This window comes from Asticcacaulis sp. (assembly GCF_051956075.1).
In the GTDB taxonomy this organism is placed as follows: domain Bacteria; phylum Pseudomonadota; class Alphaproteobacteria; order Caulobacterales; family Caulobacteraceae; genus Asticcacaulis.
Map to the genome: position 1 here is coordinate 168,958 of NZ_JBQCGA010000060.1, position 57,279 is coordinate 226,236.

General features: G+C 62.2%; 49 protein-coding genes (2 of these 49 cut by a window edge). 31 read left to right on the forward strand and 18 right to left on the reverse strand.

Annotation, left to right across the window (positions count from 1 at the left end; translation table 11 throughout):
* From ACTHLA_RS16100 to ACTHLA_RS16110, 3 genes are all read left to right on the forward strand, one after another.
* A protein-coding gene (locus ACTHLA_RS16100; RefSeq protein ID WP_440191700.1) for an IlvD/Edd family dehydratase crosses the window boundary here: on the forward strand, positions 1 to 543 show its end. It extends 1,248 nt beyond the left edge of the window; only the last 543 of its 1,791 coding nucleotides appear in the window; its start codon lies beyond the left edge, outside the window; its stop codon occupies positions 541 to 543.
* A 242-nt stretch (positions 544 to 785) separates the two neighbouring features.
* A complete protein-coding gene (locus tag ACTHLA_RS16105) occupies positions 786 to 2,225 on the forward strand; it encodes a sugar porter family MFS transporter (protein ID WP_440191703.1) in 1,440 nt (479 codons plus the stop codon).
* A gap of 77 nt (positions 2,226 to 2,302) precedes the next feature.
* Positions 2,303 to 3,148 (forward strand): aldose 1-epimerase, encoded by an 846-nt coding sequence (locus ACTHLA_RS16110; RefSeq protein ID WP_440191707.1) that lies wholly within the window; start codon positions 2,303 to 2,305, stop codon positions 3,146 to 3,148.
* 6 nt (positions 3,149 to 3,154) lie between these two features.
* On the opposite strand, the gene ACTHLA_RS16115 is transcribed toward ACTHLA_RS16110, so the two are convergent.
* The 6 genes from ACTHLA_RS16115 to araD1 form a co-directional block, all read right to left on the reverse strand.
* On the reverse strand, positions 3,155 to 4,129 hold the full coding sequence (locus tag ACTHLA_RS16115) for an aldo/keto reductase (protein ID WP_440191710.1): 975 nt from the start codon (positions 4,127 to 4,129) through the stop codon (positions 3,155 to 3,157).
* Positions 4,130 to 4,262: 133 nt separating this feature from the next.
* The gene (locus ACTHLA_RS16120; protein WP_440191713.1) at positions 4,263 to 4,514 is read right to left on the reverse strand and encodes a hypothetical protein; all 252 of its coding nucleotides are present in this window, start codon (positions 4,512 to 4,514) and stop codon (positions 4,263 to 4,265) included.
* A 98-nt stretch (positions 4,515 to 4,612) separates the two neighbouring features.
* Positions 4,613 to 7,300, reverse strand: coding sequence for a glycoside hydrolase family 3 C-terminal domain-containing protein (locus ACTHLA_RS16125; protein WP_440191716.1), 2,688 nt, complete (start codon positions 7,298 to 7,300; stop codon positions 4,613 to 4,615).
* 91 nt (positions 7,301 to 7,391) lie between these two features.
* On the reverse strand, positions 7,392 to 7,943 hold the full coding sequence (gene mobA / locus ACTHLA_RS16130) for a molybdenum cofactor guanylyltransferase (protein WP_440191719.1): 552 nt from the start codon (positions 7,941 to 7,943) through the stop codon (positions 7,392 to 7,394).
* Positions 7,944 to 8,006: 63 nt separating this feature from the next.
* Entirely contained in the window at positions 8,007 to 10,352 is a 2,346-nt protein-coding gene (locus ACTHLA_RS16135) for a beta-L-arabinofuranosidase domain-containing protein (protein ID WP_440191722.1), read from the reverse strand.
* 48 nt (positions 10,353 to 10,400) lie between these two features.
* Positions 10,401 to 11,402 carry an AraD1 family protein gene (gene araD1, locus ACTHLA_RS16140; RefSeq protein ID WP_440191725.1) on the reverse strand — a complete coding sequence of 334 codons (1,002 nt, stop codon included), beginning with the start codon at positions 11,400 to 11,402 and terminating at the stop codon, positions 10,401 to 10,403.
* A gap of 129 nt (positions 11,403 to 11,531) precedes the next feature.
* On the opposite strand from araD1, the gene ACTHLA_RS16145 reads away from it, so the two are divergent.
* From ACTHLA_RS16145 to ACTHLA_RS16155, 3 genes are all read left to right on the forward strand, one after another.
* Entirely contained in the window at positions 11,532 to 12,893 is a 1,362-nt protein-coding gene (locus ACTHLA_RS16145) for a glycoside hydrolase family 27 protein (RefSeq protein WP_440191728.1), read from the forward strand.
* 172 nt (positions 12,894 to 13,065) lie between these two features.
* Entirely contained in the window at positions 13,066 to 15,573 is a 2,508-nt protein-coding gene (locus ACTHLA_RS16150) for a TonB-dependent receptor (RefSeq protein WP_440191731.1), read from the forward strand.
* Positions 15,574 to 15,642: 69 nt separating this feature from the next.
* A complete protein-coding gene (locus tag ACTHLA_RS16155) occupies positions 15,643 to 16,218 on the forward strand; it encodes a YbhB/YbcL family Raf kinase inhibitor-like protein (RefSeq protein ID WP_440191734.1) in 576 nt (191 codons plus the stop codon).
* On the opposite strand, the gene ACTHLA_RS16160 is transcribed toward ACTHLA_RS16155, so the two are convergent.
* Complete coding sequence (locus ACTHLA_RS16160) at positions 16,215 to 17,099, reverse strand: class I SAM-dependent methyltransferase (protein WP_440191737.1); 885 nt, start codon at positions 17,097 to 17,099, stop codon at positions 16,215 to 16,217. The genes ACTHLA_RS16155 and ACTHLA_RS16160 overlap by 4 nt on opposite strands.
* 12 nt (positions 17,100 to 17,111) lie before the next feature.
* On the opposite strand from ACTHLA_RS16160, the gene ACTHLA_RS16165 reads away from it, so the two are divergent.
* From ACTHLA_RS16165 to ACTHLA_RS16180, 4 genes are read left to right on the forward strand one after another with little or no spacing between them, the layout of a single operon-like run.
* Positions 17,112 to 17,900 (forward strand): ComF family protein, encoded by a 789-nt coding sequence (locus tag ACTHLA_RS16165; protein ID WP_440191740.1) that lies wholly within the window; start codon positions 17,112 to 17,114, stop codon positions 17,898 to 17,900.
* A 58-nt stretch (positions 17,901 to 17,958) separates the two neighbouring features.
* A complete protein-coding gene (gene grxC / locus ACTHLA_RS16170; RefSeq protein WP_440191743.1) occupies positions 17,959 to 18,213 on the forward strand; it encodes a glutaredoxin 3 in 255 nt (84 codons plus the stop codon).
* A gap of 7 nt (positions 18,214 to 18,220) precedes the next feature.
* Entirely contained in the window at positions 18,221 to 19,066 is an 846-nt protein-coding gene (locus tag ACTHLA_RS16175; protein WP_440191746.1) for a carbon-nitrogen hydrolase family protein, read from the forward strand.
* A gap of 24 nt (positions 19,067 to 19,090) precedes the next feature.
* The gene (locus ACTHLA_RS16180) at positions 19,091 to 19,564 is read left to right on the forward strand and encodes a DUF1178 family protein (RefSeq protein WP_440191749.1); all 474 of its coding nucleotides are present in this window, start codon (positions 19,091 to 19,093) and stop codon (positions 19,562 to 19,564) included.
* A 73-nt stretch (positions 19,565 to 19,637) separates the two neighbouring features.
* On the opposite strand, the gene ACTHLA_RS16185 is transcribed toward ACTHLA_RS16180, so the two are convergent.
* From ACTHLA_RS16185 to ubiG, 3 genes are all read right to left on the reverse strand, one after another.
* Entirely contained in the window at positions 19,638 to 20,498 is an 861-nt protein-coding gene (locus ACTHLA_RS16185; protein WP_440191752.1) for a DUF4167 domain-containing protein, read from the reverse strand.
* A gap of 360 nt (positions 20,499 to 20,858) precedes the next feature.
* On the reverse strand, positions 20,859 to 21,707 hold the full coding sequence (prmC, locus tag ACTHLA_RS16190) for a peptide chain release factor N(5)-glutamine methyltransferase (RefSeq protein WP_440191755.1): 849 nt from the start codon (positions 21,705 to 21,707) through the stop codon (positions 20,859 to 20,861).
* A gap of 6 nt (positions 21,708 to 21,713) precedes the next feature.
* A complete protein-coding gene (ubiG, locus tag ACTHLA_RS16195; protein ID WP_440191758.1) occupies positions 21,714 to 22,520 on the reverse strand; it encodes a bifunctional 2-polyprenyl-6-hydroxyphenol methylase/3-demethylubiquinol 3-O-methyltransferase UbiG in 807 nt (268 codons plus the stop codon).
* A gap of 124 nt (positions 22,521 to 22,644) precedes the next feature.
* Between ubiG and ACTHLA_RS16200 the strand changes: the two genes are divergently transcribed.
* From ACTHLA_RS16200 to ACTHLA_RS16215, 4 genes are all read left to right on the forward strand, one after another.
* Positions 22,645 to 23,901: an aspartate kinase gene (locus ACTHLA_RS16200; RefSeq protein ID WP_440191761.1), complete on the forward strand. Its 1,257-nt coding sequence runs from the start codon at positions 22,645 to 22,647 to the stop codon at positions 23,899 to 23,901.
* A 232-nt stretch (positions 23,902 to 24,133) separates the two neighbouring features.
* Positions 24,134 to 25,816 (forward strand): methyl-accepting chemotaxis protein, encoded by a 1,683-nt coding sequence (locus ACTHLA_RS16205; protein WP_440191764.1) that lies wholly within the window; start codon positions 24,134 to 24,136, stop codon positions 25,814 to 25,816.
* A gap of 135 nt (positions 25,817 to 25,951) precedes the next feature.
* A complete protein-coding gene (locus tag ACTHLA_RS16210) occupies positions 25,952 to 27,376 on the forward strand; it encodes a putative bifunctional diguanylate cyclase/phosphodiesterase (RefSeq protein WP_440191767.1) in 1,425 nt (474 codons plus the stop codon).
* A 138-nt stretch (positions 27,377 to 27,514) separates the two neighbouring features.
* Positions 27,515 to 29,212 carry a methyl-accepting chemotaxis protein gene (locus ACTHLA_RS16215; RefSeq protein WP_440191770.1) on the forward strand — a complete coding sequence of 566 codons (1,698 nt, stop codon included), beginning with the start codon at positions 27,515 to 27,517 and terminating at the stop codon, positions 29,210 to 29,212.
* Here the strand turns inward: ACTHLA_RS16215 and ACTHLA_RS16220 are convergent.
* Positions 29,209 to 30,096 carry a LysR family transcriptional regulator gene (locus tag ACTHLA_RS16220; RefSeq protein WP_440191773.1) on the reverse strand — a complete coding sequence of 296 codons (888 nt, stop codon included), beginning with the start codon at positions 30,094 to 30,096 and terminating at the stop codon, positions 29,209 to 29,211. The genes ACTHLA_RS16215 and ACTHLA_RS16220 overlap by 4 nt on opposite strands.
* 172 nt (positions 30,097 to 30,268) lie before the next feature.
* Between ACTHLA_RS16220 and ACTHLA_RS16225 the strand changes: the two genes are divergently transcribed.
* The 3 genes from ACTHLA_RS16225 (at position 30,269) to ACTHLA_RS16235 (ending at position 36,923) form a co-directional block, all read left to right on the forward strand.
* Entirely contained in the window at positions 30,269 to 32,317 is a 2,049-nt protein-coding gene (locus ACTHLA_RS16225; protein WP_440191776.1) for a TonB-dependent receptor domain-containing protein, read from the forward strand.
* A 240-nt stretch (positions 32,318 to 32,557) separates the two neighbouring features.
* The gene (ptsP, locus tag ACTHLA_RS16230; RefSeq protein WP_440192015.1) at positions 32,558 to 34,759 is read left to right on the forward strand and encodes a phosphoenolpyruvate--protein phosphotransferase; all 2,202 of its coding nucleotides are present in this window, start codon (positions 32,558 to 32,560) and stop codon (positions 34,757 to 34,759) included.
* 49 nt (positions 34,760 to 34,808) lie between these two features.
* On the forward strand, positions 34,809 to 36,923 hold the full coding sequence (locus ACTHLA_RS16235; RefSeq protein WP_440191779.1) for a protein-disulfide reductase DsbD family protein: 2,115 nt from the start codon (positions 34,809 to 34,811) through the stop codon (positions 36,921 to 36,923).
* An 8-nt stretch (positions 36,924 to 36,931) separates the two neighbouring features.
* Here the strand turns inward: ACTHLA_RS16235 and ACTHLA_RS16240 are convergent, their stop codons facing one another.
* Positions 36,932 to 37,453 carry a hypothetical protein gene (locus ACTHLA_RS16240; protein WP_440191782.1) on the reverse strand — a complete coding sequence of 174 codons (522 nt, stop codon included), beginning with the start codon at positions 37,451 to 37,453 and terminating at the stop codon, positions 36,932 to 36,934.
* A 78-nt stretch (positions 37,454 to 37,531) separates the two neighbouring features.
* Positions 37,532 to 37,702, reverse strand: coding sequence for a hypothetical protein (locus ACTHLA_RS16245; protein ID WP_440191785.1), 171 nt, complete (start codon positions 37,700 to 37,702; stop codon positions 37,532 to 37,534).
* A 155-nt stretch (positions 37,703 to 37,857) separates the two neighbouring features.
* On the opposite strand from ACTHLA_RS16245, the gene hisS reads away from it, so the two are divergent.
* Both hisS and ACTHLA_RS16255 read left to right on the forward strand, forming a co-directional pair.
* On the forward strand, positions 37,858 to 39,327 hold the full coding sequence (gene hisS, locus ACTHLA_RS16250; RefSeq protein WP_440191788.1) for a histidine--tRNA ligase: 1,470 nt from the start codon (positions 37,858 to 37,860) through the stop codon (positions 39,325 to 39,327).
* Positions 39,328 to 39,781: 454 nt separating this feature from the next.
* A complete protein-coding gene (locus ACTHLA_RS16255; protein WP_440191791.1) occupies positions 39,782 to 41,899 on the forward strand; it encodes a M13 family metallopeptidase in 2,118 nt (705 codons plus the stop codon).
* Positions 41,900 to 42,001: 102 nt separating this feature from the next.
* Here the strand turns inward: ACTHLA_RS16255 and ACTHLA_RS16260 are convergent, their stop codons facing one another.
* Positions 42,002 to 42,358 (reverse strand): response regulator, encoded by a 357-nt coding sequence (locus ACTHLA_RS16260; protein ID WP_440192018.1) that lies wholly within the window; start codon positions 42,356 to 42,358, stop codon positions 42,002 to 42,004.
* 126 nt (positions 42,359 to 42,484) lie between these two features.
* Between ACTHLA_RS16260 and ACTHLA_RS16265 the strand changes: the two genes are divergently transcribed.
* Positions 42,485 to 43,384 (forward strand): N-formylglutamate amidohydrolase, encoded by a 900-nt coding sequence (locus ACTHLA_RS16265; protein WP_440191794.1) that lies wholly within the window; start codon positions 42,485 to 42,487, stop codon positions 43,382 to 43,384.
* Between the two features lie 218 nt (positions 43,385 to 43,602).
* On the opposite strand, the gene ACTHLA_RS16270 is transcribed toward ACTHLA_RS16265, so the two are convergent.
* Entirely contained in the window at positions 43,603 to 44,394 is a 792-nt protein-coding gene (locus ACTHLA_RS16270) for a DUF599 domain-containing protein (RefSeq protein ID WP_440191797.1), read from the reverse strand.
* A gap of 179 nt (positions 44,395 to 44,573) precedes the next feature.
* Between ACTHLA_RS16270 and ppa the strand changes: the two genes are divergently transcribed.
* Positions 44,574 to 45,110 (forward strand): inorganic diphosphatase, encoded by a 537-nt coding sequence (ppa, locus tag ACTHLA_RS16275; protein ID WP_440191800.1) that lies wholly within the window; start codon positions 44,574 to 44,576, stop codon positions 45,108 to 45,110.
* 401 nt (positions 45,111 to 45,511) lie between these two features.
* Entirely contained in the window at positions 45,512 to 45,790 is a 279-nt protein-coding gene (locus ACTHLA_RS16280; RefSeq protein WP_440191803.1) for a hypothetical protein, read from the forward strand.
* On the opposite strand, the gene ACTHLA_RS16285 is transcribed toward ACTHLA_RS16280, so the two are convergent.
* Together ACTHLA_RS16285 and ACTHLA_RS16290 are read right to left on the reverse strand one after the other, a co-directional pair.
* Positions 45,787 to 45,969, reverse strand: coding sequence for a YegP family protein (locus tag ACTHLA_RS16285; protein ID WP_440191806.1), 183 nt, complete (start codon positions 45,967 to 45,969; stop codon positions 45,787 to 45,789). The genes ACTHLA_RS16280 and ACTHLA_RS16285 overlap by 4 nt on opposite strands.
* 71 nt (positions 45,970 to 46,040) lie before the next feature.
* Entirely contained in the window at positions 46,041 to 46,406 is a 366-nt protein-coding gene (locus ACTHLA_RS16290) for a DUF983 domain-containing protein (protein ID WP_440191809.1), read from the reverse strand.
* A gap of 147 nt (positions 46,407 to 46,553) precedes the next feature.
* Between ACTHLA_RS16290 and ACTHLA_RS16295 the strand changes: the two genes are divergently transcribed.
* Genes ACTHLA_RS16295 through metH form a run of 8 tightly spaced genes read left to right on the forward strand, consistent with a single transcriptional unit; the run spans position 46,554 to position 55,906 of the window.
* Positions 46,554 to 47,513, forward strand: coding sequence for an ArsR/SmtB family transcription factor (locus tag ACTHLA_RS16295; RefSeq protein ID WP_440191812.1), 960 nt, complete (start codon positions 46,554 to 46,556; stop codon positions 47,511 to 47,513).
* A 40-nt stretch (positions 47,514 to 47,553) separates the two neighbouring features.
* Positions 47,554 to 48,474 carry a methylenetetrahydrofolate reductase [NAD(P)H] gene (metF, locus tag ACTHLA_RS16300; protein WP_440191815.1) on the forward strand — a complete coding sequence of 307 codons (921 nt, stop codon included), beginning with the start codon at positions 47,554 to 47,556 and terminating at the stop codon, positions 48,472 to 48,474.
* Entirely contained in the window at positions 48,471 to 49,535 is a 1,065-nt protein-coding gene (locus tag ACTHLA_RS16305; RefSeq protein ID WP_440191818.1) for a homocysteine S-methyltransferase family protein, read from the forward strand. Before metF ends, ACTHLA_RS16305 begins: the two co-directional genes overlap by 4 nt.
* Positions 49,536 to 49,595: 60 nt before the next feature.
* Positions 49,596 to 51,149 (forward strand): flavin monoamine oxidase family protein, encoded by a 1,554-nt coding sequence (locus ACTHLA_RS16310; protein ID WP_440191821.1) that lies wholly within the window; start codon positions 49,596 to 49,598, stop codon positions 51,147 to 51,149.
* 11 nt (positions 51,150 to 51,160) lie between these two features.
* Positions 51,161 to 51,649 carry a RidA family protein gene (locus ACTHLA_RS16315; protein WP_440191824.1) on the forward strand — a complete coding sequence of 163 codons (489 nt, stop codon included), beginning with the start codon at positions 51,161 to 51,163 and terminating at the stop codon, positions 51,647 to 51,649.
* A 29-nt stretch (positions 51,650 to 51,678) separates the two neighbouring features.
* On the forward strand, positions 51,679 to 52,671 hold the full coding sequence (locus ACTHLA_RS16320) for a D-alanine--D-alanine ligase family protein (RefSeq protein ID WP_440191827.1): 993 nt from the start codon (positions 51,679 to 51,681) through the stop codon (positions 52,669 to 52,671).
* On the forward strand, positions 52,671 to 53,264 hold the full coding sequence (locus ACTHLA_RS16325; RefSeq protein WP_440191830.1) for a hypothetical protein: 594 nt from the start codon (positions 52,671 to 52,673) through the stop codon (positions 53,262 to 53,264). The genes ACTHLA_RS16320 and ACTHLA_RS16325 overlap by 1 nt, the downstream gene beginning before the upstream one ends.
* Positions 53,261 to 55,906, forward strand: a complete 2,646-nt coding sequence (gene metH, locus ACTHLA_RS16330) for a methionine synthase (RefSeq protein ID WP_440191833.1) — start codon at positions 53,261 to 53,263, stop codon at positions 55,904 to 55,906. The genes ACTHLA_RS16325 and metH overlap by 4 nt, the downstream gene beginning before the upstream one ends.
* Before the next feature lie 7 nt (positions 55,907 to 55,913).
* On the opposite strand, the gene ACTHLA_RS16335 is transcribed toward metH, so the two are convergent.
* Positions 55,914 to 56,747: a hypothetical protein gene (locus tag ACTHLA_RS16335; protein ID WP_440191836.1), complete on the reverse strand. Its 834-nt coding sequence runs from the start codon at positions 56,745 to 56,747 to the stop codon at positions 55,914 to 55,916.
* A gap of 141 nt (positions 56,748 to 56,888) precedes the next feature.
* Between ACTHLA_RS16335 and ACTHLA_RS16340 the strand changes: the two genes are divergently transcribed.
* Positions 56,889 to 57,279, forward strand: partial view of a TerB family tellurite resistance protein gene (locus tag ACTHLA_RS16340; RefSeq protein ID WP_440191839.1) — the 5' portion only. 293 nt of this gene lie beyond the right edge of the window; only the first 391 of its 684 coding nucleotides appear in the window; its start codon is at positions 56,889 to 56,891; its stop codon lies off the right edge, out of view.

Sequence of the window (57,279 nt, forward strand, 5' to 3'; positions counted from 1 at the left end):
CCCGGCAGCGAAAATGTCTTTGAATGCAAGGCGGTGGTGTTCGATGGCTCGGACGATTATCACAAGCGTATTAACGACGAATCGCTCGGCATCGACGAGAACACCATACTGGTCATTCGCGGTTCCGGTCCGATCGGCTGGCCGGGTTCGGCCGAGGTCGTCAATATGCAGCCGCCCGACGCCCTGCTGAAGAAGGGCATCACCTCGCTGCCGACGCTGGGCGACGGGCGACAGTCCGGCACATCGGATTCGCCCTCCATCCTCAACGCCTCGCCGGAAAGCGCGGCGGGCGGGGGCCTTGCTTACTTACGCACCGGCGACATCATCCGCATCGATCTCAATAAGGGCGAGTGCAATATGCTGGTCAGCGACGCGGTCATTGCGGAACGCAAAAAAGACGGCCTTCCGCCGATTCCGGCCTCGATGACGGTGTGGCAGGAGATTTACCGCGACACGGTCTCGCAACTGCACACGGGGGCCGTCATGGAACCGGCCCTGAAATATCAACGCATCGCCGAGAAAATGCCGCGTCATAACCACTAGGTCTGTTGCGCCGCAACCTTGGTAGCGTTAACAAAAATGCGTCCGTTTTGACATCAAAGCGGGCGCAAAGCCTTAAAATATCTCGCTTCTTTGGATAGGAACGCTTGCGCGTCCGACACGCTGCCATTAAGAGTTCATTAAGCGGCAGTATAAACACGAGCGGGCGATGAGAACCCGTAAAGCCACATAAGCCGTGAATTTAAGGTCCGGGCGCCACGCCCGCAGGTAGGGAGAATTTGAGGATGTCCTCAACCACGAAGACCGTGAACATGGGTCTTGTCATGGGGCTCGCCATCGGCGCGGCTCTGGGCGGGCTTCTGTTCGGCTACGACACCGCCGTGATTTCCGGCGCTGTCGACGCCATCGATCATAATTTCGTTCAGCCGCGCGCCGACCTCAGCGAAATCGCGCGCAACGCCATGACCGGCAACGCGGTCGGCATCGCCCTGTGGGGGTGTTTCGCCGGTTCGCTGGTCGCCGGACCGCTGGCCACCGCTCTGGGCCGCCGCACCGGCATGCTGATCGCCGCCGTCATCTTCTTCGCCTCGTCAATCCTGGCCGGTTATCCGGAAACGGGCTTCGGCGGTCCGGGCAGCCTGGGCGTTCACGCTCTGACGCCGTTTATGATCTACCGTTTCTGCGGCGGCGTCGCCATCGGCATGGCCTCGCTGATCTCGCCCATGTACATCGCCGAGATCGCGCCCGCCAAGCAGCGCGGCCTGCTCGTGACCTTCCAGCAGGTCGCCATCGTCGGCGGCATGCTGCTCGTCTATTTCGTCAACCTCAAAATCGCTCAGATGGGCGGCGCCAATAACGACGCCTTCGTCCTCAGCACCGGCTGGCGCTACATGCTGGCCAGTTGCGCGATTCCGGCGGCCCTGTTCTTCCTGGCGGCCCTGTTCATGCCGGACACGCCGCGCTGGTACGTCATGAAGGGCAAGGAAGACAAGGCGATGAAGGTTCTTGTCCAGCTCGACGGCGAGGACGAGGCCAAGATCACAATGGCCGAAATCAAGGCCAGCCTGGCGCAACATTCGGGCAAGCTGTTCTCCTTCGGAGTCGGCGTGATCCTGGTCGGCGTACTGCTGTCCGTCTTCCAGCAGTTCGTCGGCATCAACGCCGTGCTGTATTATGCGCCGCTGATGTTTAAGAATATGGGCTCCGGCACCGATACGGCGCTTCTGCAAACCGTGATCGTCGGCGCGGCCAATGTGCTGTTCACCATCGTCGCCCTGTTCACCGTCGATCTGTGGGGCCGCAAGCCGTTGCTGATCCTTGGCGCCATCATCATGGCGGTGGCCATGTTTGCGCTCGGCATTCTGTTCCAGAACCATACCGAAGGCAATCTGCTGCTGTTTTCGGCCATTCTCTACATCGCCGGTTTCGCCATGTCGTGGGGTCCGGTTGTGTGGGTGCTTCTGTCGGAAATGTTCCCGAACTCGATCAAGGGCCCGGCTATGGCTATCGGCGTCGGCGCGCAATGGATCTCCAACTACGTCGTCACCGCGTCGTTCAAGGTCATTGACGGCGATACCCACATCAACGCCATGTTCAATCACGGCCTGAACTACTACGTCTATGGCGTCTGCTCGGTCCTGGCCGCTTTGTTCGTCTGGAAGTTCGTGCCGGAAACCAAGAACCGCCGCCTCGAAGAGATCGAGGCTCTGTGGAAGAAAGACTAGGCTTTGCGTAAATCGGGGGCGGAGTTCGGCCACGGACTCCGCCCCCTTTGCTATTTTAAGCGACGAAAGGCAGGATAATGCTGCGCTTAAGCTGTGGGGACAGCGTCCTCGATCTCAATCCCGATCTCGGCGGCTCGATCGCGCGCTTCACGCACAAGGGCGCCGACGTCATGCGACCAACGCCGGACGATGCGACGGACGTGCTGCAATCGTCCTGTTTTCCACTGGTCCCGTTCTGCAACCGCATTCGCGACGGAAAATTCGTCGTCGAAGGCCACAAGGTCCAGCTTTCTCCCAATCTCGGCGACAGCCCGCACACCCTGCACGGCCAGGGCTGGCGCAATGCCTGGCGGGTGGTCGAGGCGTCGGCCTCGCGCGCCGTCCTCAGCTATCGCCACGGCGCCGACGAATGGCCGTGGGATTACGAGGCGACACAGGTGTTCGAACTGCGCGACAAGGGCCTGCGCGTCTATCTCAATGTCACCAACCTGTCGCGCGGTCATATGCCCGCCGGGCTTGGTTTTCATCCCTATTTCAACCTGACGGACCAGACGCGGCTCAAGGCGCATGTCGACGGCGTATGGATTTCCGACGACGAGGTGCTGCCGCGCAACTGGCATGCGGGCGTATTGTTCAAGGACTGGACGCATGGCGACGCGCTGAAGTTCGATAAGCTGATCGACAATTGCTACACAGGCTTTCATGGCCGCGCCGAGGTCTTTGAGGGGCAGAATCTCACCCATGTTCTGCGCGCCTCGCCCGATTGCCACTGGCTGCACATCTATGTGCCGCTGGGCGAAGACTATTTCTGCGCCGAACCGGTCAACCACATGCCCGATCCGTTCAACCAGCCCAATTCCGGCATGAAATGCCTGAAGGCGGGTGAGACGCGCATGATCTGGATGGATATCGCCCTCGCCTGAGGCCTTTCACGGCGTCGGCGCGTCGGCGCGCAGCAGATTTTCGGCTTTCAGATCGCTCCATAACGTAGCCGGAATCGTCATCGCCATCATCTCGACATTGGCGCGGACCTCATCGGGCGAGGCCATACCGGCCACAACGGCGGCGACCGCCGGATGCGCCAAAGGAAATTGCAGGGCTGCGGCGGGCAGGGGGACGCCGTGCGCGGCGCAGATCGCGTCAAGAGCGGCGGCGCGCTGGCGGAGGGCTTCGGGCGCGGGGGCGTAATTATAGGTTGCGCCGCCGCACAACAGGCCGGAATTGAACGGTCCGGCGGCGATCACCTGGACGCCGCGACGTTCGCACAAGGGTAGAAACGTGTCGAGCGCCCCCTGTTCCAGCAAGGTGTAGCGTCCGGCCAGCATCGCCACGTCGAGATCGGCATGGCCCAGCACGGTTTCAATGATCTCGCTTTCATTGACGCCGAGGCCGATGGCCGAAATCACGCCCTGATCTTTCAAATTGCGCATGGCGCGGTAGCCGCCATCGAGAAAATCTCGCAGGTGACGCGGATGCTCGGCGCCATGTGTGACAGCCCCCAGATCGTGGGCCAGCAAGATATCGATGCGGTCGCGTCTTAAACGTTTGAGGCTGCTTTCAAACGACGCCATAACGCTGTCATAAGTATAGTCGAACTCCGGTTCGAACGGGTCGCCATCGACAAAGCCGTGCCGCTCCGTTCCCGGCGGCGGCGGCGCAATCGGCTTCAGCACGCGTCCGATCTTGCTGGACAGCAGGCAAGCGCCGACATGGCCGCCCAGATGGCTCCCCAGACGGCGTTCCGAAAGCCCCTGCCCGTAATGCGGGGCCGTGTCGATATAGCCGATCCCCGCGCTCAGGGCGCTCGTCAGGGTCGCTTCCGCCGCCGCATCGCTTAAAGGACGATAGAGATTGCCCAAAGGCGCTGCGCCGAGTCCAAGACGCGGAAAAGCCTGAGAAAACATGAAGCGAGAGTCCCTGCGTATTTATTTTTGAAAATTAGTCTTACAAATAAAAAATTTCGCCGACAAGAGAAGAAAACGAACACAAAAAAGCCCGGTCATATGACCGGGCTCAATACCGTAAGTCCTTATGTCGTCAGGACTTATCGCCGACATCCTCGGTGTGGGTCGGGGTCAGGCCCTTATCGTTCCAGACCTTATCATTCTTGTCGCGCACCGCCTTGGGGTCGCGCGGCTTGCCTTCTGAGTCATAGTCTTCGCCGGGCTTGGTTTCGGTGACGCCGGTGGTGTCGGTGTCGCGGTTCCACGGCGTAACCTGCGGTTCATAGGTCGGGCCGCTGTCGGATGCGCCGGCATTGGGGGGAACCTGAGCGTAATTTCTCGTCATGAGACGCCTCCTTTTACTGAACGTCGCCGCTTAGTCTAGGCGCTCTGCGATAAGGGCGGGATCGGAAAACCGTCCCGCCCCGCTCAGGAATGCGTAAGCTATTTCGGCAGATCGGCCGCGCCGGTCACGGTCAGAGTCGCGCTGACGGTCTGCGCATAGCCCGGCTGGCCGCCGCCGAGGCTGATCTCGTAATCGCCCGGCACGACCTTGCGATCGCCGTTCTGATTGACCTGCGACAGGGCGCGGGCGTCGAGCGGCAGGGTGACGGTCTGGCTTTCGCCCGCCTTGAGATGAACGCGCGTGAAGCCTGCCAGCGACGGATGGCCCGCTGCGCCCGGACGTTTAACGTAAAGCTCGACGACATCCTCGCCGTCGCGCGCGCCGGTATTGCTGACCTTAACCGCAGCGGTTACAGGGGCGCCCGCTGTGATCGACGGCGCTGACAGGGACGGAGCAGCGTAGGCGAAGCTCGTATAGCTCAGGCCCTGTCCAAACGGATGTAAGACCTTGCCGTCGAAATAACGGTAAGTGCGGCCCTGCATGGCGTAATTTTCAAACGGCGGCAGTTCGCTGATATCGGCATAGATGGTGTAGGGCAGGCGGCCCGACGGATTGTTCTGGCCCGTCAGGGTGTTGGCGATCGCCTGACCGCCCATGACGCCGGGATACCAGGCTTGCAGGATGGCGTCGGCATTCTGTTCGACCCACGGATCGGAAATTTCGCCGCCGGTCATATAGACCACGATCAGCGGCTTGCCGGTCGCCTTGACCGCCTCCAGCATCTGCTGCTGCGCCTGCGGCAAGGCGAGATTTGTGCGATCGCCGCCGTGGAAGCCCGGATAATCGACCTTCATCTCCTCGCCTTCCAGATCCGGCGACAGGCCGACAAGGGCGACCACAGCGTCGCTGGCCTTCGCCGCCGCGACGGCCTCGGCGCGCAGGACGTCGGACGGCGCAACCCAGTCAAAAGAGGAGGCGCGGTCTTCGGTGGCGCGCACATAGTCGATGCGGATGCTGTGCGGCTTCGTATCGGCGAATGTTACCTCGACCGGATGGCCGGGTTGGGCGCACATGCCGGAATTGCACTTGGGTGGCGGGGCGCCGGTAATGCCGGTCAGTTCCGGCGAGACGACCAGCTTATCGTCGATCCACACCTTGACGTTCGGTTCCGGCTGGCCGGGACGCGGGGGCGTCATGCGGAAGCCGATCTGATACCGGCCCGGCGTCGGGGGCGTTATAACACCCGTCCAACGCACCGAAAAACCAAGCGGCTTCAAGCCCTTAGGGGCGGTATGATACCAGTCGAAATTGATCACGCGGTCGGTGCGCGTAAAGGCGGGCTGGCCTGTAAAGTTGGTATTGTCGAAATATTGCCCCGTAAGGCCGTGAACGGCGCTGTCCGCCGCCGGTTTCAGATAGGTTTCCGGCACCGGCATCCGCATCCCCTCGGTCAGCGGCGCGCCTTCGGCGTACAGCACATTGTTCGCGCCAAAGGCGTCGCGCAGGGCGGGCAGGGGCAGGGACGGATCGGGCGGCGAGCCGGTGTAATTGCCCTCAATGCTTTGCAGCAGGTCGGCGTTCGGGCCAATGACGGCGATCTTTTTCACGCCGTTCAGCGGCAGGGCGCCGCCGTTTTTCAGCAGCACCATGCCTTCTTCGGCGGCGCGCAGCGCCAGCAGGCGATGTTCGGGCGCATTGAGGTCACTGGCCGGAATGTGGTCGTAGAGGCTGCCGTCGATCAGGCCCATGCGGATGCGGGCGACCATCAGTCGTTCCAGCGACGTATCGACCTCCGCCTCGCTGATCAGCCCTTCCTTCACCGCCTGCGGCAGGGCGGCGTAGGTCGCGCCGCAATCGAGGTCGGTTCCCGCCTTGACCGCCGCCGCCGCCGCGTGGGCCGCGTCCGGTTCCGACTTGTGGCCGGTGACCATATCGTCCACTGCGTCGCAATCGGAGACGATAAAGCCCTTGAACCCCCAGTCCTTGCGGATGCGGTCGGCCAGCAGCGGGCTGGCGCACATCGGGAAGCTGTCGGTGGCGTTATAGGCGCACATGGTCGAATAGGCGTGGCCCTCGGTGAAGGCGGCGCGGAAGGCGGGCAGATAGGTGTCTTCCAGATCGAACTTCGACACCGGCACATTGAAGCCGTGGCGCAGGGGCTCCGGGCCGGAATGGACGGCGAAATGCTTGGGCGTGGCCACGCCCTCAAACACGCCGTCCGTCTGTTGCTGGATGCCGGTAATGAAGCCGACCGCCATCTGACCGGTCAGGTACGGGTCTTCGCCATAGGTCTCCTGCCCGCGGCCCCAGCGCGGATCGCGGAAGATGTTGATGTTCGGCGACCAGTAGTTGACGCCGTAATAGCGGTCGGTGCCGGACGGATCGCGCGCCATCGCGGCGTTGTGATTGGCGCGGCCCTCATCGGAGATCGCCTTGCCGATGTCGTTCATAAGCCCTGCGTCCCAGGTCGCGGCCAGTCCGATAGCCTGCGGATAGACGGTGGTGTGTCCGGCGCGCGCCACGCCGTGCAGCACCTCGTTCCACCAGCCGTAGCGCTTCAGGCCGAGGCGCGGAATCGCCGGGGCGTTGTCCTGCATCTGCGCCGCTTTTTCGTCCAGCGTCATGCGCGAGACGAGGTCTTTGGCGCGCGCTTCCGGCGTCAACGACGCATCGAGATATGCGCATGGCTTGTCGGCGCAGGCCGACGGGGTTTCAGCCAGGGCGGGCAGGGCGGAGGCGCTGGCCAGCAGCAGGGCCAGCGAAAGCGTGGGACGCAGGCGCGACATGGGTATCTCCTGAGATATTTCCTCGCCCTTTTCCGGGCCTTATTTTGTTACCGCTATCATCGCCAGTCGCGCAGCGTCAAGCGCAAGGCCATCACGCTTGGTTGATATTGGCGAAGGCGGCGGGATCGGCGACCGGGACAATAAGCGGTCGATGCGCGGCGCTGAACGCCTGTACGCCCAGCCCGCCGGGCGCGGCCTTCAGGGCGGTTTCCAGTTCCGGCACCAGGTCGGCGCGCCAGCGCGCGCACAACGGATAGCTGTCTGCGCCGCCATAATGGACGATGGCTGCGTCCGGGGCCGCCGCCAGTCGGGCGATATAGTCGTCCGGCACGCCCGGCATGTCGCACGGGCAGGTTATAACATAGGTTTCACCGCCAAGCAGCGCCCATTGCAGCGCGCTCAACACGCCGCTTAACGGGCCGCGCCACGGCAGATCGTCATACAGCACCGGCAGGCCCAGCCCCGCCAGCCGCGTGGCGTGCGGCGCATCCAGCGCCCCGGCGTTAACGGCGATGTCGTCGGATTGCGTCTCCAGCCGCGCCAAAGTCGCTTCGATTAAAGTCGTCGCGCCCCAGGCATGGAAGGGCTTGTTTCCGCCCAAACGCGCGCCGCGTCCGCCTGCCAGAATGACCACGCCTGTCATGTCGATCGTCCCCGGAAACCGCCATGACTATGTGCGGCGCAGCGATTCCCGGCAAGGGGCGGATCAGGCTTTCTTTGCAGCCGCGACGCGCAGGGTGCGGGCCTCGAACAGGGCCATATCGCTGTTCTGCGTGACGAAGCGCACATGGATCTTGCCGTTTTCAACCGAGTTCGGGGGCAAGGCGTAATCGACGATGCGGAAATCCGCGACCGGATCGAAGGCCAGTGTTTCGTGTGTCAACAGCTTGCCATCGACCTCGATATCGAACGACTTGTGCGTATCCTGACCCCAATAGGTGATTTGCAGCACGGCGCCCGGTTCAGCCTGCATGTCGAAGGCCATATATTTGCCGGTTGTCCACATGACCCAGCGTCCGGCGCGTCCGGCGCGCGAGGTGACTTCGCCGATATCGGTGTCGAAACCGTGGTCGCGTTCGGGCTGCATTTCGCCGAAATGGAAGTCGTCGATGGTTCGCGCCTCCAGTTCGCGTTGCGCCGCCTCTTTTGCCGTCCAAACGGCCTGCTCCGTTCGCCACTGTTCGGCGGTGAACAGTGGAAAATAGGCGGCGGAGCGGCGGTGATACTGGGCGTAATACGGCTTGAGCGGCAGGGCCTGCGGCTGGGCGTTCAGCATCAGCGTGGCGGGCTCGATCACGGCCAGGGCGTCGTCCCCGACCAGTACCGGCGCGCGCGGCGCATCGCCCGTATTGGCCGCGCCCTTATCAGCGGCCATGACCATTGGCCCCTTCAGATAGGCGATGCGGCGCGCATCATCGGGAGTCGCTTCGACGCGCAGGCTTTGCGGCAGGGTGAGAACGACCGTATCACCGGCCTTCCAGCGCCGGTTCAGGCGCGCATAGCCATCGCGCGGCAGCAGGGCGACGGCCTTGCCATTAAGGCTGAGCGTCGGCTTAGCGCACCAGCCGGGCAGGCGCACGGCCAGCTCAAACTCTGCGCCATGGACGGGCGGCGTGACGGTGAGCGTGACCGTCTCATCGTCGGGGAAGCGCGTGTCGAGGTCGATTTTCGTGCGCTTGTCAGTCCAGTTGAGCTGCGACGGGATGAACAGGTTGACGAAAACCGTGTCGCCCTTTTCCGTTTTGGTTCGCCAATAGACCGAGTCGCCATGCTTGGCGTGGTTCTCCATGCCGGTGCCAACGCAGCACCAGAACGAGTCGAACTTGGTCGAATAGACGCGCTGCGACCCCGGATAGAGCGGCATGAAATAGACAAACAGGCCGGTGTCGGGATCCTGCTGCGCCATGATGTGATTCAGGTGGGTACGCTCGTAATAATCGAACCATTTGGCGTTCGGCGACCATTGATACAGATGCCGCGTCAGCTTGAGCATATTATAGCTGTTGCAGCCTTCGCACGTCTTGTCGGTGATGTAGGGCGAAATCACGTCGGCGGGGCCGAAATGCTCGGCGTCGGCATTGCCGCCGATCACATAGGAATGGTGATGCACGACCGTGTCCCAGAAGAAGGACGAGGTGTCGCGATAACCGGTCTCATGGGTCACTTCATAAAGCCGCGCCAGACCGATCAGCTTGGGAATCTGGGTATTGGCGTGCTTGCCCGCCAGTTCGTCGCGACCCTGCGACAGCGGTACAAGGATCGCCTTGTGATAGAGGCGTTTGCTCATATCGAGAAAGCGCTGCTGGCCGGTGCGGACATAGGTTTCAGCGAAGGTTTCGTTCAGGCCGCCATGCTCGCAGGCCAGCACCTGCTGCATCTCATCGTCGCTCAGTCCGCCCAGCACTCCGATCAGATAGTCCGACATCTTCACCGTGACGTCGAGCGCCTTGGCATTCCCGGCGTAACGGTTGGCGTCGAGCAGGCCCTGATGCACCTTATGCCAGGTATAGAGCGGCACCCAGCCGCCGTTCAGGTCGAAGCCGTGGCTGCTGATGGTGTGGGCGCGCACCTCCTCGAAGACGATCTTGCCATCGACTGTTTTGCCGTCGCGGTCCACCGTCGTGCCGCCGACATAGCCGTCGCCATGCGCGGCCTGACAGGCGGCCAGTTCATCGACCATATAGTCGATGCGTTGGCGGAAGCGCTCATCATGCGTCTGGGCCAGCAACAGCGAACAGGCGGACAGGTAGTGGCCGAGGCTGTGCCCGGCAATGCCCATCGCCTCCCAGCCGCCATAGACCTCGCCCTTCGGAGGCAATCCGGCGCTGACGCGGAAATTGTGCAGAAAGCGGTCGGGTTCGAGTTCGAGCAGGTAGAGCGCGTTGCGATCGACCGCGCGCTTCCAGATCGAGTCCTTCAGCGTCACCGCTTCCAGCGGAAACGCTTCTATGCGCGACGCGGTCGCCGCCTTGACAGGATCGGCGGCGACAGCGGGGAGCAGGCCGAGGCTGGCCCCCGCCATCAGAAGCTGTCTGCGCGACGGTTGGGCCATAATTCTCTCCTGTTTTATCTTTTGTTATAACTTTAGTTTCACCTTAAATTATAAGGCTTTGATAGCGACCGTCTCGTCGTCGAGCGTCTTGAGCGGATTGGCCAGCGGATAGCGGAAGACGTTGGCCTCGATCTCAAACACGTCGCCGTCCTGCGTCTTGACGCCATCGGCGAACGAGGCGGTGGCGGTGCCGAAACAATGGACATGCACATCGCCCGGCTGGCGGAACAGGCCATATTTGAAGTGGTGATGCTCCAGATTGGCGAAGCTATGGGACATATTGTCCTCACCCGATAGGAAGGGCTTTTCCCAGACGGTTTCGTTGCCGCGGCGGATGCGCGCCATGCCTTCGATATGCTGCGGCAGTTCGCCGACGCGCAGCTCCGCGCCCAGTGACGCCGGACGCAGCTTGGAGTGGGCCAGCCACAGATAATTGCCCTTTTCGGTCACATGGTCGGAAAATTCGTTGGCCAGCGCAAAGCCGAGGCGATAGGGCGCGCCGTCGTCACCAATGATATAGATCCCGGCCATTTCCGGTTCCTCGCCGCCGTCTAGCGCGAAGGCGGGCGAATTCAAGGCGTCCGTCGGTCCGGCCAGCACATGGCCATTGCCCTTGTAGAACCATTCCGGCTGCGCGCCGGTCTCGCCAGCGGCGGGCTTGCCGCCTTTGACGCCCATCAGGAACATTTTCATCGAATCGGTCAGGGCCGCTTCGCCTTCCGCCTCGGCTTTCGCGTGCATCTTGTTGCGGCCTTCCGCCGAGCCGAGATGGGTCAGGCCGGTGCCGGTGACGTGCAGGTGGGTCGCATCGGGATGGTCGATTGGCGCCAGCACGCGGCCTTCGGACAGGGCGACGGCGACATCGACCGCCTCGCCCTTCGGCTGGGCCGCGACCATATCGGCCAGAGATTTGCCTGAACGGATCGCTTCGCGCGCCAGATCATAGGTGGACGCGAACCCTTCGACGACATGGAAGGCGCCCGCATCGTCGCCCGCCAGTACCTGGCGTTCCTTGCTGGGGCTGACAATCTGAATAAGGCGCAGAGTCATGAAGCGTTTCCTGTGATTTTGCAAAAGTCTGACAAATCCCGGATTTAGCGCCGCAGCCCGTCAAAGTCAATTTGCCTTTCGCGTCAAACCCATCTAATTGTCAGACTAATAACTTTGAGGGAGATGATGATGCGTGACGTCAAGACAACCAGCCGACGCGGCTTTCTGGCGGCGGGCGGAGCGGGCCTGATCGGCGCACAGATCGCGCTTGGCGCACAGGCGGCGGCGCCAGCAGGTTCGGGCGAGGTGTTGGCGCCAACCCCTCCGATGGGCTGGAATAGCTGGAACTCCTTCGCCACCACCATCACCGAGGCGCAGGCGCTGGAAAACGCGGCTATCATGGCGCAAAAACTGCTGCCTTCCGGCTACAATGTCTTCACCGTCGATATTCAATGGTACGAATCGGCGGCGGACGGTTACGCCTACAGCGCCCATCCGGTTCCGACCATGGACGGGTACGGGCGGCTTCTGCCCGCACCGAACCGGTTTCCGTCTGCAGCGGGCGGGCAGGGGTTCAGGCCTCTGGCCGATAAAGTGCACGCCCTGGGTCTGAAATTCGGCATCCATCTGATGCGCGGCATTCCGCGGCTGGCGGTTGAAAAGAACCTGCCGGTGCTGGGAACGCAACTGCGCGCGCAGGACATCGCCGATACCCGCAGCACCTGCCCGTGGAACCCGGACATGTACGGCGTCGATATGAGCAAGCCGGGCGCGCAGGCCTATTATGACAGCGTATTCGCCCTCTATGCGTCCTGGGGCGTCGATTTCGTCAAGATGGATGATATGAGCCGTCCCTATGACGCCCATGCGCCGGAAATCGAGGCTGCGCACAAGGCGATTCAGGCAACGGGCCGTCCGATCATCCTCAGCCTGTCGCCCGGCGAAACGCCGGTGGCGCGCGCCGACCATGTGCGCAGGTTTGCCCAGATGTGGCGCATCAGCGACGATTTCTGGGACGAATGGCCGCTGTTGAAGGCCCAGTTCACCCGGCTGGAAAACTGGAACGACCACCGCAGCCCCGGCGCCTGGCCGGACGCCGATATGTTGCCGCTGGGGCGGTTGGCGCTTGGCCAGCGCGACACAAAATTCTCGCCTGATGAACAGACAACCCTGATGACCCTGTGGGCGATGGCGCGCTCGCCCCTGATCATGGGCGGCGATCTGCGCCACCTTGACGACGCGACCCTGACTCTGCTGACGCAGCCGGATATTCTGGCCATCAACCAGCGCGGACAGGGCAATCAGCCGTGGTTCCTGCAGGACGACGCCCGCATATGGAGCGCGCGCGTTGACGACAGCGCTTATCTGGCCCTGTTCAATACCGCCGATAAGCCGTTGCAAATTGGGTTTGACCTGAACCGCCTGAACATAAATGAGGCTGTACAGGCGCGCGATGTCTGGGCGAGCGCGGAACTCGGCGACATGAGCGGTCGAATCGAGCAAACCGTACCGCCGCATGGTGTGAAACTTTTACGGTTACAAATGGGGTAGGGGTTTAGACTGGGAAAGATGAGCAAAAAAGGCGGGCCACACTTAGGTGGCAAATAAAAATTTCAATCACGAAACGTCTTTTTTTTGCAACTTCGATATTTTCTGAGACGGAGAATGTGTTCTTGTTCGTGCAAAGCTAAGATAACAAAATAATCTTACAATTGACCAGAACATGAAACCACAACCTCTTGCCGTCAGTCTGATCGCGCTCCTGTCGCTTGCGCCCATAGCCGCTCAGGCGCAAGCGCAAGATACCTCATCCGACTCCGCCTCATCCTCGTCTTCTGGAACAGCGCCGCCGCCCAAGGACGCCGCCCAATCTTCGTCACCGGACAAGTCTTCGTCATCGGACAAGTCTTCGTCATCGGACAAGTCTGCGCCATCGGATCAAAAGCCTGACGGCCAATCTGCTGAGGGCACGACGGTCGTGACCGTGACGGCGCAAAAGCCGTTGATCCAGCACAAGATCGACCGCGACGTCTATGATGTGACGCAGGATCCCCAGGCTGCCACCGGCGCGGCTTCGGACGTGCTGAACAATGTGCCGGGCGTCACCGTCGATAATGACGGCACGGTGAGTTTGCGCGGCAATTCCGGCGTGCAGGTCTATGTCAACGGCAAGAAGTCGGCGCAGATGCAGGGCGACGAGCGCGCCTTCACCCTGCAAAGCCTGCCCGCCGACGACATCGAGTCCATCGAGGTCATCCCCAATCCCGGCGCGGCCTATGGCGCCGACACGGCGGGCGGCATCATCAATATCGTCATGAAGCGTGGTCGCAGCCTCAAGCCGCACACCATGGTCAATGTCACCCTGGGGACGCAGGGCCGCAACGGCGTCAATTTTCGCACCGGCAAGAATATCGGCAAGCTGCATCTGAATGGCGGCGTCAATATCGGTTCGGGCCGGGGCGGCGGCGGTCGCGGCGGCGGCGGCGGGGGATCGACCGGCGGCAGCCGCAAATCGGTCAGCGACAGCGACATCTCTACGCTGGATCCGGCGACCGGCGCCGTCGTGCGCGAAAACGTGCAGCACCGGGTTACGCATTCCAAGAACGACAGCGTTTCGGCCAATATGAGCGCCGAATACGATATCGACGACAGTTCCGACCTGACCGCCGATCTCAGCTATTCACGTCGCCACAGCACATCGACGGACAGCACCCAAACCAGGACTTACGATGGGGCGCACAACCTTGTGAGCGACATCACACGGTTGTCCGACTCGTCCGCGCCGGTCGAAAATATGGACGCGCGCCTGACCTACGATCATCGCGGTCAGGTCGGTTCGACCGAGGACTTCAAGATGGCGCTGTCGCACAGCTCCAATCTGAGTCAGGGCGTGACCTATACGCGCAATATCGACAATACCGCGACGAAGGCGGACACCTTCACGACACGCGCGCGCAAGTCGAAGACCTATATCGACGAATTCAGCGGCGACTGGTCGCATCCGCTCGGCGATTACGACAAAACCCAGCAGCAGATTCAACTGGGCTGGGATGTGCAGCACAATGTCAGCGACAGCTATAATTATCAGTCCCTGACCCTCGACCATCCGGTCGATCCGCCGCAATCGCCGCGCGCCTCGTCGGTGACGCAGTTTAACGACGATCAGGTGCTGAGCGCCGCCTATGCGACCTATCAGCGTCAGTTCGGGCGTCTCAGCTTCCAGGCGGGTCTGCGCGTCGAAAATCTGCACGAGAAGATCGTCTCGGACAATCCGGTGCAGGCGACTTCGCACGGCTGGACGCGCGATTCGGTCGACTACGCCCCCAATCTGTTCTTGATGTACAAGTTGGACCCGGACGGCAAGACGACGCTGAAGCTGCTCTATTCGCGCAAGATTCAGCGTCCGCAAGGATCGCAGCTTGATCCGCAGATTGTCTATAGTGAGGACGGGCTGACGGCGCGTTCGGGCAATATCAACCTGCATTCGGCCACGACCGACAAGTACGATTTCGACATCAATCACGACGGAACCCTGTTCGATTGGCAGGGGCAGTTCTACTACAACGCCACCAACGGCAATTTCGAGCAGGTGCAGCAGGCGCTGTCGGGCCAGCCGGACGTCATCCTGACCACCTATGAAAACAGTGGGGACAAGCGTAATTACGGCTTCAGCGGCAATCTCAACTACCATTCCGCTGACCGTAAGCTGCGCCTGAGCCTCAGCCCGAACATCGGCTATACCGTCACTGACTATATCGACTTCAGCACGCATTTGCCCAAGCGCGCGCAGGGGCCGAATTCGAGTCTGAACGGGCGCGTCATGTACCGTGTGACCGGCAAGGACAATCTGATTTTCGGCGTGCAGTATCGCGGCAAGACTGTCGGTGTGCAGACCTACCGCACCGCGCAACAGGCCGTGCAACTGTCCTGGATGCACCAGATCATCCAGAACAAGTTCGTGCTGACCGCCAACCTGTCCAATGTGGTCTTAGGCCCGGTCAGCAAGAGCGTGCAGGACAGTTCGGTCGCCTATGGCTGGAGCCGCACGGAAAACCCCGGCGCCACCTTTATGGTCAGCCTGCGCTACATGTTCGGTCAGCCGATGCAGCGCGGCGATTTCCGCGGTCGTCCGGGCGGTCCGCCGCCGGGCGGCTGGCGCGGACGCGGCGGCCCTGGCGGCGAAGGCGGCCCCCCGGATGGCGGACCAAGCGGCGGGCCGGGCGGGTTCTGATCGAAGCATCGCATTGACTTCTTATTGCGGCAAGTCGCAGCCTGCGCCCTGTTGGCAAGGAGACAGATCATGACGCTTACAATACGGGTCGAAGGCTTTGCGGACGGCGCCGCCATTCCGGAGCGCTTCGCCCATTGCGCGAAGGACGGTTCAGGCGGGGTAAAGCCCGGCGGCAATCTCAATCCGGCGATTCAGTGGGAGAACGCGCCGTTCGATACGCAGTCCTTCGCCCTGATCGTCGTCGATCGCGACGTGCCCGCCGATTTCGGTCGGGCCAATCAGCCGGGTCAGGTCATTCCCGCCGAGGCGCCGCGCCGCAGCTTTTATCACTGGCTGATCGTCGATATTCCGCCCGCCATTGCGCGCATAGAACCGGGGGAGACTCCGCCGGGCCAGATCGGCCGCAACAGCTTCGGCGCTGGAGCGAAGGGCGTCAACGGCTATGACGGTCCCTGTCCGCCGTTCAATGACGAGCGGCTGCACACCTATCGCTTCATGGTCTATGCTCTGGACGTGACCACGCTGGACCTGCCCGACGGCTACAGCGGCGAACAGGCGGAAAGGGCCATAGCCGGTCATGTGCTGGCCGAGGCCGAAATTGCGGGCGTCTATACGACGAACCCGAACCTGAGCGTTGGCGGCTAAAGCTTCGTTTCCTTCACGCCCAGCGCGTCGGCGAGGCGCATTTTCGCCGAGCCGGGGCGCAAGGGCTTCTGCTGGCTTTCGTGCGGCTTCCATCCCGACAGGGTGACGATCTCGAAGGTCGCCGTCACACGGCCCTCCGCGTCGGAGAAGCGCTCGATATATAGCTCGCACATGCGCGTCAGGATCGCCTTGTTCAGCCCCTTGCGCGGTCGCTCCATCAGCACATTGGTCTCGCCCATGCGGCGCAGATCGGCCAGCAGCCGCAGCGGATGTTCATAGGAGACGCTGACCCGGTCGCAATCGACCACAGGCATGGCGAAGCCGATGCGCTTCATCAGGTCGATCAGGTCCGGGCTTTCGGCGAACGGGGCGATGCGCGGCCCATAGCCGCCGCGAATCTCGATCTCGGCCTCCATCAGGCAGGCGCGCAACTCCTTCAGCGTCTCGCCGCCGAACAAGGCGCCGATGAACAGGCCGTCGGGCGTGAGCGCGCGCAGGATCTGCACCAGCGCGCCCGGCAGGTCGTTGACCGTATGCAGGCTCAGGCCCGACACGATCAGGTTCAGGCTGTCGTCGCCGAAGGGAAGGGCTTCGTCATCGAGCGCCACACCGCCGTCCGGCAGCATGTCGGTCGCCAGATCGGCTTCGATCAGGAAGCCGACCTTGTCGGCCACGGGCGAGTCGCGCAACATGCGTCCGAATACGCCGCCGCGCGCCCCCAGATCGAGCGCCAGCGGAAACGAACGGTTGATCGCCGCCAGCGTATCGAGCATATCTTCGCTGACGCGCTCTTTCAGAAAGGCGGCCTGCGCAAAAGAGGCGGCGGCGCGCTTGAGGCGGCGGGCCAGAAGGGCGCGGTCGAAAAGCTGGGGGGCGGACATGCGGGGGACTCTTTGGCGAAACTCAGCTCCCATTTAGGTCATGTGCGCGCCGAGGTTAAGGCCTATCTCGGCGAAAGACTGTCCTTTGCGCCTTTGCGGGCCTTTGGCGCGCGTCTGATCGACGCCATTTATCCGCCTGCTGGCAGCGATGCGCTGGGGCTGGAGGCTGAACGCTGGGCGCGGTTGCATTTTCTGGACAATGAAGGCTGCGCGATGTGCGCGCGCCCGTTCGCGAACGGTTTATGGCTGGGCGTCGGCGGTTTGTGCGACGCCTGTACGCAAACGCCGTTTCCGTTCGCCCGCACGCGCGCGGCCTGTCTCTATGACGAGGCTTCGCGCGACCTGATTCTGGCCTTCAAACATGGCGACCGGCTGGACCTGGCGCCCATGCTGTCGCGCTGGCTGGAGCGGGCCGGGCGCGACCTGCTGATGGAGGCTGATCTGATCGTGCCTGTGCCGCTGCACCCATCGCGCCTGCGTCATCGCCGCTATAACCAGGCCGCCGAACTGGCCAGGCCCGTGGCGCGGCGGCTGAACCGTATTTATGCGCCGGACCTGCTGCGCCGGATCAAGGCGACCAGTCAGGCGGGCAAGGGGGCCGAGGCGCGCTGGCGGGCGGTGCGCGACGCCTTCGCCGCGCCGGAGCGGGCGAAGGCGTTGGTCGCCGGTAAGCGCATTGTTCTGGTCGATGACGTTTTCACTACGGGCGCGACCCTGAAGGCCTGCGCGCAGACCTTGCTCAAGGCCGGCGCCGCCAGTGTCGAGGTCTGCGTGCTGGCCCGCGCGGCGACCTCTCTTTAAACCTGGCGGCAAATCGTTATATAGGTGAGGAAACTCATTTCTTTTTTGCGTGTGCGTTATGGCCAAGATCGACATCTACACCAAACCCTACTGCCCCTATTGCGAGCGCGCCAAGGCGTTGCTGGAAAAGAAGGGCGCCGCCTTTCATGAAATCGTCGCCTCGAACGATCCGGCCCTGCGGGCCGAAATGAACGACCGTTCCGGGCGCTTCACCTATCCGCAGATTTTCATCGACGACCTGCATGTCGGCGGTTGCGACGACCTGGTCGCGCTCGATCAGCGCGGCGGTCTTGATCCGCTGCTGAGCGCTTAAAGTCCGCATGGCGGGGGTGCTGGATCTCGCCCTTGTGCAGTTGCGCACGCCCGCCGAACAGGGCGCAGCGTTGGCGCATGCGCGTCCGTTGATCACCGAGGCCGCCCGCAACGGCGCCCAGTTCGTGCTGTTGCCTGAATGCGCCAATTTCGTTGAGGCGCGCAAAGATTATAAGGCGCGCGTGCTGACGACCGAGGGCGAAGACGCCTTTATCCTCGGCGTGCGCGAGTTGGCGCGGACATTGCGCGTCGCCATCCTGATAGGTTCGGCGATCGTGCGCGCCGAAAGCGACCCGGAGCATCCCGATGCGCCGCGCGCCGCCAATCGCAGCCTGCTGATCAACGCGCATGGCGATATTACGGCGCGATACGACAAGATACACCTGTTCGACGCCGATACGCCCGATGGCAAGACCTATCGCGAAAGCGCCAGCATGCGCCCCGGCGCTCAGGCCGTCGTGGCCGAAACGCCGTGGGGCGGGCTGGGCCTGAGCGTCTGCTACGATGTCCGTTTCGCGCATCTCTACCGCGCCCTGGCGCGCAAGGGCGCCGACATGATCGCCGTCCCCGCCGCCTTTACCGTGCCGACCGGCAAGGCGCATTGGGAGGTCATGCTGCGCGCCCGCGCCATTGAGACCGGCTGTTTCGTGCTGGCGCCTGCGCAGGGCGGCCCGCATGAGGACGGGCGCAGCACCTATGGCCACAGCCTGGCGGTCAATCCGTGGGGCGAGGTGATTGCGCGGCTTGACCACGACCGCCCCGCCGTGCTGGAAGTCCGGCTCGACTTCGCCGAGGTCGCCGCCGCGCGTCAGGCCCTGCCGCAACTGCGCCACGACCGCGACTTTGCCGTTTAGTTCCTGCGTTCCCATATAGAGTCCATGATCCGTTACGCTTTAAAATGCGATATTGACCACGAGTTCGAGGCCTGGTTCGAATCCTCGGACGGCTATGACGCGCAGGTCGCGCAAGGACTGGTCGAATGTCCGCTGTGCGGCTCTCAGAACGTGGCCAAGGCGATCATGGCGCCGATGGTGCGCACCTCACGCCAGAAGGACGAGGGCGAGGCCAGCGCCAAACGGGCGATGGCCGAGGCGCTGCATCGCCTGCGCCAGCACGTCGAAAGCACGCATGACTATGTCGGCGGCGATTTCGCCCATGAGGCGCGCGACATCCATAATGGTCTGGCGCCAGATCGTCCGATCTATGGCGAGGCGACGCCCGACGAGGTGAAGTCGTTGGTCGAGGATGGCGTGCCGGTCGCGCCGCTGCCGGTCTTCAGTCCGGGCGGCGCCAGGCCGCAACCGCCCGCCGCCACCGACTTGTCCGCGCCGGACCTGAAGAAGCTGAACTAAATACGTAAAAAACCCTCCGGTGGAGCCGGAGGGTTTTTCATAGCTTGCTCATTTCATAGCTTGCTCAGGCGGTTCAGGCCTCTTCGGCGCTGACCTCTTCGGTCTTCTTGCGGCGACCGCGCTTCGGTTTGGCGGGCGCTTCCTCGGCGGCTTCGTCAGCCGTCGCGGCGACGGCGGGCGTCGGCGCGCGCAGGAAGGCGGGCAGATGGCTGACGTCCGGCTCCTGAGCAGGCGCTTCGCTGACCAGGTTCTGTGGCGCCGGTTTGGGCGCGCCCAGCGGTTCGGTCGAGGCGATGGCGGACGGCGAGGCATAGGCGGGCAGCGGCGCGTCGTCTTCGCCGTTCAGGTTCTTTTCCTGATCCTGCAAACGCTGGGCGCGGCGGCGCTCGTAGCGCTCGCGGCGGGTTTCGCGGCGATTGCCGTTTTCATCTTCCCGCGCATCCGGGCGCTGGTCGGAGCGCTGGCCGTCGCGTTGCGGATCGCGCTGGAAATTGCGCTCGCGGTTGTCGTTACGGTCACGATTGCGGTCGCGATTGCGATCGTTGCGCTCGCGGTTGTCGCGCGCCTCGGTCTCGCCCTGCGCCTCGGTCTGTTCGACGGTTTCGGTCTCAGGCGCGGCTTCGTTGTCGATCTCATCGTCGAAATCGTCATAGCCGTTGGAGAAGGGATCGCGCTGCACGAATTCCGACACCGGGCGCTGAGGTTGCATCTGCCGGATCAGGCGGAAATAATGCTCGGCGTGTTGCAGATGGTTTTCGGCCAGCACCCGGTCGCCGGACGAATTGGCGTCGCGCGCGAGTTGCTGGTACTTTTCATAAATGGTCTGGGCGTTGCCGCGCACCTTGACGCCATCGGGTCCGTTCGACTCATAGGCGCGGTTCGGATTGTTGCTGTTGCCGGACGGCTTGCGGTTACGGCTGCGTTGCCGTTTCATGCCCCGAAAGTCTTTCATATAACTTACGTCTCTCTGCGCGCCGCCATGTGGTTGGTCGGGGCGCCGTAGCTGTTAGGGGTGTGCAAGGATCCGCCGGACCTTCCCGCCTTTGCGGGGCCTTCAATCGGCGATCGGCCTTGCCTGATGTCTTTAGCCTGTTTAGGCGAGTTGAGCCTGTTCGGGCGAGTTGGAAAAGCGTTGGGGTCGCTGTCGGCCCGTTATCTCTCACGCTCTCTGACAACCCTTGCCGCAAGGAAAGCGCGCGTAACCGAAAGGTCCGAAGTTTTACCGCTTGCGATGAGGGTGAAGACACTCTTTGATTAGCGCCTCTTTTCGCATCTGCCAAGAGGCTTTTTTGCGTCAGGGTTTGCGTCCCACGACCACACGCGGCAGGTTGGACAGGTCGAGATAGGTGGCCACGTCCTCAAAACCGGCTGATTTCATGAGCTTTTCCACATCCTCAGACTGATCGAAGCCGATCTCCAGCCAGGTGCGTCCGCCCGGTTTCAGCAGGCGGAAAATTTCCGGCGCCAGCGCCTCAAAGGCCTCAAGACCGCTTGCGCCGCCGTCCAGAGCCAGCATCGGGTCGTGATTCTTGACCTCCGGGTCCAGCGTGGGAATCACGTCGGAGCGAATATAGGGCGGATTCGACACGACAACATCAAAGGTAGCATCATGCAGGCCGTCGCCCCAGGAGGTGCGCAGGAAGGCCGCGCGCGAGGCGATGCCGAGATGGGCGGCATTGTCGCGGGCCACGGCCAGCGCCTCCTCGCTGATATCCGTGCCGAGCCCCTTGGCGGCCGGGCGTTCGCTCAGGATCGACAGCAGGATCGCACCGGAGCCGGTGCCGAGATCGGCGATCGAGAAGCTTTCACCTTCCGGATAGGCCTTCAACACCATATCGACCAGACATTCGGTTTCGGGGCGCGGGATCAGCACATGCTCGCTGAGGTTCAGCAGCAGTTTCCAGAACCCCTTGCGGCCCAGAATGCGCGCCACGGGCATCCGCTTTTCGCGCTTGTCGAGATAGGTATTGAGCAGGGCTTCCTGGTCTTCGGTCAACTCGCGATAGGGATCGGTCAGGATGTCGGTGCGCGTCGCGCCGGTCGCCGCCTCCAGCAAAAGGCGGGCGTCGATGGCGGGCGAGTCGATGAAGGCGGCCTTCAGGCGCTTCTGCGCGCCGGTCCAGGCTTGTACAAGTGTGGTCATGGAATCTCAAAAGGCGGCGCTGGCGGGATATCTGGCCACCACCATATAGTTGACGGAAGTATCACCCGACAGGCTCCAGTGGCCGGTGAGCGGGTTATAGCTGACGCCGACCGGAGGTTCGGCCTGCAACGGCGTGTCGGCGAGGAAGGTCGCGATCTCCTCTGGCCTGAGAAACTTCTTCCAGTCGTGCGTACCGGCCGGCAGCCAGCGCAGTATATATTCTGCGCCGATAATGGCCAGGGCGTGGGCTTTCAGGGTCCGGTTCAGTGTGGCGCAGAACAGGACGCCGCCTGGCTTGACGAGAGACGCGCAGGTCTTGAGAAAGGCGTCCGGGTCGGCGACATGCTCGATGACCTCCATGGTCAGCACGACGTCGTAGAGAACTTCACCGCTTTGCGCCAGCTGTTCGACGGTCGCATTGAGATAGCGGATGTCGAGCCCGCTTTCGGCGGCGTGCGCCCTGGCGGTGCCGATATTCTTCGCCGAGGCGTCAAGGCCGGTGACATGAAAGCCCATGCGCGCCATCGGCTCGGACAGAAGGCCGCCGCCGCAGCCGACATCGAGCAGGCGCAAGGCCTGAAACGGTGCGCGCGCCCTCGCATCCAGACCGAAATGCTCGACGCAGGTTTCACGGATGAACTTCACCCGTGTCGGGTTGAATTTGTGCAGCGGCGCGAACTCGCCCTTCACGTCCCACCATTTGGCGGCCAGCGCCGAAAAGCGCGCCACCTCGTCCTCGTCGATCGAAAAGCCCGACGCCTGCCCGGACGGGCTGGTGTCATCTGAAACAAAATCCGTTGAATTTAAAGCCATTGCGCTCTGCCTGACCTGGTCAGTTCTGAGGATAAAACGGTTGCGACGATGCGCGTCCCCCGCTAGATAGGCCGCGCAATGGACAAGGGCAAGCCATAAGCCTGCCGGAAAGAAAGTTGAAGACATGACGCGTTTGGTGATGAAGTTCGGCGGCACCTCGATGGCCGACCTCGAACGCATCCGCAGAGCGGCCCGCCTGGTGGCGGCTGAAGCCGACGCCGGCTATCACGTAGCGGTCGTCGTTTCGGCCATGGCGGGCAAGACGAACGAACTGGTCGCCTGGACCGACGGCGCGGGCAAGGCGACCGGCAAAGGCATGGAAGGCGATGACGAATACGATGTCATCGTCTCGTCCGGTGAACAGGTGACGGCGGGACTTCTGGCCATGACCCTGCGCAATATGGGCTATGACGCGATCTCGATGATGGGCTGGCAGGTGCCGATCCTCACCTCGGACGTGCATGGCAAGGCGCGCATCATGGACATTCCGCCCGCCAAGCTGGAAACAGCGCTTGACGCCGGTCAGATCGTCGTTGTGCCGGGCTTTCAGGGCGTGACGGAATCGGGCCGTATCACCACATTGGGGCGCGGCGGCTCGGACACTTCGGCGGTGGCGGTGGCCGCGGCGGTCAGGGCTGTGCGCTGCGACATCTACACCGATGTCGATGGCGTCTATACGACTGATCCGCGCATCGAGGCCAAGGCCAGGCGCCTCAAGAAGATCTCATTTGAAGAAATGCTGGAAATGGCGTCTCTGGGCGCCAAGGTGTTGCAGACCCGCTCGGTCGAGCTGGCCATGGCCCAGCGCGTGCCGGTGCGCGTTCTGTCCAGCTTTGTAGAACCCGGTGAAAACACGGACCAAGGCACCATCGTGTGCGACGAGGAAGAAATCGTGGAAAAGCATATCGTTTCCGGCGTGGCGTTCAGCCGTGATGAAGCCAAGGTCACCCTTCTGGGCCTGCCCAACAAGATCGGCGTTTCGGCCAATGTCTTCGGACGTCTGGCCGCCGCCAATATCAATGTCGATATGATCGTGCAGTCGGAAAAGCGCTCTGGTGATTACGCCAACCAGATCTTCACGGTCGGCCGCAGAGACGCGGCCCAGGCCATGCAGATCATGCAGGACGCCAAGGTCGAGATCGGCTTCGACGATATCCGCGTCGATGACACGGTCTCCAAGGTCTCGATCGTCGGCGTTGGTATGCGCTCGCACACCGGCGTGGCCGAGACCATGTTCCGCGCCCTGTCGGAAAAGGGTATCAACATCCAGGTCATCTCGACCTCGGAAATCAAGATCTCCGTGCTGATCGACGAGGCCTATACCGAACTGGCCGTGCGCGCCCTGCACGCCGCCTACGGGCTTGACAAGATCGGGGTGTGACACGTCGCCGCAGAGGTTAACGAAAGCGCCCGAAATGGGTTGAAGCTCTGCAAATCCTTGCAAAAAAAGTCTTAAGCCCGAAGGTTAATCTTCGGGCTTTCTTTTTATAATTCAATAACATTTTAAATTAACGCTACGGAAGCACGACTGAAAACACGGCTTTAAGACATTTTAACGCGCCTAAGAGATATTTCGTGATCACACAACCATAACGCTGTTCGGGTCACGTCACATGTTCAACAATCTTCCCATGCAGGCCAAGGTGCTGTCGCTGCTGGGCGCCATTGCCCTGGTCGGCGTCATCGCCGCGGCAATTATGGCATTTCAAATAGCCTCAGTCGAAACCGTTTACGGCGCCATTATGACTGGGCCGGAACGCGCACTTCTTGCCCAGGCCAGGGCCAACCGCGATATTGAACGCACCAGGGGGCTTCTCTACGAATACGGCGTCGTGACGTCGCAGGCGGACAATGATCGCGTGGCGGGTGAGATAAACCAGGCAAAAGCCGAGTTCAATGGCTATATGGACCAAGCCGAAGCGGGACTTCCAGCTGATAAAGACAAGTTGGAGCAGCTTCGTTCAGACTACATGCAGGCGTTTGAGGGTTCCTGTCATAGCGCAATGAAGTACATGGGCTCCAATGATAACGCCAATGGCCTCAAGGAAATGCAGACAAGATGCAGTCCGGCGCTTACAAGCGCAGAGGAACAATTGCGAGGCTACGCCGATCAATCAAATAGGGCCGCGGAAGCCAGAAGCAATCAGCTCAATCGTAACGCTGGCAGCACGATTGTCACGCTTTGCAGTCTGGGTGCTCTGGCGATGGCGGTTATTGGGCTCATCGCCTATCTACTCACACGCAAGGGCATTGTTGGGCCCTTGCGCGCCCTGAATACGACCATGACCGAGATGGACAAGGGTAAACTCGACCTCACCGTGCCGGGCCAGGGGCGCAAGGACGAGTTGGGCGAAATGGCCCATACGCTTGACGCCTTCCGTAAGGGGCTTCTGGAAGCTGGACGTCTGCGCGACGCCGCCGAAGCCTCCAAGGCCGCCGACCTCGCCCGCCTGCAGCGCGAGCGGGAAGTGGTCGAGGCCTTTCAGGGCAAGATGGTCAGTCTGGCCGACTCGTTCGTGCGCTCGTCGGGCGAGGTGTCCGAAGCCGCTCAGAGCCTGTCGGCCACGGCGGAGGAGACCAGCCGTCAGGCCCAGACCGTCTCCAGCGCTGCCGAAGAGGCCGCCACCAATGTCCAAACTGTCGCCGCCGCCACCGAGGAAATGACCGTCTCCATCCGTGAGATCGGCGCTCAGGTGCATACCTCCAACAACGTCACCATCGAGGCTGCGCGTGAGGCGGAGACGACGCAAACCGATATGCGCGCTCTGGCCGATGCGGCGCAGGCAATTGGCGACGTGGTCAACCTGATCAATGACATCGCCTCGCAGACCAATCTGCTGGCCCTGAACGCCACCATCGAGTCGGCGCGCGCGGGTGAAGCGGGCAAGGGCTTCGCCGTCGTCGCCGCCGAGGTCAAGGCGCTGGCGCAGCAGACCGGCAAGGCGACCGAAGACATCAGCCGCCGGGTCATGGAGATTCAAAGCGCCACCCAGCGCAGCGTCTCGGCGATTGACCGCATCGTCTCCACGATCGAACAGGTGCGCGGCATTTCAACCGCCATCGCCGCCGCCGTTGAACAACAGGGCGCGGCTACTGACGAAATTGCTGGCAACACCGCGCGCGCCGCCGATGGCACGACCCAGGTGACGGAGAACATCTTCGGCGTCGGTCGCGCCGCCGAGCAGACGGGAGCCGCCTCGACTCAGCTCATGGGCTTGTCCGGCCACCTGTCAGCCCAAGCCGAAGATCTGAAATCGGAAGTAGAGGGCTTCGTAACGGCCCTGCGCGCGGCTTAGTTAGTGTGAGTTATCTTCGATGTGTTTCACGCTCAAGACCAGGCGGCGACGCAGGATGAAAAGACTATAGAAACGCTCGCCGCATGACGGCGCGCTCAGTGCAAGCTTACCCGAACAGATCAGAAGGAGCTGTTCATGACCCTTCCCACATTGTCATTCTCGCCATTGGATATCGGGCTCGCCCTTTTCGAGCTGACCGCATACGCCATCACCGCGATCCTCGTTGTCCGCCGCCTGGCGCGAAACCGCAACCGATTAGTTGAGGCGGCCAGCACCGACCCTCTGACCGGCCTTCTGAACCGCCGCGCCTTCATGCGCGCGCTCAAGGCCTATGACGGCGAGGAGAATATGAGCGTCATTCTATTCGATCTCGATCGTTTTAAAACCATCAACGCCACCTTCGGCATTGAGGCGGGCGACCAGTTGCTGGTCGAGATCGCGCGACGGCTCGATAAGGTCTGTGGCGATCATTGCCGACTGTACCGTCTGGGCGGCGACCTGTTCGCGCTCAAACCGCGCGGCGACGCGATCCAGACACGGACCGAGGCCGCGGTCGCGCGCATCCGCGCTGCGCTGGAGGCGCCCTTTGAGATTGGTCCCAGCCATCTGACGCAGACCGCCAGCCTGGGCGTCGCGACGGCTCAGGGGCGCGTCCGGTCCGGCGCCGCCCTTTTCGACCATGCCCACGCCGCCCTTGCCTGCGCCAAATCGCAACATCGCGGCGGCACAGCCTATTATTCCGAGACGTTAGCGCGCGACATCGAACGCAGCCACGAGATCGAACGCGAAATCGGCGAAGGTCTGACGCGCGGCGAATTCGCCGTATGGTATCAACCGATTGTCGATCGAGACGGCCGGACCACGGGCGTCGAAGCGCTGGCGCGCTGGCCGGGACGGCCCGGCGGCGAATTATCGCCGGCGCAATTCATCCCGCACGCCGAACGCTCCGGCCAGATCCACGCGCTGGGCCTCTATGTGCTGCGGCGCGCCTGTATGGATTTTCGCCACCGGGACGATTTGCGGGTCAGCGTCAACCTGTCCCCGGCGCAGTTTCACGATAAGCGACTGGTTACGGATGTGGCGTCGGCGCTACTGGAAACCGGCTTTCCGGCGGAGCGGCTGGAGCTGGAGATCACCGAAGGTCAGATTATCGACCTGCCGGAACAGGCGGATGCGGTCATGCGCGATCTGCGTTTGCTCGGTGTTTCAATAGCGCTTGACGACTACGGTTCGGGCTACGCCAGCATCGGCTATCTGCGCCGTTACCGCTTCGACAAGCTGAAGATCGACAAGTCGCTGATCGACGGCGTCGGTCTTGATGCGCGTGCCGGTCAGTTGCTGGCGGCGACGACGGCGATGGCGCAGGCGCTCGACATTCCGGTAACGGCGGAAGGCGTGGAGACCGGCGAGCAGGCGAAACTTCTGAGTCTGGCCGGCGTCGACAGCTTGCAGGGCTATTTCTTCGGTCGACCGCAGCCGGCGCAGGTCTTCGCCGCCTTGGCTGCGGATGGCGTGGTCCCTCTTACCTCGTTCAAGGCCGCGTCGGCAGGTATGAGATAAGGTAAAAGCTACAACCGCGCGTTAAATTCGCCTTAACCGCGAATCGTTAGCTTCATGGCAACACCGGGTTGTCCGCGAAGACGAGGCCTGATTCTTCGCGGACAATCCGGATAAAAAGTATTTGCGGAGTTGGCCTCGATGACGTCCTTATCTTTCAAGAACCTGCCCATGCTGGGCAAGGTGTTCACGCTTCTGCTGCTGATGGCGGCGGTGACCTTATGCGCCGTGGCCTTCACCACCTCGCGCATGAAGTCCATCGACCACGATTACAGTGCGGTCATCGCCGGTCCCGGCGTGGCGGTCGTCAATATGGAGCGCGCCGCCCGTCAGATCGTCAAATCGGAGACGGCCTTCTATAAGCTGGTCTCCTCCAGCGACCATGCCGATCTCAGCGCCGCCAGCGACGACCTCAAAACCGCCGAAACGCAATTCGCCACGGAAACACAATCGGCCCTGAAGGCGCTGCCGAAGGAGACGGGGCGTATTCAGGGCATCGAAGCCAGCTATAATGCCGTCGTCGATCAGACCTGCGCCAAGACGCAGGAACTGGCTCTGGCCGATGACGACGCTGAAGCGCTGAAACAGATGACCGCCTCTTGCGAACCGGCCTTTGCGCAGGTCGAACAGACCATGAGCCAGGTGGTGGACGACACGCTTGCGGATAACGCCGCCGCCTCCGCCGCTGCAACGAAATACACCCGGCATACCGAACACATCAGTTGGGCTGGCGTCGGCGTGGGACTGGCGACGGTGTTGATTATCGCCTTCTTCATGACGCGCCTGACCATTGTGCGTCCGCTACAGGCCCTGACCGGGACCATGGGCAGCCTGTCGTCCGGCCAGCTCAAGGTCGAGGTTCCGGGGCGCGAACGCGGCGACGAACTGGGCGCCATGGCGCGCTCGACCGATATTTTCCGTCAAGGTCTGGAGGAGGCGGAGGCCCTACGACTTGAAGCCGCCGATCAGGAGCGCCGGACCGCTGAGCGTCTGCTGGCCGAACGCCACGCCATCGCCGATTCCTTCCAGTCGAAAATGGGCGCGCTGGCCTCTGATTTCGCGCGATCCTCCACTGAAGTGTCGGAAGCGGCGCAAAGCCTGGCCGCCACCGCCGAGGAGACCAGCCGTCAGGCGCAGGTCGTCTCCGGCGCAGCGGAAGAAGCCGCCGTCAATGTCCAGACCATCGCCGCCGCCACCGAGGAGATGACCGTCTCGGTGCGCGAGATCAATGACCGCGTCGTGCATGCGGCGCAGACCACGGTGACCGCCGCCGAGGCCGCCGCCCAGACCGAGGGCGAGATTCAGGCGCTGACCGAGGCGGCGACCGGCATTAACGAAGTCGTCAATCTGATCCAGACCATCGCCGCCCAGACCAATCTTCTGGCGCTCAACGCCACCATCGAGGCGGCGCGTGCGGGCGAGGCGGGCAAGGGCTTCGCGGTCGTCGCCTCCGAGGTCAAGCAACTGGCGCAGCAGACCGCCAAGGCGACCGAAGACATCGGCCGCAAGGTGGGGTTGATCCAGAACGCCACCGAGCGCACGGTCGAGTCGATCAACCGCATTGTCGAGACCATTGACAGCGTGCGCGACATTTCCACCGCCATCGCCTCGGCGGTCGAACAGCAGGGCGCGGCGACGCACGAGATCGCGGGCAACACCTCGCGCGCAGCGGGCAGCGCCACGGCGGTGACCGAAAACATCTTCGGCGTCGGGCGCGCGGCGGAAATGACCGGCGCGGCTTCGACGCAGCTTATGGGCCTGTCAGGCAGCCTGTCGGCGCAGGCGAACAAGCTGGAGAACGAGGTCGAGGACTTTGTGACGCAGTTGCGGACGGCTTAAGACGGAACTGTCTCCAGCAACCACTCGCGGAACAGACGCATTGCCGGAGTTTCAGGACGCGATTGCAGCGAGGTCAGCCAGTAGCTGCCGCGTGAGACATAGATTTGAAACGGCTGCACGATTTCGCCGGAAGCCAGCAGGCGCTCGAACATCATGGGCGGCGCCAGGGCGATACCGGCGCCTTGCAAGGCCGCCTCGATCATGACCAGCGAAGAATCGCACATCATGGCGCGCGCCATAGCCTGCGGCGGCAGGGCGTCCGTCGGCAGGCCCGCCGCCTCCAGCCAGCCGGTCCATTCGTCGCCACGATAGGAGCGCAGCAGGGTATGGCTCAGCGCGTCCTGCGGCGTCTTCAGCCTCGCGGCGATCGGCGGCGTACACAGCACCGATAACGGCGCCTCGAACAGGCGCTCCGCCCGCGTCTCATGCCAGGCGCCGCCGCCAAAGCGGATAGCGTAGTCCAGCCCCTCTGCGGCCAGATCGACGCGGTTATTATTGGTCGAAAGACGCAGCTCGATATGCGGATGGCGCTCGCGAAGATTGGCAAGGCGCGGCGTCAGCCAGCCGACCGCAAACGTGCCGACGGCGCCGACGCTCAGCACTTCGCGGACATAGCCGCTGTCGAAGCGGTCGAGCAGATCGGCCATGCGGTCGAACGAATCGCGCAATACCGGCAACAGCGCCTCACCCTCTGCGGTCAGCATCAGACCGCGCGGCAGGCGCTTGAACAGGCTGACCCTGAGGCGTTCCTCCAGCAGCTTGACCTGATGGCTGACGGCAGCCTGGGTCACGCATAGCTCAATGGCGGCGCGCGTCAGGCTCTGGTGGCGGGCGGCGGCCTCGAAGGCGCGCAGGGCGTTGAGCGGCAGGGGCGCGCGCGGCATGATAATGTCCAAATTTTTCTAAGAGCTGAGGCAATATATCATCGTTTGTCATTAGCAAAAAGGCCTGTTACACAAGGATATAATCCCCCTCGCCGCAAAATCGGCGAGGGCTCCAGTCTTAACAAAAAGTTAATTCACCTTAAACGCCGCATAAAGCGGCGGGAGGGACGTCATGCGCAGATCGCATCTGCCCGTCATGCTTCTGGCGCTTGCGCCTCTGGTCGCTCATGCTCAGGACGCCGGTACGACCATCACGGTCGAAGGCAAGAAAAGGCCGGTCAAAAAGGCCATCGATTCCACGACCTATGATGTCTCGAACAGCCCAAAGGCCGCCAACGGCACGGCGCAGGACGTGCTGCAAGCCGTTCCCGGCGTGTCGGTGACGGCGGACGGCCAGATTTCGGTCAAGGGGCAGTCGCAGGTGACGGTGCTGATCGATGGCAAGCCCTCGGCGGTGATGTCGGGACCAGACCGCGCCGTGGCGCTGCAAACCATGAACGGGTCCGACATCGCCAGCGTCGAGGTGATCACCGATCCGTCCGCCGCGTATAACGCCAATGGCGGCGCCATCCTCAACATCGTGCTGAAAAAGAACCGTAATCCCGGCGCGCGCGGCAGTTTGCGCGCCGCGGCCTCCGATCAGGGACTGTGGAATGTCGCCGCCTCAGGCGATGCCACACGCGGCAAAATCAGCATCCACGCCAGCGCCGCCTTCCGTCGCGACGGCACGCTCAAATACCGCGGCTCAAGCCTGCAATGGCGCAATCTCCTGACCGGTGAGACCGGCGCGACGCGGCAAAGCTCGGAGGTCTTCATCCGGAGAATCGTCGAAAGCGCCAGCCTTGGCTTCGATGACGATCTCAGCGATAAGGACACGCTGAGCTTTGCGACGAACTACCATTTCCGCCGCTCGCGCCCGTGGTTCGACGAACTGAACCAGCGTTCTGACGGCGAGGCGTTCCACCGTATCTCCTACGGTCCTAACCAGCAGTCGGATGGCGCCGCCAGTCTGAGCTTCAGCCATCAGGGCGAAGCGGCGCTGAAACTGTTTGCGCAAAGCTCAGCCACCATCGCCCTGGTCGATAAATCCTATCACAATGACTGGCTGACGCCTGTGCAGCCGGCGGATTATCACCACGGCCTGAGCAAGTCGGCGAAACGCCTTAACGAGGTCAGCGCCGACTGGAGCCGACCGGTGGCGGGCGGACAATGGGGGATCGGCGCCGATGCGCAGAACGAGGTCAACGACCTGACGAATTATCAGGCGGCCATCGACCCGGCGACCGGCGCGGAGACGCCGGACGCCAATGTCAGCAATCGTTTCCGCGTCGCGACCGAACTGAACGCCGCCTATGTCACGCGCCGTTTTGATGCCGGACAATGGCAGGTTCTGCTGGGCGCGCGTTTTGAGGCCATGGCGTTGCGTCTGACCTCCACCGGCTACGCGCACGACACGGACTGGGCGGCGCTCAATCCCAGCCTGAATGCGCAGTACGCCCTCGCCAAGACGGACAAACTGACCCTCAGCTATCGCCGCAGTCTGCAACGGCCCGACCCGGAGGATCTCAACCCGTTCACCACCTATCTCGACGCGCAAAACCGGGCGCGCGGCAATCCCGATCTCAAGCCGCAAATCCTGACCGCCTACGAGGTGAACGAGGACCATGACGGCGATCATATCAGCCGGGGATTCGGCGTCTTCTACCGCGTCAGCCGCGATACGGTGGTCGAGACGCGCCGCATTGAAGACGGCGACATTCTGCTGACCACGAAACAGAATGGCGGTCGCGCCCGTTCATATGGCGCGACGGGGTCGCTCGACTGGACGCCGAATGACGTCTGGAGCCTGCGCAGCGATATCGGCGCCTATCATGTCAGCCTGACGACGCCTGATCTCGACGGGCCCGTGCGGCAAAACGCCGTGTCCGGCTATCTCAATCTCAATCTCAGCTATAGCAAGGGCCGCGACAGCGTGTCGCTCGATGGCCACGCTCAGTCGGGCGGGCTGTGGCCGCTGGGGCAATATGGCCCGACGCAAAGCGTGAACCTGAGCTGGACCCGGCGCTTAAGCCCGCGCTTCAGTCTCACCGTCAACGCCAATGACATTTTTGACGGCAACAAGTCGGTGACGCGCATGGATGCAGCCACCTTCCATACGCGCGGCTACAACCATTTCGTGGCGCGGCGCCTCTATATCGGCTTCATGCGCAGGCTGGGCTGATCTCGCGCCGCGTTTCAAATTGTTAAGCCGTTGTGATAATAACCCTATCGTGACTTGCGTAAGGCTGGCGCCAGCGACTAGACACCGGCCACAAAGCGACACAGATTAAGGACGCATGGCTTTTTTCATGCGAAAGGGGATGCAGTGGTCAGCAAGGACAGCGGCACAGAGCAGGTCACGAAAGCGCCGGGGCTGACGCCGCGCGGCCAGCGCGGCCTGCTGCGCCAGATCCGTGAGACCATGGAGGAAGGCCAGTCGGCCCAGTCGCGCCTCGATACGGTGCTGCGCATCATCGCCTCGTCGATGGTGGCTGAAGTCTGTTCGATCTATCTGCGCCGCACCTCGGAAGAACTGGAGCTGTTCGCCACCGAAGGCCTGAACGCCGACGCCGTGCATAAGACGCGCATGCGTCTCTCAGAGGGTCTGGTCGGCGAGGTGGCGCGGCTCGGCCAGCCGCTGAATCTGATGGACGCGCCTGCGCATCCCAGCTTCTCCTACCGGCCTGAAACCGGCGAAGACCCCTACAAGTCTTTCCTTGGCGTGCCGCTCCTGCGCGGCGGACGCACCATCGGCGTTCTGGTCGTGCAGAATATGGCGCAGCGCCGTTATGAGGATGAGGAGGTCGAAGACCTCCAGATCATCGCCATGGTGCTGGCTGAAATCGTCACGGCGGGCGAACTGGTCGGGCTTGAGGAACTTAAGGACATCGAGCTGGCGCCGTCGCGCTCGGAGCGGCTGAAGGGCTCGATCTTCGCGGACGGTCTGGCGCTCGGGACGGTGGTGCTGCATGAGGTGCCGGTGGCGCCCGATCATCTGCTCAGCGACGACGCCATCGCCGAAGAGGCGCGCCTGCTTTACGCCATCGACAAGCTGCGCGCCCAGATCGACGAGATGTTCGAGGGCCAGCACGGCCTGGCCGGGCCGACCTTCGACGTGCTGGAAACCTATCGCATGTTCGCCCACGACCGCGGCTGGGTGCGCAACCTGACCGAGGCGGTGCGCAACGGCCTGACCGCCGAGGCTGCCGTCGAGCGTGTGCGCAACGAGCAGCGCGCCCGGCTCAACAGCGCGCGCGACGCCTATATGCGTGAGCGGCTGCATGATCTTGAAGACCTGGCCAACCGCTTGCAGCGCGTACTGGCGGGCAAGAACACCGCCAAGCGCGAAATCCCTGAAGACGCCATATTAGTCGCGCGCGATCTCGGCCCCGCTGATCTGCTCGAATACGACCGCAGCAAGCTGAAAGGCATCCTGCTCGAAGAAGGCTCGTCCTCCAACCACGCGGCCATCGTGGCGCGCGCGCTGCAAATCCCCTGCGTCGGGCGTTTGCAGGCCTTGCGCGATCGGGTGTCGCAGAACGATGTGGTGATCGTCGATGGCGAAACCGGCGAGGCGTACCTGCGCCCGCGCCCGGACATTATCGACGCCGCCGTCGCGCGCATGGATGTGCGCGCTCAGCGCCGCGCCGAATTCGTCAAGATCAAGGATCAGCCCGCCATCACCAAAGATGGAAGGCGCATCACCCTGCTGATGAACGCCGGTCTCGAATTCGACATCGAGATCATGAACGAGACGGGCGCCGAAGGCATCGGCCTGTTCCGCACCGAATTTCAGTTCATGGTGTCGGACGATCTGCCGCGTCTCAACCGTCAGACTGAGCTTTACAAGCGCATCATGGACGGCGCGGGCGAGCGGCCCGTCACCTTCCGCACACTCGATCTCGGCGGCGACAAGATACTGCCCTATATGGAGATGGAGCGCGAGGAGAACCCGGCGCTTGGCTGGCGCGCCATCCGTATGGGGCTGGACCGTCCCGCCCTGCTGCGCATGCAGTTGCGCGCCCTGATCACGGCGGCGGCGGGCCGGGAGCTACGCATCATGCTGCCTATGGTCGCCTCTATCGACGAATTCCGTCAGGCGCGTGAAATGGTCGATATCGAAATGGCCTGGGCCAAGCGGCGCGGTCGCCCTTTGCCCGCCCTGTTGCGCGTCGGGGCGATGATCGAATGCCCGTCGCTTTTGTTCCACCTCGACGCCCTGTTGCCGCTGGTCGATTTCGCCAGCGTCGGCACCAACGACCTGACGCAGTATCTGTTCGCCGCTGACCGCACCAATCCCAAAATGTCGGATCGCTATGACCCGCTGTCGCCGCCCATGTTGCGCGCCCTGTCGGTGATCCAGAAGGCCGCCGAGGAGTCGGGGACGCCGGTGTCGGTGTGCGGTGAAATCGCAGGCCGCCCGCTCGAAGCCTTTGTGCTAATTGCTCTGGGCTTCAATCGCCTGTCTATGCCGCCCGCCGGTCTCGGCCAGGTCAAGCGTATGATCCTGTCGTGCGAGTGCGAAAATGCGCGTAAGGCCATCGAGAAACTGATGACCTCGTCCAACGGGAGCCTGCGCAACGAAATCCTGTCCCTGGCGCGCAAGCTGAATCTGGAGATGTAGTCAGCGCCGCGCTATTTCGCGATTTTTGCTGTCACCGAACCGCCGATCCATGCGTATATGTCCAGAAGCATCTGGAGACGGAACCTTGCGATACTGGCGGATTTTTCTGGCGGCCCTTTTCATCCTGACCGGCGCGCAGGTCGCCCATGCTGAAGGCGCGCAATCCGCCCATATCACCGCCCGCCTGATCGCCGCGTCGCAAACCGTTCCGCAGGGCGGCGAGGTCAGGATTGCGCTCGACTATACGGCGGCGAAGGGCTGGCACACCTACTGGATTAATCCGGGCGACACCGGGCTTGCGCCGGTGTTCCACTGGAATTTGCCCGATGGCGTGACGGTGGGCGATATCGACTGGCCGACGCCGGAAAAGCTGCCGGCCTTCGGCCTGATGAGCTATGGTTATGCGGGCGAAACGGTGTTGAGCCTGCCGCTGCGCAATACATCCAGATTGACGGCGGGCGAGACGCTGCCGATTAAGGCGCACGTCGATTTTCTGGTCTGCGCCGATGTCTGCGTGCCGGAAAGCGTCGATGTCGCGCTCGATCTCAAAGTCGGTCCCAAGACAGCGAGCGACGACGCGGCGAAAATCATGGCCGCGCAGAAGGCCTTGCCCAAACCGTTGAGTCAGCCGGGACGCATCGACCTGAAGGGCGATAGGGTCGAAATCGGTTTCGTAGACGCCTATGATCCGCATTTCGACGACCCGCGCGGCGCCTGGTTCTTTCCGCTGCAATCGGGCGTGATCAGCGCTCCGTCGGAGCAGGCGGCCGATGTCGGCGGCGGCGGTTTCGCCCTGCGCATGAAGGCGGGCGCCGCCGCCCTGCCCGAAGGGCCGTTGGCGGGCGTGCTCAAATTTGCCGATGGGACCGCCTACAGGGTCAATCTGGAGCGCGGGCCTTTGTTGCCCGGCATGCACGGCCTTGGCGCGCCCGCCGCTGTGCAGAAAACGTCGGCGTCCGGCGTCGTTCTGGCCATGTTGGCGGCGTTTGTCGGCGGTCTGATTCTGAATCTGATGCCGTGCGTCTTCCCGGTCCTGTCGATGAAACTGCTCGGTCTGGCGCGCGCGCATCACGACACGAAGGTTGCGCGCGCGGAGGCGCTGTTTTACGGCGTCGGCGCCGTTCTCAGCTTCGTGCTGCTGGCGGGCGTTCTCGAAGCGGCGCGCAGTCTCGGCGCCTCGCTCGGCTGGGGTTTTCAACTGCAAAGCCCGTACGTCGTCGCTATTCTGGCCGTGGTCATGCTGCTGGTGGCGCTCAACATGTCCGGCCTGTTCGAGATCGGTTCGTCTCTGCAAGGGCTTGGCGCCAGTCATCTCGACCAGAGCCGACCGCGTCTGTCCGCGTTTCTGACCGGCGTACTGGCGGTGGTGGTGGCGGCGCCCAGCACCGCGCCCGTCATTGCGACCGCCATAGGCGTGGCGCTGGCGCAGGGCGGGCTGACGGCGTTTCTCATCTTCGTCAGTCTCGGCCTCGGCTTCGCCCTGCCGTTCGTCGCCCTGACCTTTGTGATCGCCTATGCGCCCGGAGTCGCCAAAGCCTTGCCGAAACCGGGCAAATGGATGGACCGGCTGAAACAGGGCCTGTCTGTGCTGATGTACGCCGCCGCCCTGTGGCTGGTTTGGGTGTTCGCGCAACAGGTTGCATTCGGCGGCCTGGTCCTGCTGGTTCTGGCGCTGGTTCTGGTCAGCATCGGCGTATTGCGCGTCCCGCTGCCGCACTGGGTCAAGCCGGTGGTGCTGGCCGCAGGCGCCGCCCTGTGCCTGTTCGCCGCCAGCCTGCCGCGCGCGGCGAAGATTCAGTCCATGCCGTCAGGTCTGGCGCCGCACCGCGATTTCAGCCTCGATACGCTGGCGCAACTGCGCAGCGAGGGCAGGCCGGTGCTGGTCGATCTGACCGCCGCCTGGTGCGTGACCTGCAAGGTCAATGAGCGGTTGGTGCTGACCACGCCCAAGTTCGAAGCGGCGCTCAAGGCCACCGGCACGGCCTATATGGTCGGCGACTGGACCAATCAGGATGCCGAGATCACCCGCTATTTAAGCCTTTATGGACGCTCCGGCGTGCCGCTTTATGTCTATTACGGCGCGCACAACGCCGCGCCGCAGATCCTGCCGCAAATTCTGCATACCGACGATGTCGTCAGGCTGATGGAGGCGGGGGCGAAATAGTCAGGCGCTCAGGCGTCCTTACCGAACTCCGCCACGCAGTCGAGGCCGGAATCGACCGTGTCCGGCGTAACGATCACGTCGATATTGTCACGCAGCAGAAGGTCGGTATTGGTCAGAGCCTGGGCCAGATCGGCGTCGCTGGCCGCGCTTTTCAGATCGTTGACCTTGTTGGCGATGTCGCGCGATACGCCAAGCAGGATGCATTTCAGATCGCGATCCGTGCCGCGCTTTTTCAGATCGACATGGCCTTTGAGATCGCCCGCCGACAGATTTTGCAGCCTTTGCAGATAGGTCTGAAAGCGCGGCGTAGCGCGCAGGGCCAAGGTGGGCGCCTTGTTGAAATCCTGTGTTTCGGCGCGCAGGGCGTTGGCGTCCTGAACCAGTCCCGCATAAAAGGGTTCATGCGAGATCGGATCTGTGGCGGTCCTGCCTTCTGCGACGCGCACGACCGCTGCGGGGCAGGCGGCGCCGACCAGATCGGCGGGCGCAGCGCCGCGCAGCATCAAAGCCAGGGCGATTGAACAATCCATGACGGCGCTCCTTCAAAAACGATGAAGCGCAGTTTGCCGGAATTCAGGCGCCAATGGGTTAACGCTGTGAAGCCGATATCACTGATAAGCGACGTGCTGCGATAAGCTGGGATGGCATTGAATGCCGACTTCACAACCCGTTTCAAAGGTTGAGTACGCCCAGCCGATCACGGCGGCCCCGATTGTGACTAGCGCAATGGCGACAAGAAAGTGCGAAAAGGTTTCTCGCGCATGAGAATGCTTACGCATGGCATATCCTCCTTAATGCAGAATTCATGATAACGCCGTTCTTCCGTATTGACCACCCCTCGGAACAAAAAATTGACGCATTCGTCAGAATTTTGCACTCAATGGACCTTGAGCGAGGCCTTGTAAGCGGGCGCGCCTTGGTTTAATCGCCGCATATGAGCGACAGCACCCCCAATTTCCGCCCCGAAGCCCGCAGCCCCAGGGGCTTCGCCGACAAGCGCGCAACCCAGATCGCTATCGAGCGTCGTCTGATCGAGACCGTGTCGAAAGTGTATGAGGACTTCGGCTTTGAGGCGCTGCAAACCCCGGCCTTTGAATACGCCGATGCGCTTGGCAAGTTCCTGCCAGATTCCGACCGTCCCAATGTCGGCGTCTTCGCCTTGCAGGACGATGACGAACAATGGATGGCGCTGCGCTACGACCTGACTGCGCCGCTGGCGCGCTTTGCGGCGCAGAACTGGGACGCCCTGCCCAAGCCGTTCCGCCGCTACGCCTATGGTTCGGTGTTTCGCAATGAAAAGCCGGGGCCGGGTCGCCTGCGCGAATTCATGCAGTGCGACGCCGATATCGTCGGTTCAGATCGTCCCGAAGCCGACGCCGAAATGATCGCCCTGGCGGTCGCGGGTTTCAAGGCGCTCGACGTTCCGACTCGTCTCCGCATCAATAACCGCAAACTGCTCAACGGTCTGCTCGGCAGTCTCGGCGTTGTCGAACCGGGCCAGCAGCTTGGCGTACTGCGCGCCATAGACAAGCTAGACCGGTTTGGCCTTGAAGGCGTGCGCCTGTTGCTGGGCGCGGGCCGTAAGGACGACAGCGGCGATTTCACTAAGGGCGCCATGCTGCCCGAAGCGGCGATCCAGCCGGTGCTGGATTTCGTCAGCGCGGGCGGCGCTGCCACGCGCGCCGATGTGCTGAACCGCCTCGCCGGCGTGCTGGCCAACTCGCCGGAAGGGCAGGCGGGCGTCGAGGATCTCGGGCGCATTAATACGGCGCTGGCCGCGATGGGCGTGGCTGAGGACGCCGCCATTTTCGATCCGGGCATTGTGCGCGGTCTGGAATATTATACGGGGCCGGTATTCGAGGCTGAACTGCTGTTGGAGACGCGCGACGATAAGGGCCATGCGGTCGCTTTCGGTTCGGTGGGCGGCGGCGGGCGTTATGATGATCTGGTCGCGCGCTTCACCGGCCAGAGCGTGCCGGCGACTGGCTTCTCTTTTGGCGTGTCGCGCCTGGCGGCGGCCCTGGCTTTGGCGGAAGGCGGCGGAGTCGAGAAGGTGCGCGGCCCGGTGGTCATCATCAACTTCTCCGAAGCCGATATGGGCGAATATTTCAAACTGGCCGCGGAGATTCGCGCCGCAGGGATTCCGGCGGAAGTCTATCTTGGCCGTTCCGGCATGAAGGCGCAGATGAAATACGCCGATCGGCGATTCTCGCCCGCCGCCGTCATGGTGGGCGGCGATGAGTTGGCGGCGGGGACGGTGACGATCAAGGATCTCGATCTCGGTCGCGAAATGGCGTTGCAAATAAGTGACAATAAGACCTGGCGCGAAGGGCGACCCGGCCAGGTCACCCTGCCGCGCAACGAAGCGATTAAACATCTGAAATCCATAGTGGAAAGTGTTTGACAGCGCTGTCAATTCCGCTGTGATTTATCACCTGTTTAGTTGGGCCTGTAACCAGCCTGCCGTAGGGGCAAAATAATTTTGACACATTGATCGAAAACAAGTTGACACCTGTGGCGAAAACCTGTTTTCTCCGGCCTCAAGAGAGCGGAACTTCCCCGGAGAGAGGAAGTCAGCTCCTGGCGTTTCGGGGAGGAAACGCTCGCTTAAAATGCAAATAGATAGACCCGCCGGACGATATCCCCTCCGGCGGGTTTTCTTATGGATTTTTCGCCACAAGAGCGTTGCAAATCTGACACCGTTGTCAAATCGCATCGGGGACGCAATGGTTGCCATTGCGACAAGATTACCAAAAATTCATGATGCAAAACCGTTAAGCTGTATCAATCTCGACGCCAATTCGCCGTCCGGCTTGCGGACGACTCCATCCTGCACCGCTCAATCTCATGGGGGCTCCATGCGCTTTCGTACTCATCTGCTCACCACCGTTCTGCTGGCCGGGCTTCCTTTGGTCGCCAATGCCGAAGTCGTCTCGCACGATGTGCCGCAGCCCTATGCCGCTCACAGCCTGATGGCGGATGTGACGGACGGCGCGACCGACGCCGACCGGATGGCGGATCTGGCAAGAACCTATGGAAGCTGGGGTTTCGACGTGTCGGGCATGGACACATCGGTCAAACCGGGCGATAATTTCTATGAATACGCCAATGGCGCAGCTCTGAAGAAGCTGGTCATACCCGGTGACCAGCCCGGCTACGGCAGCTTCAACAAACTGGCTGATCTGTCCGATCTGCGGCTCAAGACGCTGATCCAGACCCTGGCGGCGCGCAGCGACCTCAGCGGCGAAGATCTCAAGATCGCCGACCTCTACCGCAGCGCCATGAACCGCGACGCCGTCAATGCGCTGGACGCCAAACCGTTGCAACCGGCGCTCGACAGGATCGCCGCCATCGCCAGCAAGGACGATATGGCCGCCTATATGGGATCGACGGCTTCGACCTTCGGCTCGGCCCTGTTTGGCCTGTCCGTCTATGACGACGCCAAAAAGCCCGGCTTCTACGCCTTGCAGATCGGGCAGGGCGGGCTCGGCCTGCCGGACCGCGACTATTATCTTCAGCCCAATTACGCCGACAAGCTGAAAGCCTATCAGGCCTATATCGCCGATATGCTGAAAATGGCCGGTTACGCCGACCCAGACAAAAACGCCGCCGACATCGTGGCGCTGGAAACGGCCATCGCCAAGGTTCACTGGACGCGCATTGAAAGTCGCGACGACACCAAGACCTATAACCCGATGGCGTTGAGCGACCTCAACGCCTATGCGCCGGGCTTTAACTGGGACGGTTTTTTCAAGGCCGCCGGGGTGTCGCAGGCGCAGAAGGTGATTGTGGCGCAAAACACAGCCTTTGCGCCGGAGGCCAAGATCTTCGCCGATACGCCGCTGGCGACGCTGAAGGCCTGGGAAGCCTTCCACACCATCGACCAGGCGGCAGCCTATCTGTCTGACCGCTTCTATGACCGGCGTTGGGCGTTCCGCGGCACGGCGCTGTACGGCATCAAGGAGCAACGTCCGTTGTGGAAGCGCGCCGTCTATATCGTCGATGGCAATATGGGCGAGGCGCTGGGCAAACCCTATGTCGCGCAGTATTTCCCGCCGGAATCCAAGGTGAAGATGGAGGCTCTGGTCTCCGACCTGCTGGCGGCGATGAAGGCGCGCATTGAGAACCTGACCTGGATGTCGGACGCCACCAAGGCCAAGGCGCTCGACAAGATCGAGCACTTTGGCGTCAAGATCGGCTATCCCGACCACTGGCGCGACTACACGGCCTTGCAGATCGCGCCGGACGATCTTTACGGCAATATTGAACGCTCATCAGCGTTTGAGTGGGCTTATCAGGTGTCGCATATCGACCAGAAGATCGAGCCGTGGGTATGGGAGATGACGCCGCAGACGGTCAATGCCTACTATTCGCCGACCAAGAACGAGATCGTCTTCCCCGCCGCCATCCTGCAACCGCCCTTCTTCGATCCTAAGGCCGACGATGCGGTCAATTACGGCAGCATCGGCGCGGTGATCGGCCACGAAATCACCCACGGTTTCGACGATCAGGGCCGCCATTATGACGCGACCGGCAATCTGGTTGATTGGTGGACTGCGGAGGACGCGGCCAAGTTCGACGCCCAAACCAAGGCGCTGGGCGCGCAATATGACGCCTATGAGCCTTTACCCGGCGTGCATATTCAAGGCGGGCTGACCATGGGCGAGAACATCGCCGACATGGGCGGTCTACTGGTGGCGATGGACGCCTATCACAAGCACATGAACGGCCAGACCGCGCCGGACATTGACGGCTTCACGCCGGAGCAGCGCCTGTTCCTCGGTTTCGCGCAGGTGTGGCAGTCGAAATATCAGCCGGACTTCATCAAGTTCATCGTCGCCTCGGACCCCCATTCGCCGGATGAATTCCGCGCCATCGGCGCCGTGCGCAACAATGACGCCTGGTACAAATCCTTCGACGTCGAACCGGGCCAGACCTACTATATCGCGCCCAAGGATCGCGTCCGCATCTGGTAGGCGGCGCAGGCGCGCCACCGCCCAAAATGTCCAACGCCGCCGCGCTTGCCCAGCGCGGCGGCGTTATTATCTGAGCGGGTTCAATAAAACCTGTGCGGTGAACTACGCCGCGATCAGGCGTTCAACTTCAGTGACGATCTCACGCAGGTGCACGGGCTTTTCCAGCACCTTGGCGTTGGGCGACGCCTTTTTGGCGTTGAGCGCGACCGCGGCGAAGCCGGTGATGAACATGATTTTCAGATCGGGCTGACGCTCGGCGGCGCGCTTGGCCACTTCGATGCCGTCGGCGCCGGGCATGACGATGTCGGTCAGCAGCAGGTCATACGGCCCGTTGTCCAGCGCCAGAATGGCGGTGTCGCCATCAGGGCAGCTCACCACCTCATAGCCCGCGCGCTGCAAGGCGCGCGACAGAAAGCTGCGCACGGAATCCTCATCTTCGGCGAGCAGACTCTTCTTCATCGGATCGGACATGAAAGGCCCCGGAAAGCTTATAGTTTATACCTGCGGCGAGGTTTGTCATCATGTTTGCCGCCGGAGTGTAAATTAGGGATGAAGACGTGGCAGGAATGTCCTACTAAAGTTCTAATGAACACGCTTTCTCCCCAGCCCTCTGCGGTAAAGCCCTGGCAGGCGGTCCACAGGCCCGACGACGCGGTCACCGTGATTGCGCCCGACGCGCCGTGTCCGCTGGTGTACAGTCTGCCGCATTCGGGGCGCATCTATCCAGACAGTTTCGTCGCCGCCTCCCGTCTGTCGCCGGAGGCTTTGCGCGGCAGCGAGGACGCCTGGGTGGACGCGCTGGTGGCGCCGGAAGCGCAGGGCGTCCATGCGGTGATCGCCCATTATGCGCGCGCCTTTTGCGACGTGAACCGGCATCCGCTGGAGCTGGACGCCCGGCTGATCCGGGGAGAGTTGCCCAAGTCGGCCCTGTCCTTGAGCGCGCGGGTCAAGGCTGGTTACGGCGTGATCGCGCGTCGCCTGAGCGCCGATCAGGACATTTACCACCAGCCGCTCGATATGGACGAGGTCAATCAGCGCCTCGACCTGATCCATCGCCCGTATCACGAGGCTCTATTGACCGCCTTGCTTCGGGCGCGCGAAGCGGCGCGTCAGCAGGGGCGCAACGCCATCCTGATCGACTGGCATTCCATGCCGGGCATGGCGCTGAGCTATCTGGGCGAGGCGCCGCGTCCCGACATCGTGCTGGGCGACCGGCACGGCGCCAGTTGCTCATCCGCCCTGGTGCGGCATGTGAAGCGCTTTTTTGAGGCGAAGGGTCTGCGTGTCGGCGTCAACAAACCGTTCGCGGGCGGTTATATCGTCGAGCATTACGGCCGACCGTCTGCGGGCATGGAGGCGTTGCAGATCGAGATTCACCGCGCCATCTATATGGACGAAGCGTCCCTTCGCCTGAATGCGGATGCGCCGCGGCTACAGGCTGTGTTCGTTGCGCTGACCGCAAGTCTCATGGACTTTAACGGCTAAAAATGCGCAAAAAAAAGCCGCGCACTCGGCGCGGCTAAAGTTTACAGGGAGGAAACGCCCAGGAAGGGCATCGACGCCATGGGCGTCGAACACCTGAAAATTACGCTGCGACGCAAAATAACTCAAGCGCAAAATGTCACAGATGCGATCACGTATCGTTACAATCACGTCAAGTATATAGCTTTGATCGTGAAAAGTACGATCAAGAACGCACGTTCTTAATTTTGCAGCGCATTATTTACGGGTTTCGCGTCGCCGGACTGGATCGGTCGCGTCGGCGTCGGATAGGGATGCGCCTCCAGGAGTTCGCGCAAACGGCGCAGGCCTTTTGCCGCGCGTGATCGCGACTGACGCCAGCCAAGCAGGGCGACCGCGCCGACGCTGGCCAAAATCAGGGCCAGCGGCCCAAACAGCCAGGCGCCCGCCGCCAGTGAGAAGTAGTAGCTGCGTACGCCCTGGGAAAAATTCGACATGGCCGGTTCGATAATGTCGCCCATCGCCGCGCCGAAATCGCGCGCCGTCTCAGGGTCCATATTATCGGGCAGCGAGCCGAAGGCGGCGGCGCAGTAATTCATCTGACGCAGCGACCAGATGAAGTTTAAAAGGCCGCGTGTCAGGCAGATCAGCACCAGGGCCAGCTTGAATTGCAGAATGTGCGGCGAAGACACGTCGATGCCGAGCGCCTGCGCGGACTGCATGGGAATCTGGCCGCCGAACAGCACGCCCGCCACCGCCGCAATCAGCAGGAGGTTGGCCGAGGAAAAATTGGTCGCCGAATTGACGGCGTGCGCCATCAGGTTGGAATCGTAAAGTTTAAAGCCACGGATGACCATTTCGTTCATCCAGGTCTGGCGCACGACGCTCAGGTCCTTGACGATCAGACCAGCCTTTTTCGACAAGATGCGCACGATGGACTCATAGCCCAGCCAGCATATAACGAAGATGGCGAAGGCCAGCAGATCCAGCGGACTGCGCAGGAGGTTGGTGAACAGGGCGCTGAGAGCGGTCATGGAGCCTCACGAAGGATGGCGGGAATCGTCGGACGATTCTAACCGTTCGCGCGGCTTTATGCGACAGGCGCGTCGGAAATCGTCATAAAGATTGACCGCCCGTGTCCATTCTCGCTTGTGCGAAGGGCGGCGAGCCCTTATGACAATGGCCAACTTGTCGTTAAAACTCGAAAAAGATCATGAATATCGATAAAATTTCCGTCGGTCCCAACGCTCCCTGGGATCTCCACGCCGTCATCGAGATTCCGCAGGGCGGTATGCCCGTGAAGTATGAGATGGACAAGGATTCCGGCGCCCTGTTTGTGGACCGCTTCCTGTACACCTCGATGTTCTATCCGGGCAATTACGGCTTTATCCCGCACACCCTGGCGGATGACGGCGATCCGTGCGACGTCATGGTGGTCGGGCCGACGCCGGTTTATCCGGGCGTCGTGATCCGCTGCCGTCCGATCGGCGCGCTGGTGATGGAAGACGAGGCGGGCCGTGACGAAAAGATTCTGGCCGTGCCCGTGGACAAACTGCACCCCTATTACACCAATGTCGCCAGCTATCGTCAGATGCCGCAGATCATGATCGAGCAGATCACGCACTTCTTTGCGCATTACAAGGATCTGGAAAAGGGCAAGACCACCAATGTCATCGGCTGGGTCGAACCGGAAGCCGCCGCGCAACTGATCCGTGAGGGCCAGGAGCGTCTGGCGCAGAAGATCGGCTGAAGCGCAGTTAAACTATCTTGACGCGACCCGTTTCAGGGTTATCAAAGGCTGGCGGAAACGCCAGCTTTTTTTATGAATGCGGCGGTGAGGCAAGGCCGCTTTTTATAGGTGCGTGGGAAATTTGCGCTATTATTAGAATGAAGCAGCCGAAGATAGCGTTATCATGAAATTTTTTACTTTATTCGTCGCCTTGACAGGAAGTTATACGAGCGTCTTTTTGCAAAGACCTGAAAAATAACCGGAATATGATAGAGTCGTCTTGCCGGGGGCTTAACTGGATTTCTGCGTTAACGCGAATATATTCCCGGAAGTTGAGTAGGCGTAGCGTACGATCCTCCTGAACGCCAATGTGTGTGGGGTAAGCGTTCCTCGGATCGTTGAAAAATTCGGTAACAGTCTGGATGCCCAAGAAAAAGATGACGGTCAACGCGTTTCATAACGCCGCCTCGCGCCTGTATGCGCTGGCGGTCGCCAAAGACACAGCCAATCTTGTTGACGCCGACGCCGCCCTGGCGCTGGCGCGCGCTTCGACGCGCACCCTGATGGCCTTGTCGCCGCAGGCGGCGCAACTGATGCGCAGCTTTGCTCAGGAAGAGATCGACCGCCTGTCAATGGACTGCACCGAAGAGGCGCAAGGCTCAATCGCGTTGATCCGCGACGCCCTCAGCCTGGACGTTTAGCCGTCCGATTTGTCAATGACTTCGGCGTCAGGTCCATTCTTCTTGATCGAATCAATCGCATTCTTCGCCGAGGCTTTTGAACTGTAGCCCTCAGTCCAGAAGATCGTCTCGCTATTATAGACGAAATAGGCGACGAACTCGCCAGCCTTATTCTTGCGGATTTCGAACTTATGCGCCATCTCAGCATCTCCCTAAGGTGACGGTATGTGGCGCCTGTTTTGTTCGCCTGTCAAGCGTATTGGTCCGGTCTTCAGCGCGCCCGTTTCATACCCAGATACCAGAGCAGACTCAGAAACCCGCCCTTGACGAAGGGCAGGGCGGCCAAGGTCAGCGCGCCGATCAACCCCACCAGAGTCGGCGCCAGGATTTGCAGCGGCGCATTCCAGACGCCGGGGATCAGAAAGGTCGGCGCCACGACCAGATGTCCGACCAGCAACATGGTGATATAGGCGGGTCCGTCATCGGTCGGATAGAGGCTGAGCGGCGTTTGACACACAGGGCAGACCTCGACCACTTTCAGATAGCCGCGAAACGCCGAAGCTTCGCCGCAGCACGGGCATCTGCGCCTGAGGCCGCGGCTTAAGGCCGTTGCGAGCGTAACTCCCTGTCTGGGCATTCGAGCTTCCTCTGTCCTTAAACTCCCACTATGTTATGTTTGACGTAAAGGCGCCATGCGTCGCTCTGACGCAGGATGCGACAGCCTAAAGAGCTGTGGATATAAAAAACACTTGCGCATCATATAAAGATATCTTTATATGGTTATATGAATGGAACGCCTTTGATCGCCGCCGGATTTGACGCCGTACTCGACGCCCTGAAGGCGGCTGGCGAAGAGACGCGCCTGCGTTTGCTGCGTCTGCTGGCGCGCGAGGAGCTGTCGGTCATGGAACTGGTGTCCATTCTCGACCAGAGCCAGCCGCGCGTGTCGCGCCATCTCAAATTGATGAATGAGGCCCGGTTGATCGAGCGTTTCCCGGATGGGGCCTGGGTGTTTTATCGCCTGTCCGGCGATCCGGCCATGCGTCCGTTGCTGGAGGCGATCCTGGCCGGAATCGGCAATTCGCATACTGACGATCTGCGCCAGCTTGAGGCGGTGCGGCTGGCCCGACGCGCCTCGGCGGAAGGCTATTTTGAGACCATCGCGCCGAAATGGGACGAGATTCGCAGCCACTATGTCTCCGAAAGCGATGTCGAGGCCGCCATCCTGCGCGTGCTGGGCGATGCGCCCTATCGCCGTCTGCTCGATCTCGGCACCGGCTCGGGCCGCATGTTGGCCCTGCTGGGCGGGCGCGCCGAAACGGCGACAGGGCTTGATCTGTCGCAGCACATGCTCAACATCGCCCGTTCGCGCACCTTTGAGGCAGGCTTGCAAGGCACCGATCTGCGCCACGGCGATATTTACGACACGCGCCTGCCGTCGCAATCGGCCGACCTGATCATCGTGCATCAGGTGCTGCACTTCCTGGCCGATCCCAACCGCGCGGTGCAGGAGGCGGCGCGTCTGCTGGTGCCGGGCGGGCGACTGCTGATCGTCGATTTCGCCCACCACGCGCTTGAGATCATGCGCGAGCAGTACCAGCACCGCCGTCTCGGCATGCTGGATGAGGATATGGCGGCGTGGTTAAGCGCCGCCGGTCTCATGCCGCAGACCTCTCTGGCCCTGCCGCCGCAATCCGAAGGCGGCCTGACTGTCAAAATCTGGCTGGCCGTCCGACCGGCTTAAATTCCCCGGCCTGCCCCTCTTTACCTTCCGAGCTTTTTCTATGAGCCCTGTGCTGAATCCCAAACTGGCCGATCTTGCACCCATCGCCCGCTCGCTGGCAGGCGGCGGCCAGAATCTCAATGTCTCCTTCGAATTCTTCCCCCCCAAGACCGAGGAGATGGAGGCGACCCTGTGGACCTCGATCCGCCGTCTGGCGCCGCTGAACCCGTCCTTCGTCTCCGTTACCTATGGCGCAGGCGGTTCGACGCGCGAGCGCACGCATCGCACCGTCAAGCGCCTAGTCGATGAAACCCATCTGAAACCCGCCGCGCACCTGACCTGCGTTGAGGCGTCGCGCGATGAGGTCGATGAGGTGATCCGCGCCTATTGGGCGGCGGGTGTGCGGCATATTGTGGCCCTACGCGGCGATCCGCCCACAGGATTTGGCGACTATGCGCCGCGCGAAGACGGCTATGCCAACGCCACCGAACTGACCGCCGCGATCAAGCGCATCGGCGATTTCGAGGTCAGCATCGGCGTCTATCCCGAAAAGCATCCGCAAAGCCCGTCCAAAGCCTTCGATCTCGATGTGCTGCGTCAGAAGGTCGATGCAGGCGCGACGCGCGGCATCAGCCAGTTCTTCTTCGAGCCGGACACCTATCTGCGTTATCGCGACGCTGTGGCCGATGCGGGCATCAAGATCGACCTGACCCCCGGCATCATGCCCGTGACTAATTTCAAGGGCCTGCGCCGCATGGCCTCGGCCTGCGCGGCCCATATTCCCGACTGGCTGGAAGACCTGTTCGACGGCTTGGACGACGACGCCGAGACGCGCAAACTGCTGGCCTCCGCCGTGGCGGTTGAGCTGTGTCTCGGCCTTGAGCGCGAAGGCGTCGAAAACTTCCATTTCTACACGCTCAACCGCGCCGACCTGGTGTATGCGATCTGCCGAATTCTGGGGCTCAAGGAGGTTTCACTATGAACCGCGCCGAACACATCGAAGCGCTTAAACAGGCCGCGAAAGAGCGCATCCTCATCCTTGATGGCTCCTGGGGCGTGATGATCCAGCGCCGCGGGCTGGACGAGGCCGATTTCCGCGCCGAACGCTTCCAGGCCTATCCGGGCCAGCTCAAGGGTAATAACGATATCCTGTGCCTGACGCGCCCGGACATCATTGCTGACCTGCACGACCAGTATTATGCGGCTGGCGCCGATATTTCCGAGACCAACACCTTTTCGGCCACCACCATCGCGCAGGACGATTACCACCTGAAACTTCAGGACGTGATCGACATCAACCGCGAGGGTGCAAAGATCGCGCGCGAACGCGCCGACGCCTGGACGGCGAAGGAGCCGCATAAGCCGCGCTTTGTTGCAGGCTCGATCGGGCCACTGAACAAGATGTTGAGCATGTCGTCGGACGTCAACGATCCGGGCGCGCGCAGCGTGACCTTCGATCAGGTCTATCAGGCTTATCGCGAACAGATTCAGGCGCTCAATGCGGGCGGGGTCGATCTCTACCTGATCGAGACCATCACCGATACGCTGAACTGCAAGGCGGCGATCAAGGCGATTCTCGATCTCGAAGACGAAGGTATGGACCGCCTGCCGATCTGGATTTCCGGCACCATCACCGATCGGTCGGGACGGACGCTCAGCGGCCAGACCGCCGAGGCCTTCTGGAACAGCGTGCGCCACGCTAAACCGTTCGCGGTCGGCTTCAATTGCGCTCTGGGCGCCGACCTGATGCGGCCGCATATTGCGGAACTAGCGCGCGTCGCCGACTGCCTGGTCGCCGCCTATCCGAACGCCGGACTGCCCAATGCGATGGGCCAGTATGACGAACAGCCGCACGAGACTGCGCACGAACTGCATGAGTGGGCCAAGGACGGCATCGTCAATATCCTCGGCGGCTGCTGCGGCACGACGCCCGATCACATCCGGCACGTCGCCGACGAGGTGCGCGGCGTTACTCCGCGCCAGATCCCAGAGCGCCCGCGCGCCCTGCGTCTGGCGGGCCTTGAGCCGTTTGAACTCAGCTAGTCAAGCGGTCGAAAACGGCATAGCGTACCGGTTTCAAGCGAAACCAAAGGGCTGAACACCATGACGACACGGCGGGAACTAATCATGCGCTTCGGCGCGGTGGCGGGCGTGGCCGGGGCCTATGCGGCCATGCACGGTCTGGGGCTGATGGGCGCAGGCGAGGCCTGGGCGGGCATGCCGCGACTGGCGCCCGGCTCCGGCAAGGGCGTGAAGGTCGTCATCCTCGGCACCGGCGTGTCGGGCATGGCGACGGCCTATGAATTGCGCAAGGCAGGCTATGACTGCACGGTGCTGGAGACGCGGCCGCGCACCGGCGGACGCAACTTCACCATCCGCAAGGGCACGAAGCTGGAGATGGACGGGCGCCCTGCGCAGGTTTGCGGCTTCTCCGACGGCATGTATTTCAACGCTGGCGCGGGCCGCATCCCCACTCACCACCTCGCCACGCTCGGCTATTGCCGCGAACTGGGCGTCGCCACTGAGGTCGAGGTCAATATGTGCAACAGCGCCTTCATCCAGACCGATCGGGTCAATGACGGCAAGCCGATCACCCTGCGGCAGGCGATTTACGACTATCGCGGCTACGTCGCCGAACTGCTGGCCAAGTGCGGTCAGGCGGGCGCGCTGGATCAGCAGATGAGCGGCGATGATCGCGACAGGCTGATCGCCGGGTTGAAAGACTGGGGCGGCCTGACGGAAAAGCTGGCCTATGAGGGATCGGAAAACGCCGGTCTGTCCACCTATGCAGGCGCAGGCGATCAGATTCCGGTCCACGTCGCGCCGATGGGCTTCGATAAGGTTGGCGATCCGTTTGTGCTGGGCATGGCGGGCTTTGCCGACGCCATCGACATGCAGGCGACCATGCAGCAGCCGGTCGGCGGCATGGACCGTATTCCGGCGGCCTTTCACAAGGCGCTGGGGCCGCTCATCCGCCTGAACAGCGAGGTGCGCGCCATCCGCCGCAAGGGTTCCGGTGTCGCCATCACCTGTGCGGACACAATGAGCGGCAAGACCGCGGTGATCGAGGCCGATTATTGCGTCTGCACGCTGCCCTTTTCCGTTCTGTCCGGCGTCGCCAACGACTTCGCGCCCGATCGGCAAGCCGCCATCGCCCGCAATGCGAAGCTCGGCGACGGCTATAAGGTGGCGTTTCAAGGCCCGCGCTTCTGGGAGCAGGACGATCGCATCTTCGGCGGCCTCAGCTTTACTGAGCGTGACACGTTGATGACCTGGTATCCGTCCGACCGGCTGAACAGCGACGAGGGCGTGGTGGTGGCGGGCTACGCCTTCGACGGCAAGGCCGGGGCGCGCGATCTGCCGGGCCAGTACGCCTACGGCCGCGAGACGATGGAAAAGCTGCATCCGGGACGTTCGCACCTGCTGCATTCGCCGATGGCGATCCAGTGGTCGAGGGTCAAATATTCGCAAGGCGCGTGGCTGTTCCTCGCCGCCAGCGATCCGGACGGCTACCGGCTGATGAGCGACGCCGACGGTCCCTTCTATTTCGCGGGCGAGCATATGAGCAACATACCCGCCTGGCAGCAGGGCGCCTTCGCCTCAGCGCACCGCGTCGTCGGTTTGATCAGCGCCCGGCAGGCGGCGAAAACGGCTTAGAGGAGACAACCATGAAAGCCCTGATCCTGATGGCGGTCCTGTTTCTGCCAGTTGTCGCCCGCGCTGAAACGCCGCCGGTGAATCGCGTCTATGCCGGCAGTTTCCCGATTGCGGAATCGGTCGCCGTGCCGCCGGGCTACACCACCCTCTATGTCAGCGGGCTGGTGCCGTCGGTCACGCATCCTGACGCCGAAAAAGGCACGCTGGCCGCCTATGGCGACACCGAGGAGCAGACCGAGTCGGTGATTCAGAACATCCGCAAAGCTTTGCAGGCGCAGGGCGCGGACCTGAAGGACATCGTCTCGATGCGCGTCTATCTGGCCGCCGATCCGACCACCGGCAAGATGGATTTCGCGGGTATGATGAAGGCCTATACCCGTTATTTCGGCACGTCTGAACAGCCGAACAAGCCCGCGCGGGCGGCATTTCAGGTCGCCGCTCTAACCTCACCCGCCTTTCTGGTCGAAATCGAGGTTGTCGCTGTCAAGCCGGCGGCTTAAAAGCGGCGAAACTTCAGTTGGACAGCCAAATGCGCACCACTCTTCTCTTTGGCGGCACAAGCCGCGAACGCCTTGTCGCCGTGGCGACGGCGCAAGCCATTTCCGCAGCCTTGCCGAATGCCGAACTGTGGTTCTGGGATGTGGACGACAGCGTGTGGACGACCTCGGCGGAGGCGCTGCAAGGCCACGCCAAACCGTTTGAGCTTGCGTTCAGGGCCGACGGCGCGCGTCTCGGCGGTTTGGCGGAGGCGATGGACCGCGCCGCCGCAGAGGACCGCGTGCTGGTGCTCGGCCTGCATGGCGGTTCGGCGGAGAATGGCGAGTTTCAGGTGCTGGCCGAGGCGCGCGGCGTGCCCTTTACCGGCTCCGGCTCGGCGGCCTCGCACCTCGCTTTCGACAAGGTGTCGGCCAAGCGGTTCGCGGCTCTGGCGGGGGTGTCTTCGCCCTCGACAGTGACGTTGGACGAGGCCGACGAGGCGCTGGCCCATTATGGCCGCCTGATCGCCAAGCCCGCCCAGGACGGCTCAAGCTATGGCCTGATCTATGTCCATTCCGCGCAGGATCTGGCCGCCGTACGCCGCGAAAGCCAGACCACGGCCTATGTTATCGAGCCCTTCATTACCGGCGCCGAGGCGACCTGCGGCGTGCTGGAGCAGGCGGACGGCGCGCTGATCGCCCTGCCGCCGGTCGAGATCGTGTCGGCCAGCGGCCAGTTCGACTTCGAGAGCAAGTATCTGGCCGCGACCACGCAGGAAATCTGCCCGGCCCGTTTTGCGCCTGAGATCAACGCCGAACTGCAACGCCTGGCCGTGATCGCGCACAAGGCCATGTCGTGCTCGGGCTATTCGCGCTCGGACTTTATCATCTCAAAGGACGGGCCGGTCTATCTCGAAACGAACACCTTACCCGGCCTGACCCGCGCCTCGCTCTATCCGAAATCGCTGAAGGCGGCTGGGCTGGACTTCGTCGATTTCCTGCACGGCCAGATCGAACTGGCGATCAGAAAAGCGGGCAAGACCTGATGCCCGATCACCAGATATTCCTGCTGACCCTGATCTTTACGGTCATCTATACCTCGGCGGCGGTGCTGGCCATTGTATTGGCATGGCGGCAGGTGCGGTCGAGCGCGGATATTTCCACCAAGGAAAAGTCGCTCGACGCCTATGTGAATTTTTCAGAAAAATACGCGGAACTGACGCGGCTCAGCCACGATATCGATATTCGCTTCCACAATCATGACAAGACGCTCAGCGATTACGACATCAAATATTTCTACAACAGCTTCTGGGTGTTGCAGCTTGAGGAATGGGAATTTCTGCAGGCGGGCATCCTGCCCGTGCGCATTTTCACGCAATGGATGCTGCACGCGCATGAATACTTGCTGAGCGGCAAGACCAAGAGCTATTACGGCCCGCGCGGCAAGATCATCACCATCACCGCCAAGGACGGCTTTGAGCAGTACGGCAAGCGCGTGCTGCGCTTCCATCCCGACTTTCTCGACTTCGTCCGTGAGCTTGAGACCATCCCCTATACGCCGCAGACGCCCAACGCCGCCTATGCGCCGCTTGAAGCGTTGGTGCGCAAATACAAACGCAGAAACGATTACTGGCTATGATCCCCACCTTTATCAATATCGGCGAGCGCACCAATGTCACCGGCTCGGCCAAGTTCCGTAAGCTGATCGTCGAGGGCGATTATGCGGCGGCGCTCGACGTGGCGCGCCAGCAGGTCGAGGCGGGGGCGGCGGTCATCGACATCAATATGGATGAGGGGCTGCTGGACTCGGTTCAGGCCATGCGCACCTATCTGAACCTGCTGGCCGCCGAGCCCGATATTGCGCGCGTGCCGGTCATGATCGACTCCTCGAAATGGGAGGTGATCGAGGCCGGGTTGAAATGCGTGCAGGGCAAGGCGATCGTCAACTCGATCTCGATGAAGGAGGGCGAGGACATCTTCCGCCACCACGCGCGCGAATGCCTGAAATACGGCGCAGCGGTAGTGGTCATGGCCTTTGACGAGGTCGGTCAGGCTGATACGGCGACGCGCAAGGTCGAAATCTGCACGCGCGCCTATCGGATTCTGGTTGATGAGGTCGGCTTTCCGCCAGAAGACATTATCTTCGATCCCAACATCTTCGCCGTGGCGACCGGGATCGACGAGCACAACAATTACGCCGTCGATTTCATCGAGGCGGCGCGCATCATCAAACAGACCCTGCCGTTTGCGCGCGTATCGGGCGGGGTGTCCAATGTGTCCTTCTCCTTTCGCGGCAATGAGCCGGTGCGACGGGCGATCCACTCTGTCTTCCTCTATCACGCCATCAAGGCCGGGATGGATATGGGCATCGTCAATGCGGGCGACCTGCCGGTCTATGACGATATCGACGCCGAGCTGCGTCAGGCGGTCGAGGATGTCATTCTCAATCGCAAGCAGCGGCACAATGTTTCCAATACCGAATATCTGGTCGAGATCGCGCCGCGCTACAAAGGCGAAAAAGGTCAGGCCCAGGTGCAGAACCTGGCCTGGCGCGACGGCACGGTCGAGGAGCGTCTGAAGCACGCGCTCGTACATGGCGTGACCGAATTTATCGAGGCCGACACCGAAGAGGCGCGGCAAAAGGCCGAGCGCCCGCTGCACGTCATCGAAGGGCCGCTGATGGCCGGGATGAACGTGGTCGGCGACCTGTTCGGATCGGGCAAGATGTTCCTGCCGCAGGTGGTGAAATCCGCCCGCGTGATGAAGCAGTCGGTCGCTTATCTGATGCCCTTCATGGAGGCCGAGAAAGAGGGCGGGGGGCATGAGGCCGCGGGCAAGGTGCTGATGGCGACGGTCAAGGGCGATGTCCACGATATCGGCAAGAATATTGTCGGCGTCGTGCTGCAATGTAACAATTATGAGGTCATCGACCTCGGCGTCATGGTTCCCGCCGACCGGATTCTGGACGAGGCCAAAAAGCACAAGGTCGATATGATCGGCCTGTCGGGCCTGATCACGCCGTCGCTGGACGAAATGGTGTTCGTGGCGCGCGAAATGCAGCGTCAGGGTTTTGAGATTCCGCTGCTGATCGGCGGGGCGACGACCTCCAAGACGCATACGGCGGTCAAGATCGAACCGGGCTATCAAAATAATCAGGTGGTTTATGTGCTCGACGCCTCGCGTGCGGTCGGCGTGGTGTCGAACCTGCTCGGCGATGAGCGCGAGACCTTCAAGGCGGAGACAAAGGCCGACTATGCGCGGGTGCGCGAAGCCTATGGCAAGGGCGGCTCGACGCCGCGCTCAAGCCTGATCGAGGCGCGCGCCAACCGGTATCTGATCGACTGGACCGCGGAGCCGCCGGTGAAGCCAGGTTTTATCGGCCTCAAGACCTTCAGCCCCTACGACCTGCACGATCTGGCCGATCATATCGACTGGACGCCCTTCTTTGCGACATGGGAGCTGGCGGGAAAGTTTCCGGCCATTCTCGACGACGAGATCGTCGGTGAGGCGGCGCGCAACCTCTATGCCGACGCGCAAGCCATGTTGAAACAGATTCTAGACGAAAAATGGTTCGAGGCGCGTGGCGTGGTCGGATTCTGGCCCGCCAATGCCACCGAAGATGACGATATCGAGGTCTATGCCGACGAAGACCGCACAAAGGTCATCGCTACCCTGCATACCCTGCGTCAGCAGATGAAGAAGACGCGCGAGGGGCAGAGCAATCTGGCCCTGTCGGACTTTATCGCCCCTAAGGGCGCGCCAGACTGGATCGGCGGCTTCGCGGTCACCGCCGGGCATGGCGAGATGGAGATCGCGCGCGATTTCAAGGCGAAGGGCGACGATTACAACGCCATCCTCGCCACCGCTCTGGCCGACCGTCTGGCCGAAGCCTTCGCCGAGGCGCTGCACAAGAAGGTGCGCCGGGAATTATGGGGCTATGCCGCGGACGAAGACGCCGATATCAACGATCTGATCGCGGAAAAATATCAAGGCATCCGCCCGGCGCCCGGCTATCCGGCCCAGCCCGACCATCCCGAAAAGGGGACTTTGTTCGACCTACTGGAGGCGCGCAGCCGCACGGGCATGGAGCTGACGGAAAGCCTCGCCATGACGCCGCCCGCCAGCGTCTCCGGCCTTTATTTCGCGCATCCCAAGGCGCACTATTTCGGCGTCGGCAAGATCGAAAAGGATCAGGTCGAAGACTATGCCCGCCGCAAGGGCTGGGACGTCGCCGAGGCTGAGCGCTGGCTGTCGCCGATCCTGAACTATATCCCGGCTTGACCGGGGGCTACTTCTTGTTGTCCTTGGGCGTATTGCTCCAGCCGAGGCGATAGGCCAGGCCTTCGGACCAGCGGCGTTTTTCGTCCTTGGGCTTGTCGTCCGAGTTGGCGGTGGGCGTCGGCTTCGGGATTTTCGGCAGGGCGTCAGCCAGATCGACGCGCTGACCGAGGGTGTTGGCCGCCACAGGTCCGCCATCGACCGGCGCTGTTTGCGCCGTCAGGACGGGTTTGGGTTTTTCGTCGTAATCGTGCGGCCCGCCTGAGGTCATCACGGCCTGGATCGCCTCGGCCTCATCGTCGGTGGCCATTTCGGCGAACAGGTTGGGATGGCCGGACAGGCGCACGGCGGCCTTTTCGCATTCGCCGGGCAGTTGCCAATTGACGTAAAGGCCCGCCGCGTCCTTGAGCGGCGCCTTGCGCGCGGCGGCCCATTCATTATAGCCAAAATCGCGCGCGTCCTCGGCCTTCTTATGCTCGGCGGCGCTCTTGCCCTTGCCGGATAAGGTCAGGGCGGCCTCGTAGGCGCGCAGGTAGGAGGTTCCAATCAGTTGCAACTGATCGTCGGTCGGCAGGACCGGATTGATCAGTTCGGCCAGCTCCATATCACCGGACAGGACGCCGTGGCACCAGGCCACGCGCTCGAAATCGTCGGTCGGCGCATCGGTCAGCACGGGCATATGCAGTGTGCCGTCGGCGTTCAGACCGGTCAGCGCCGGATTGGCGGCGGGCTTTTGCGGCGCCTTGGCCGCCGTTTTCGCATGTGTAACCTTGGCGAAGCCCGTCGGCGCTACGGCCATTATGGTAAGGACGAACAGGGAAACTGCCGGGTAGATCAGACGCAAGGCGCGACTCCAGATTAGGGTTCTATCTGCGCTTATAGCCGAACTGCGGCATAAAATCGCCTTTTTGAGGGTGTTACGGAAACTTAATCCCACAGGCCAGCGTAAAAATGCTATAAGCGGCTTTCAAGGAACCGTTCCCGCATGTCGTTTTTAAAGAATCTGGCCCGACTGGCGGCGCGCTCGTTCGATCCCGCCGAATGCACCGAATGCCCCAAGGGCCCGCCGGGCGCCGATCCGGCCTTCGCCACGGCGGTGACGGCGCTGGGCGCCAAACTGGCCATGGCCGACGGCTTCGCGCAGGAGGTCGAGCAGACCGCCTTTTTGCAGGTTTTCCACCCGGAAGACCGGGCCATGCGCGACATCATGCGCCTTTACGACCTGGCGCGTCAGACCAGCCTCGGTTTTGAATCCTATGCGCGCAGACTGGCGAAAAAATACGCCAGTTGCCCACAAATCCTCGAAGACGTGCTGGAGGGCCTGTTCCACATCGCAGTGTCCGACGGACAACTTAGCGACGCCGAGGAGACCTATC

Bases quoted from the DNA above. Each gene is read 5' to 3' on its own strand.
- ACTHLA_RS16105 (WP_440191703.1), top strand. From the start codon at position 786: ATGTCCTCAACCACGAAGACCGTGAACATGGGTCTTGTCATGGGGCTC.
- ACTHLA_RS16110 (WP_440191707.1), top strand. From the start codon at position 2,303: ATGCTGCGCTTAAGCTGTGGGGACAGCGTCCTCGATCTCAATCCCGAT.
- ACTHLA_RS16115 (WP_440191710.1), bottom strand. From the start codon at position 4,129: ATGTTTTCTCAGGCTTTTCCGCGTCTTGGACTCGGCGCAGCGCCTTTG.
- ACTHLA_RS16120 (WP_440191713.1), bottom strand. From the start codon at position 4,514: ATGACGAGAAATTACGCTCAGGTTCCCCCCAATGCCGGCGCATCCGAC.
- ACTHLA_RS16125 (WP_440191716.1), bottom strand. From the start codon at position 7,300: ATGTCGCGCCTGCGTCCCACGCTTTCGCTGGCCCTGCTGCTGGCCAGC.
- mobA (WP_440191719.1), bottom strand. From the start codon at position 7,943: ATGACAGGCGTGGTCATTCTGGCAGGCGGACGCGGCGCGCGTTTGGGC.
- ACTHLA_RS16135 (WP_440191722.1), bottom strand. From the start codon at position 10,352: ATGGCCCAACCGTCGCGCAGACAGCTTCTGATGGCGGGGGCCAGCCTC.
- araD1 (WP_440191725.1), bottom strand. From the start codon at position 11,402: ATGACTCTGCGCCTTATTCAGATTGTCAGCCCCAGCAAGGAACGCCAG.
- ACTHLA_RS16145 (WP_440191728.1), top strand. From the start codon at position 11,532: ATGCGTGACGTCAAGACAACCAGCCGACGCGGCTTTCTGGCGGCGGGC.
- ACTHLA_RS16150 (WP_440191731.1), top strand. From the start codon at position 13,066: ATGAAACCACAACCTCTTGCCGTCAGTCTGATCGCGCTCCTGTCGCTT.
- ACTHLA_RS16155 (WP_440191734.1), top strand. From the start codon at position 15,643: ATGACGCTTACAATACGGGTCGAAGGCTTTGCGGACGGCGCCGCCATT.
- ACTHLA_RS16160 (WP_440191737.1), bottom strand. From the start codon at position 17,099: ATGTCCGCCCCCCAGCTTTTCGACCGCGCCCTTCTGGCCCGCCGCCTC.
- grxC (WP_440191743.1), top strand. From the start codon at position 17,959: ATGGCCAAGATCGACATCTACACCAAACCCTACTGCCCCTATTGCGAG.
- ACTHLA_RS16175 (WP_440191746.1), top strand. From the start codon at position 18,221: ATGGCGGGGGTGCTGGATCTCGCCCTTGTGCAGTTGCGCACGCCCGCC.
- ACTHLA_RS16180 (WP_440191749.1), top strand. From the start codon at position 19,091: ATGATCCGTTACGCTTTAAAATGCGATATTGACCACGAGTTCGAGGCC.
- ACTHLA_RS16185 (WP_440191752.1), bottom strand. From the start codon at position 20,498: ATGAAACGGCAACGCAGCCGTAACCGCAAGCCGTCCGGCAACAGCAAC.
- prmC (WP_440191755.1), bottom strand. From the start codon at position 21,707: ATGACCACACTTGTACAAGCCTGGACCGGCGCGCAGAAGCGCCTGAAG.
- ubiG (WP_440191758.1), bottom strand. From the start codon at position 22,520: ATGGCTTTAAATTCAACGGATTTTGTTTCAGATGACACCAGCCCGTCC.
- ACTHLA_RS16200 (WP_440191761.1), top strand. From the start codon at position 22,645: ATGACGCGTTTGGTGATGAAGTTCGGCGGCACCTCGATGGCCGACCTC.
- ACTHLA_RS16205 (WP_440191764.1), top strand. From the start codon at position 24,134: ATGTTCAACAATCTTCCCATGCAGGCCAAGGTGCTGTCGCTGCTGGGC.
- ACTHLA_RS16210 (WP_440191767.1), top strand. From the start codon at position 25,952: ATGACCCTTCCCACATTGTCATTCTCGCCATTGGATATCGGGCTCGCC.
- ACTHLA_RS16215 (WP_440191770.1), top strand. From the start codon at position 27,515: ATGACGTCCTTATCTTTCAAGAACCTGCCCATGCTGGGCAAGGTGTTC.
- ACTHLA_RS16220 (WP_440191773.1), bottom strand. From the start codon at position 30,096: ATGCCGCGCGCGCCCCTGCCGCTCAACGCCCTGCGCGCCTTCGAGGCC.
- ACTHLA_RS16225 (WP_440191776.1), top strand. From the start codon at position 30,269: ATGCGCAGATCGCATCTGCCCGTCATGCTTCTGGCGCTTGCGCCTCTG.
- ptsP (WP_440192015.1), top strand. From the start codon at position 32,558: ATGGAGGAAGGCCAGTCGGCCCAGTCGCGCCTCGATACGGTGCTGCGC.
- ACTHLA_RS16235 (WP_440191779.1), top strand. From the start codon at position 34,809: ATGCGTATATGTCCAGAAGCATCTGGAGACGGAACCTTGCGATACTGG.
- ACTHLA_RS16240 (WP_440191782.1), bottom strand. From the start codon at position 37,453: ATGGATTGTTCAATCGCCCTGGCTTTGATGCTGCGCGGCGCTGCGCCC.
- ACTHLA_RS16245 (WP_440191785.1), bottom strand. From the start codon at position 37,702: ATGCGTAAGCATTCTCATGCGCGAGAAACCTTTTCGCACTTTCTTGTC.
- hisS (WP_440191788.1), top strand. From the start codon at position 37,858: ATGAGCGACAGCACCCCCAATTTCCGCCCCGAAGCCCGCAGCCCCAGG.
- ACTHLA_RS16255 (WP_440191791.1), top strand. From the start codon at position 39,782: ATGCGCTTTCGTACTCATCTGCTCACCACCGTTCTGCTGGCCGGGCTT.
- ACTHLA_RS16260 (WP_440192018.1), bottom strand. From the start codon at position 42,358: ATGAAGAAGAGTCTGCTCGCCGAAGATGAGGATTCCGTGCGCAGCTTT.
- ACTHLA_RS16265 (WP_440191794.1), top strand. From the start codon at position 42,485: ATGAACACGCTTTCTCCCCAGCCCTCTGCGGTAAAGCCCTGGCAGGCG.
- ACTHLA_RS16270 (WP_440191797.1), bottom strand. From the start codon at position 44,394: ATGACCGCTCTCAGCGCCCTGTTCACCAACCTCCTGCGCAGTCCGCTG.
- ppa (WP_440191800.1), top strand. From the start codon at position 44,574: ATGAATATCGATAAAATTTCCGTCGGTCCCAACGCTCCCTGGGATCTC.
- ACTHLA_RS16280 (WP_440191803.1), top strand. From the start codon at position 45,512: ATGCCCAAGAAAAAGATGACGGTCAACGCGTTTCATAACGCCGCCTCG.
- ACTHLA_RS16285 (WP_440191806.1), bottom strand. From the start codon at position 45,969: ATGGCGCATAAGTTCGAAATCCGCAAGAATAAGGCTGGCGAGTTCGTC.
- ACTHLA_RS16290 (WP_440191809.1), bottom strand. From the start codon at position 46,406: ATGCCCAGACAGGGAGTTACGCTCGCAACGGCCTTAAGCCGCGGCCTC.
- ACTHLA_RS16295 (WP_440191812.1), top strand. From the start codon at position 46,554: ATGAATGGAACGCCTTTGATCGCCGCCGGATTTGACGCCGTACTCGAC.
- metF (WP_440191815.1), top strand. From the start codon at position 47,554: ATGAGCCCTGTGCTGAATCCCAAACTGGCCGATCTTGCACCCATCGCC.
- ACTHLA_RS16305 (WP_440191818.1), top strand. From the start codon at position 48,471: ATGAACCGCGCCGAACACATCGAAGCGCTTAAACAGGCCGCGAAAGAG.
- ACTHLA_RS16310 (WP_440191821.1), top strand. From the start codon at position 49,596: ATGACGACACGGCGGGAACTAATCATGCGCTTCGGCGCGGTGGCGGGC.
- ACTHLA_RS16315 (WP_440191824.1), top strand. From the start codon at position 51,161: ATGAAAGCCCTGATCCTGATGGCGGTCCTGTTTCTGCCAGTTGTCGCC.
- ACTHLA_RS16320 (WP_440191827.1), top strand. From the start codon at position 51,679: ATGCGCACCACTCTTCTCTTTGGCGGCACAAGCCGCGAACGCCTTGTC.
- ACTHLA_RS16325 (WP_440191830.1), top strand. From the start codon at position 52,671: ATGCCCGATCACCAGATATTCCTGCTGACCCTGATCTTTACGGTCATC.
- metH (WP_440191833.1), top strand. From the start codon at position 53,261: ATGATCCCCACCTTTATCAATATCGGCGAGCGCACCAATGTCACCGGC.